This window comes from Mycolicibacterium sp. Y3 (assembly GCF_051188035.1).
Lineage (GTDB): Bacteria > Actinomycetota > Actinomycetes > Mycobacteriales > Mycobacteriaceae > Mycobacterium > Mycobacterium fluoranthenivorans.
The window spans coordinates 2059910-2117580 of the sequence record NZ_JAVQLT010000001.1 but is presented as its reverse complement, the minus strand read 5'-3'; the positions used below and the strand labels follow the sequence as shown (position 1 = coordinate 2117580).

Here is a 57671-nt window from a genome sequence, read left to right as displayed (position 1 = left end):
CTCCCATCGGCGACGTAGACCAACTTGTAGACCGAGTCGACGGCCAGCCCGACGGGGGTACCGCCGACATCGGCGATCGACGTGGCCACCGAACCGGTGGACGAGAACGACGAGATGGTGGCGCCGCCAGACGCTTTCGCGCTCACGACGAAGATCGTCTTACCGTCGGCACTCACCGCGAGTTCACCGGGTGTCAGGCCCCCGGCGAGGGTGACGGTACCGGCGGTCTTGTTGGTGGACGTGCTGATCTTGGTCACCGTGCCGGTGGCGCCGCTGGCCACGTACACGGTGCTGCCGCTGGGGTTGATCGCGATGGCAGTGGGATTGGTGACCGCGACGGTGGCCTTCACCGTATTGGTCTTGGTGTCGATGACGGTGACGGTGTTACCGGTCGAACTGGACACGTACAACCGGGTGCCGTCGGCCTTGACGGCAAGACCGTCGGGGCCGGTTCCCGCCGCGAACGTGGTGATGACGGTGTTCGTGGTCGTGTCGAAGACGGTGATCTTCCCGGTGCTGCGATCGGCGACATAGGCCCGGGTGCCCGAGGTGACGACCGCACTGGGGTCGGCGATGTTCGTGACGGTGGCTGCTGTGTAGAACGGCGACGGACTGACCGGGATGTTCACCGGCACCGCCACGGTGTTGACGCCGTCGGTCACGGTGAGCGTCATCCCCACGGTGTCGTCGGTGGGTGTGGCGGAGGCGTTGAACCGCTGGGCCGTGGTGGGGGTGTAGGTGAGCGTCGCCGTCTTGGCGTTGTAGGTCAACGTGCCCGTGGCCGGCGCGTTCCCGAGTCCGACGGCGACCGTCTTCCCCTCGGGGTCGCTCGTGGTCAGTTTCCCGAGGACGGTACCGGTGGTTGCGTCGGGCCGGCCCCAGGTGACCGACGCGGTCGGCGGCTGGTTGGCCGCGGCGACGGTTTGGGTGGCCGCCATCGCCCTTGCGGCGACGCCCGCGGTCGCGTCCTCGGTCGTCCCGACTTCACGTCGTGCCGCGCCGAGCATCACCCACCCCAGCGGTGAGTCCGCCAGCGCGCCGCGCAGCGCGCCCAGGAACGACGAGGCCACCTGATGGGCGATACCGCTGACCAACGTGCCGAAGGTCTGCACCGGGTTCGGTACGACCGGTCGCGTCACCGTGAGTGCCGCCGGGGCCTCGGTGACGGACTGTTGCGCCACGGCCGCGGCGACTCTGGCGGTCGACGGCGGCTCATTCTCCGCAGCGGAGCCACCGGCGCTCGCCTGCGCGACGGACCGGCTTGTCACCTTGGCGGATTCGGCGACAGCGGTGCGCGGCGTGGGTGTCGGCTTCTTCCTGGCCTTGGGTTTGGACGCGAGCTTGGGCGTGGGCTTGGACGTGGACGCCGCATCGTCGGCACGGGCGTGGGCACCGCCCGAACCGGATACGACCGCACCGGGCGTCACCTCTTCGGTGACAGAACCGGTGGGTTCACCTGTCGTCGGTGCGGTGGTGTCGGCTCCACCTGCCGGCGTGCTGCCGCCCGAACCCGAGGACCCGGTGGATCCAGATCCGGTGGTCGCACCGGTATCCGCCGGAGAGGAGACGGTCGAGTCGTCGGGAGTAGCGGAAGCGATGCCCACCGGCACCCCGATCGCCGATCCGATGCCCAACGCCACGGCCAATGCGCCGACCCTGCCGACGTGTTTGCCATAGCGCAGTTGCATCATCTCTCCCACTGCTCGGTGGCCGTACTGTTGAGCGCGAGCGTTGGCTTGACTCTGCGAAACGACAGCAAGTGTCGCGAGTGTAACTCCGGCTTTCCGCCGTCGAGTTCGCTTTGCGCATTTGCTGTAGACGGTTTACCCGGCCGGTTCACTACCCTTGACGAGATGTCTGCCGGGCCGTCCACACCGCTGCGCGGGCCGGACACCCTGCCGGCCCTCGAACCCGTATCTCGGCAGGCCTCGCTCACGGGCTTGCGGGCGCTTGCCGCCCTGATGGTGGTCGGCACGCACGCCGCGTTCGCCACAGGCGCCCTGAACCTCGGTTACCTCGGCTCGCTGCTGGGCCATCTGGACATCGGGGTGCCGATCTTCTTCGCGTTGTCGGGCTTGCTGTTGTTCCGGCCGTACGTCCGATCGGCGGCCGCCGGTGCCCCGGCGCCCCGGCCGGGTCGCTACGCCCGGGCCCGGATCCGGCGCATCATGCCGGGCTATGTGACCGCCGTGCTGTTCACCTATGTGGTCTTCCTCTACTTCACCCCGGAACCGAATCCCGGCCAGACGTGGCTGGGCTTGCTGCGCCACCTGACGCTGACCCAGATCTACACCGACAACTTCCTGGTGACCTATCTGCATCCGGGACTGTCGCAGATGTGGAGCCTGGCGGTGGAAGCCTCCTTCTACGCCGTCCTACCTCTGCTGGCCCGCCTGCTCATGGGACGGCGGTGGCGGCCCGGTCCGGTGCTGGCCGGCCTCGGCGCGCTCGCCGCGATCGCACCCCTGTGGCTGCTCCTGGCATCGCACGCCGACTGGCTGCCCAACTCCGCAGGCATGTGGCTGCCCGCGCATCTCGCCGCGTTCGCGGCCGGAATGGCACTCGCGGTGCTGCAGGAGAACGGGATCCGGGTACGCGCGGTGGCCACCCTCCCTGCTGCGGCACTGGCCTATCTGGTCGCCGCCACGCCGGCCGGTGCGCATCCGGTGTCCAGGGCGCTGTTGTACGCGGCGGTCGCGATGCTGGTCACCGCTCCACTCGCGCTCGGCGATACCGGACGGTGGACACGGCTGCTCGGCAGCCGGCCGATGGTGTGGATCGGCAACATCTCCTACGAGCTGTTCCTCCTGCACGTGGTGATGATGGCGATCACGATGCACCTGGTGCTGGGCTGGCAACTCTTCACCGGCTCGACACTGGTGCTCGTCATCGCGACACTGGCCACCACCGTGCCGCTGGCGTGGCTGCTGCACGAAGCCACCGGGACCCGAAAGCCGTTGGACGCCAACATCGGCCGGCACGGATCTAGCTGAACTCCCGTACCGCCTCGGCGACGCGGCGCAACTGTCCGATGTCCGAGGACGTCGGGATGAGATGCACTTCGTCGGTGCCGATCTCGGCGAACCGGTGCAGCACCTCGACCAGTTCTTCCTCGGTCCCGGCCCACCCGGTCGTCGGCGCGATCGCGTCGACGTACTCGACCGGGATCCAGTTCATGTACCGCCGCAGGTGGTGGTGTACCTGGGCGCGGGCGGTGTCCTGGTCGCCGAGGGCGAACCAGAACGAGGTGGCCAGATGCGGCGCCGGCCGTCCGGCCTGCGCCCACGCAGCCCGGGCGACATCGAACAACTCGTTCTGTTTGTCCACGTCGAGATCCATGGTGATACCGGCCAATCCGGCCGCCCACGGCGCGGCGCTGCGCACCGTCTTGGGGCCGATCGTGCCGACCAGAAGCTCCGGGCCACCGGGTTGCACCGGTGCGGGGCCCACCGGCAGCACCGAATCGGTCACCTTCTCGCCGTTCCACACCCGCTTCATCACCGCGACCCGGTCGGCCATCTGCCGCATGGTCTGGGTCGCCGGGTCCGCACCGGCGGCGACATAGTCCTCGTTTCGCCCCCCGACCCCCAGACCGACGGTGAGCCGGCCACCACTGAGCAGGTCGCCGGTCGCGAGTCCTTTGGCCAGCAGCACGGGGTCGTGCAGCTGGGGTACCACCACCGTGGTCACCAGGCGCACCCGCTCGGTCCAGGCCGACAACGCCCCGAGCAGGGTCAGTGAGTCCGGGTTGTCGAACGCGATGCGCTCACCCCAGCACAGCGACGAGAACGGTCCTTCGTCGATGACCTTCGCCCACTCTTTGAGCACCGCCGCGTTCAGACCCGGTTCCATCACCGGCATCGTCATTCCCACATGCACGTCGGGGATTCTGGCACGAGCGCGGACTGCCAGTATGGGGTCATGGCGATCTCCACGACATCCATCGCACACGTGCGGCTCACGGTCACCGATATCGAACGCTCGCGGCAGTTCTACGAGGGTGTCTTCGGCTGGCCCGTACTGGTGGAATTGCCGCCAGGGGCCGATACCTCGACACGAGAGGCACTGGCGTTTCTCTACGGCGGGGTCATCTACGACCTGGGTGGCGCCCTGATCGGGTTGCGGCCCGTCGGCGACGGCGACTTCCACGAGGACCGCACCGGCCTGGATCATCTGGCGTTCCGGCTGGCCGACCGGGCCGCCCTGGACGCGGCGGGCGCACACCTGGACGCGCTCGGTATCGAGCACGGGCCGGTCAAGGACATCGGGCCGGCCTACATCCTGGAGTTCCGCGATCCCGACAACATCGCGCTGGAACTCACCGCACCCAAGTAACCGGGGGTTATCCCCCGCCCGGTTCGGCGGAAAACGTGGTGTCGCCGGACATCGACTGTCCATAGGTTGGACCCATGGTCGCAATCTGGTCCGGCACTGCAGACGACACCGTCGATACGGTCGATGACACCACGGCGGTCCACCGGTGGCGTGATCTCGGGGTGATCCCCACCGCGTCGATGGTCACCGGCGCCGCGCTCGCCACCGTGTGGTTGTGGATTCCATTGTCCATCTTGGTGATCGGCATCTCCTCCATCCCGTCGGTGATCGGATTTGTGCTGTCCGCAGTGGTGTTCGTCTACCTCATGCGGGGTGTGGAGTGGGTCGAACGGGTGCGCAGCGAGGCGGTGTTCGGCCTGCACATCGCCGTGCCGCCCCGCACCATGTCGCCCTACACCGGATTCCAGCGCTGGGCACACCAGCTGTGGCTCGACATCAGCGGCAGCCGGTTCTGGAAAGCGGTGGGCCAGCACTACCTGCGGATGACGTACGACCTGCTGGTCTGTGGACTCGCCCTGGCGCTGCTGGCCTTCGCCTTCCTGGCCCCGGCGTTCGCCTCGGCGATCCGGCGCAGCGACGCCGACTCCGGGCTGTCCTTCCTCTCGCCACCACTGGCCTGGCTGCTGGCCGTGGTCGCACTGCTCGCCGCGATCGCGCTCCTGGTGTTCGCCCCCGCGGTCGACGCGAAGATCGATCGCTGGCTGCTGGCCGCCTCCCCCACGGCAGCACTGCAGTCCCAGGTCAGCGCGCTGGCCGACGCGCGGCAAGGTGCGGTGTCCTCGGCGCAGACCGAGCGCCACCGCATCGAACGGGACCTGCACGACAGTGTCCAGCCGCGACTGGTCTCGTTGGCGATGACCATCGGGCTGGCGCAGACCAAACTGGACACCGACCCGGCCTCGGCCAAAGCCCTGATCGGCGAGGCACACGCCGACGCGATGAGTGCGCTGGCCGAGCTGCGCAATGTGGTGCGCGGAATCGCCCCGACCATCCTGGCCGACCGCGGGCTCGACGCCGCGCTCTCGGCGGTGGTGCAGCGCACCCAGATCTCGGGCGTGCCGACCACTCTCGATGTCCATTTGCCCAGCAGGCTGCCCGATGAGGTCGAATCGGTCGCCTATTTCGTGGTGGCCGAAGCACTGACCAATGTGGCCAAACACGCCGGCGCCGGTCAGGCGGTGGTGACGGTGCGCCTGGACGAGACGGCTCGGGTGCTGCACGTGTCGGTGTTCGACGACGGGTGCGGTGGCGCCGAGATCGGCGTCGACAATGACGCCACCGGCCTGCGCGGCCTGACGGAGCGGGTCCGTGCCGCCGGCGGCACGTTCACGGTGTCCAGTCCGGCCACCGGCCCCACCATCGTGACGGCGGTGCTGCCATGCGGATCGTGATCGCCGAGGATTCGGCCCTGCTGCGCGCCGGTATCGAACGTATCCTCGCCGACGCCGGACACCAGGTCGTCGCCGGTGTGCCGGATGCCACCGGACTGCTGAACATCGTCAACTCCGAACGCCCCGATCTGGCCATCGTGGACGTCCGGATGCCGCCGACGTTCACCGATGAGGGCATCCGCGCCGCCGCGCTGCTCCGCTCGCAGAACCCGGAGTCCGCGGTTCTGGTGCTCTCCCACTACGTCGAAGAGCGTTACGCCGCCGACCTGATCGCCTCGGATACCAAGGGATTCGGCTACCTGCTGAAGGATCGGGTGGCCGACGTGCCCGCCTTCCTCGATGCGGTCGAGGTGGTGGGTGGCGGCGGAACGGTCCTCGACCCCGAAGTGGTCTCGCAGATCCTGGTGCGTTCGCGGCGCCGCGTCGTGCTCGACGAACTGACACCGCGCGAACGGGAGGTGCTGCAGCTCATGGCCGAGGGGAAGTCGAACTCGGCGATCAGTGCCGCACTGCATGTCTCGGTCGGGTCGGCCGAGAAGCACATCGCGTCGATCTTCGCCAAATTGCAGCTGACCCCCGATGACAGCGAGAACCGCCGGGTGCTGGCCGTCTTGCGCTACCTCGAATCCTGAAAGGTACTGCCCCATGAGCATTCTCACCCCGCCCCAGGCACCCGCCGGACCACCCCCGGTGTCCGACGGCGCACGCAACGCCATCCGAGTCCTGCTGGTCGGCATCGCCGTCGTCGTCATGGCGGGTGCGATCGCCTCCTTCGGGACGCTGGCCTGGGGGCTCAGCGCCTTCCGGGTGGTGACCGACCACCAGACGCTGCCCGCCGCGATCCGGTCGCTCACCCTGGATACCGCCGATTCCCCGGTGGCCGTGCGCATCACCGCCGACCGCAACGCCACCGAACCCCGCATTGATCTGCGCATGGTGGCCTCCAGCCGCAACAGCAATCAGTACCTGCGAGTCACCAATGACGCCAACGGCACTCATGTCACCGTGGACGGAGCCGCCGACGGGATCCTGGACTTCGGCGATCCGGGCGAGGTCACCGTCACCCTGCCGCCGGAGACCGGGCGCCGGCTCGCGCTGACGGTGCGCCAGAACACCGGTGTGTTGCTCGCCCAGGCCGACCTGGATCAGCTGACCGCGAGCACCTCGGACGGCGCGGTCGTGCTGCGCGGCGCGGTCCGCCGCGTCGAGGTGCGCGCGCAGGACGGGGATATCACCGCGCGGGAACCGATTTCGGTCGGTGAGTCGTTCGATGCGGCCACCACCGACGGTGAGATCGCGGTGAAATTCGCGGATGTGGCGCCACGCCGGGTGGACGCGGTGACCCGCGACGGTGACATCTCGCTCTCGCTGCCCACCCCCGGCCCCTACCTGGTACATGCCCAGTCCGGCGGGTCGGCCACCGTCCGCGTCCCCGAGACCAGCGATGCCGCACGCGCCGCAGCCCAGATCAACGTCCGCTCCGATGACGGCGACGTGACCGTCGATACGCTCAGATGAGCGCGCCGATGATCTGGGCGGCCGGGCCCGTAGTGATACTCCGGAATCCGGTGCCGGCCCAGATATTGGTGGCCTGCGGGTCCCCCGCCCGCACCGATGCGGCACGTACCGGACTGGTCAGGTAGTGCACCTCCGGGTATCCCAGCGGCGCCTTCTCGTCATGCTCGTCGATGAACCTGTTGCGTAAACCGCGCGCGTATCGTCCCGAGAAGGCCTTGGTGACAACGGTTTCGGTGAATGCGGGATCCTGCAGCGCGGCACGGTGCACCGGGCTGCTACCGGCTTCGTCGGCGAGCAGGAAGGCGGTGCCCAGCTGGGCCGCGGCGGCACCGGCGTCCAGCACCCGGCCCACATCCTGCGCCGTCACCAGGCCACCGGCAGCCACCACCGGCACCCCCGTCGCCGCGACTACCTCGGCCAGCAGCTCATCGAGGGGTTGAGCGGCCGGCCGGGCGGCGGGGTCGTAGGTGCCGCGGTGTCCGCCGGCGGCCGGGCCCTGCACCGCCAACGCGTCGACACCCTTGCCCACCGCTTCCTGCGCCTCGGCGAGCGTGGTGACGGTGGCGACGGTCGTGATGCCCGCGGCGCGCAGCCGGGCGGACTCCGCGGCGCTGGGCGAACCGAAGGTGAACGACACCACCTCCGGCCGGATGTCGAGCACGACCTCGAGTTTCGCCGCCCAGTCGTCATCGTTGAACTTCGGCTCGCCCAGGGACACGCCATAGCGCGCCGCCTCACCGCCCAACTCCGCGATGTACCGGTCGATATCGCCGGGTTGCACCGCGCTGGGCTGGGGCGCAAAGAGATTCACCCCGAGGGGTCGCGTCGTGAGCTTACGGGTGGCAGTCAACCGTTCGGCGAACGTGTCGGCCGAGAGATAGCCGGCGGCGATGAACCCCAGACCACCGGCCTCCGACCCTGCCGCCGCAAGCGCGGGGGTGGACGGACCACCTGCCATCGGCGCCACCAGAATCGGGACCGCCAGGTCGTTCAGGTTGAACTCACCCATCACATACCGCCTTCGCCTCGTGCGTCACCGCATCCGAAGAACACCACCGGGCGTAGCGATCATCCCATCCTGGGCACGGCTCGCGGACGGTGATTGGCCGACTGGCTGACGCGCGCTTCAAGGATTACCACGCCGTCCCCGCTGAGCGCCCCCAGCATCCGCGGGCGGTTGCCCAACACCGAGACCAATTCCGCGGCGCGCCCCGACACCGCGGGCCCGTGACCGTACGTCCAGTCTGCGTCGGTGGCCTCCAGCCGTAGCCCCCGGCTGTTGCGATAGGCGGGAACGAACGGGTTGGGCAGTGTCACTTGAGTGTCGAGCACGGCGGCCAGGATGTCGGCGGGGATCTGCGGTTCACGGCCCAGCGCATAGACGATGTCGAGTTCATGGGTGACGTGGTCACCCAGCAGCAGCCGGCGGGGGAAAGCGCGGCCCGTGCCGGTCGGGACGGCGATCAGTCGGGCCAGGTCGTCGAGCAGTCGCTGCGGCGAGCGGCGGACGCTGAGCCGGACGGCCAGCGCGGTGTTGGCCGGGTCGAAACGGCGGCGGCGGAGCAGTTCGGCAGCGAACTCGCCGACGGCACAGCCATATCCGACGACCAGGTGCGCCAGGACATCGCGGTTGGACCATTCGGCGCACAGGCTCGGTGCCGCCCAGTCGTCGGCGGACAGCTCTGCAAGGACGGCGAGCAGCCGTTCATCGTTGACCCGCAGCCGTTCACGCGCCGACATGCAGATGCTCCTTCAGGAAGACCGTTTGATCGGCCAGCACCCGATCCACCAGCGGCGGGTGGTAGATGGCGAAGTGGTCTGAATCGTAATGGCGGGCAACACCATTCGCGGCACGCCGCGCGACGAGTTCGCCATAGCGGGGGTCCATCAGATTCTCCCGGTCGCAGACGCAGACCAGTAGTGGCGCGCGCACCCGAGCCGCATGCCGCAGCGCCGAGGTGGTGACGATGCCGACCGCTCCGCCAGCGGCAATGCGGTTGTCGAAGACGGCGCCAGCAGGCACGGTGGAGTTCCACCCCGCTTCAGCGCCGTCGGCCGTCACCATCGCGAATCCGCCGGGTGGCCCGACGATCGGGATATACCGGCGACCGCGGCGGATCAGTGTCCGCAGCATGTCCTCGGCGACGGCCGGCACCAGCCGCAACGGTCCGAGGATGCCCAAGCTGCGTGCCGCACCGGGCCCGTGCACGATCGGGCACTGAACGACGGCGGCCGCGATATCGGCACGCTGCCCGGCCACCCGCACCACATTCATCGCGCCGAGACTGGTGCCCCACAGCCCGAGCCGGGTGCTGTCGATCGCGGGGTCGGTGCGCAGAAAGGCCAGTGCGGCGTGCACGTCCTCACCCTGAGCGTGCAGGGAAATCCGTTGCCGGGGTTGACCATCGGAAGCACCGGTGTGTCGGTAGTCAAAGGCCAGGGTGGCGATACCGGCCGCCGCGAAATGCTGCTCGTAGACCGCCAGCATCATCTCGTGTGTCGCGCCCAGGCCGTGGACCAGCACGACGGCCGGATGCGGTCCCGGCCCGTCAGGCAGGGTCAGCCAGGCTGCGCAACGCGTGCCCCCGGACTGAAAGTCGATGCGCTCGGTAGGGATTGTCTGCATGGGTAACCACCTTCATAAGTACGATGTACGTATGAGTTAGACTGCAATACGTACGTCGTACTTGTCAAGGGGATTCGGATGCGAGCAAGATTCACGGTGCACGAAATCGCCGGTGCCGCACTGCGCATCGTCGACGAACAGGGCTTGGCGGCGCTGAGCATGCGCTCGTTGGCGACCGCCCTGGGTACCGGTCCGATGACCGTCTACAACTATGTGGCCGACAAGACCGGACTGGAAGAACTCGTGGTGGCGGCCGTCGTCGCCGACATCCCGCTGCCCGCGCCGACCGATGACTGGCGCCACGACGTGCACGCCATTGCGTACGCCATGTGGGAGGGCGTACGCGCGCATCCCGCTGCGGTCCCGCTGGTGCTGACCCGCCGGATGTCCTCACCGACCGGATTCGCCATCGTCGATGCACTGGTCGCCGCGCTGGGGCGGGCGGGCCTCACCGACACCGGGCTGCTTGCCGCGTTCCACGGGGTGTTCGGTTTCGTCATCGGTGGTGCCCAGAGCACCCTGGCCGGGCCGCTGACCGGGAGCGCGACCGAAGCGGCTGATCGCATCGGCTCGGTGGCCGGCGCAGACCATCCGCACATCGCCGCGCTGGCGAAGGTGGCGATCACCACCCCCGTCGAGGACGATTTCGCCCGCGGATTGCGCATGCTCATCGACGGGATCGCCTGTCACGTTCAGCCGTGACCGCGTTCGGTCTCCTGCCCGAGGTAGTCGGCGGCCAGGGTCGCCACATGCGCGGGCAGCTCACCGGTGGCCACATCGGCGAGGGTGGTCTGTTCCAGCACCGAGCGCATGCTGGCGCGCAGCGCCCGCCACACATCGGTGAGCGCCGCGGTCGGACCGGAGTACGGCAGGTCGCCCAGGCCGATATCGCGCACGCTGGCCAGCGGCCCGTCGATACAGCGCAGCACGTCGGCGATGCTGATCTCGGCGGCGGGCCGGGCCAACTCGTATCCGCCGTCGCGGCCGCGATGACTGCGCACCAGCCGGTCGGTGCGCAGGTCGGACAGGATGTCGACGAGGAACTGGGCCGGGATGCCCTGCGCCTTGGCCAGGTCATCGGTCTTGACCAGGCCACCGTCGCCGACGGTGGCCAGCTGCACCATGGCACGCACGGCGTACTCCGCCTTCGCCGACATGCGCATACTGCGGATTCTGCCAGGCGCGCCGATCAGCGCAGCGGCGGCGCGACGTTGCGCACGGTCCCGGTCATGGCGCGCACCGAGTCGGGCACCGGAATCGACGGGTCACAGTCCGGCGCCGCCTCCGGCGTCCCGTAGGACAGCGACAGCGGTACCAGTCCCGCCCAGGCGCCGGCCTCGACATCCGATTCGGGATCCTCCGACCAGCCCGCGCTGACCTTGAGCGACCAGTTGTCGGCACCGATCGGCATCCGCAGCGCCATGCTGGCGACCAGCTCCCGGCGGGTGCTCGGTCGAAGTTCGGCCACCCGTCCCGGGATGAAAGTGTCCGTCAGGGCGTTCAGGTAATCGCCTTTCTCCGCCTCGGGGATCGCCTCGAAGGTCCCGAACAGAACGGCACTGCGGTAACGGAACGAGGACTCGAAACCGCTGCGCGCCACCACCACCCCGTCCAGGGTGGTCACCGACACCGCCGCGGCCGCCCCGTCGGCCAGCGCGCGCAGCCACGGCGACCCCGTGGAACCGTGGATTACCAATTCGTCTGCCAGACGCGCGAATCCGATCGGGAACGCGACGGGATGCCCGTCGCGCACCAGGGCGACCGTGGCCAGTGGTGTGCTGTCGAGCAGTTCGTACAGTCCGTCTCGCGAGGTGTCCTGTTTCTCGCGGAGCCGGGTGACGCGGGTGCTGGGCGGGGACGTCGGCGACTGGGTGTTCACACCCTTAAGCTTCGCCGATGACGCACGCCTGCGCCTGCCATTTTCCTGTCCGCTCCGTCACGACGCGGCTGGCGTGCCGTGGCCGGTGCTCAGTCCGGGATGCCGGCACCGTCGGCAACCACCACGGCGAACAAGTCGGACAGCGCGGCCAGGCTGGCCGCCTGGAGGGCCGCCGCGGGCACCGGTCCGTCGGGGCCGGGCAGCGAGCGGGTGGCCGTCGCCGCGGCAACCACCGTCGGCGCGAACCCCAGGTTGAACGCGCCTCGCGCCGTGGAGTTGACGCACATGTGTGTCATGAACCCGGCCAGGATGAGGTTCGTCGCCCCGACGGTCCTCAGTTCGTTCTCGAGGTCGGTCTGCACGAACGAGTTCGGGAAATTCTTCACGATGACGGGTTCCCCGCCGCGCGGGGCGACCTGGCCGGCGATCGCACCCGACTCGCCCGCGATGTCATACAGCGAGCCAGGGCCGTCATCGTGCTGGATGTGGATGACCGGGATGCCGGCGCTGCGAGCGCGATCCAACAGTGCCGCCGCCTCGTCCAGCGCCGCCTGCACGCCCTCCAACTCCATCACGCCCTGCGTATAGGTGTTCTGGCAGTCGATCAGGACAAGGGTGGACTCGGACAAGCTCGCCGGCAGGGCGGGCAGAGTGGCCAATTCACGCAGGGTCGGTCGGGTCATGTCTGCACAGTAGCCAGGCCTCGCTGAATTCCGCGTGACCAGGTGCGCCGCCGGTCCGGCGAGTCGGTCGCCCTGTCCAACGGGATGGCCGAGAGCGGGATCATCCGGAGCTATCCGGGGCGGGCTCGGCCCCTCGGTCGACGGCGGCCAGGGTGAGCGCACGCACCACGCTGTGGCGACCCAGGTCGACTTTGAAACCGTTCTGGGAAAGGGGTTGTGCGTTCACCATCGCCAGTTGTGCTGCGGTGTCGAACGTGGCGGCCGTGGGCATCTTGCCGAGGAGACTTGCCTCGGCCTCGGGGAGTCGCCACGGCATGGCCGCCACCGCCCCCAACGCCAGCGCGGCGGCTGTGATGACCCCGTCCTCGATGACGAGCCCCGCCGCGACCGAAACCAGGGCGAACGCATAGCTGTGGCGGTCACGGACTTTCAGGTACCAGGAGTGCTCGGCGAAAGCGGAGGGCGGCAGTTCGATCCCGACGATCAGATCGTGTGGGTCCAGCGCGTTGTCGATCTCCGGGGTGCGGCCGGGCAGCACGAAGAACCGATCGATCGGAATGGTGCGCCGCCCCGTCTCGTTCTGCACATGCACGACGGCATCGAGTACGGCCAGCGCCACGGCCATATCCGACGGGTTGATCGCGACACAGTCGGCGCTCGCACCGAAGATGGCGTGCTCACGGTTGAAACCGTGCTGCGCGGCGCAGCCACTACCCGGGTCGCGCTTGTTGCAGGCGGCGAACACCGTCTGCATGAAGTAGGGGCAGCGGGTGCGCTGCAACAGATTTCCACCCGCGGTGGCCATGTTGCGCAACTGTGTGGTGGCCCCGCTGAGGATCGCGTGTGACAGCACCGGATACTGGGTGCGGATCAGTGCGTGGTTGGCGAGTGCGCTGTTGGTCACCCCGGCCTCGATGAACACCCCGCCGCTCTCGGTCGAGGTGATCGACGTCAGGCCCAGACGCCGCAGATCGATCACACCGGACGGCTGCTCAACACCCCCCTTCATCAGGTCGACGAGGTTGGTCCCGCCGGCGAGGTACTTCGCTCCCGTGGTCGTGGCCGTGTCGATCGCGTCCCCGATGCTGGACGCGTGCCGGAACTCGAAGGTTTTCACGGACGCCGCTCTCCGGCGACACTCTCGATCGCTTCGGCGATGTTGGCGTAGGCACCGCACCGACAGATGTTGCCCGCCATACGTTCCCGGATCTCGGGTGCGGTGAGTCGGGGGCAGCCGGTGACCACGTCGGCCCGGGATCCCTCGAAGGTGGCCATGCTCAGGTCACCCCGCTGATACTCGGCGAGCATGGCGTGGGCGGAAGAGATCTGCCCGGGTGTGCAATACCCGCACTGGAATCCGTCACAGTCCAGAAAGGCCTGCTGCAGCGGGTGCAGGTCGACGCCGTCGGCGATGCCCTCGATGGTGAGGACATCGCTTCCGTCGACCGAAGCCGCCAAGGTCAGGCAGCTGAGCACACGTTCGCCGTCCAACGACACCGTGCACGCGCCGCACAGACCGTGATCGCACCCCTTCTTGGTCCCGGTCATGTGCAACCGCTCTCGGAGCAGATCCAGCAACGTCGATCTGATATCCACCGTCATCCGGTGCGTGTGGCCGTTGATGTGCAGCTCCACCTCGGTCTCACCGCTCATCGGGGGCCCCCGTGTCCGCCGGCCGGTACGGGATCATCAGGTCCTCCAAGGTGATCGGCAGGTCACGCAACCGCTTGCCGGTGGCGTGGTGGATGGCGTTGGCGATGGCGGCGGGGACTCCGCAGGTGCCGATCTCACCGATGCCGCGTACGCCGATCGGATCGAGGCCGTAGTCGGGCGTGTCGACGAAGGAGATGTCGAATTCGGGCCGGTCGGCCTGTGTGGGCACGTAGTACTCACCGATCGGCAGCGCCGTCCGGCCGTCGTAGGGCACCTGTTCGAGCAAGGCCATGCCGAGTCCGAACGTGATACCGCCCATCACCTGATTGCGGGCCAGTTTCGGGTTGAGCACCCGCCCGCAGTCCATCACCGCGACCCACCGGATCACGTTGGCACGGCCGAGGTGCTCGTCGACCTCGACCTCACAGAAGTGCACGCCGAAGGACTGAAAAGCCTGCGCGCTCTGGTCCCCCGCGTCGCTGCCGGCGACGAACGTCAACTGGTCTGCGAAGGCACCGACCGCCGCGGGCGCGCAGGCGGCGATATCCACCCCGGCGGGGTCGGCGCCGAAATACGGCGAGTCGGGCTCCTCGGTGAGCAGGAACAGCAATCGGCGCTTCCACTCGGTGGCAGCGGCGAAGACTGCGGAGCCGACGGTGGCCGTGGTCTGCGAGGCACCGCTGTAGGGTGCGGTGGGGAATTCGGAATCGCCGGACAGAAAACTCACCCGGTGCATCGGGAGTCCGGTGGCATCCGCGGCGACCTGCGTCATCACGGTGCGCACCCCGGTACCGACTTCGTGTGTGGCCGAGGAGAATTCAACATGACCGTCGGCAGACGTCAGCACCCGGCAGCCGGCGGGCATGCGCCGGCCGGGATACGTGGCGGTGGCCATCCCCCAGCCGACCTGGACACCGCCGCGCTGTAGTGAGCGCGGCGCCGCGGGCCGGTCGCGCCAACCGAAGCGCTGCGCCCCTTGCGCGTAGCAGTCGAGCAGGTGCTTACCCGACCACGGCTTGCCGCTGGCCTGATCGAGATCGGCGTGATTGCGGATCCGCAGGTCGAGCGGATCGATGTGCGCGCGCTCGGCGAGTTCGTCGATGGCTACCTCGAGAGCGAACAGTCCGGGCGCCTCGCCCGGGCCACGCATGAAACATGGTGTCGGCGCATTGATCCGAGCCGTCCGGTGCGACACGACCAGGTGCGCGGACTGGTAGAGGAACCGGGTCGACAGTCCTGCCGGCTCGCAGAAATGCGCGACGGTCGAGGTCTCGGTCACGGTGTGGTGCTCGGTACTACCGATATGTCCGTCGCTGTCGGCGATCAGCGTCACCTCCTGGTGGGTGCGCGGGCGATGACCTGTCGAGGTGAACATCTGATCGCGGGTGAGGACCAGCTTGACCGGCCGTTGCACCTCCCGGGCCACCACCGCGCACAGGACGACATGCATCCACAGGAAGCTCTTCGACCCGAAAGCACCACCCACCAAGGGCGACACGATGCGAATGTGATCCTCCGGTATCCCGAGGTAGGCGGCCAAGGCCATCCGTTCCCCGGCGATCCATCGCGTGGAGTCGTGGATCGTCAGGTGATCGCCGTCCCACTGCGCGATCGTCGCCGACAGTTCGATGGGGTAATGCGCGTTCATCGGTGTGGTGTAGCGCGCATCGACGCGCGTGACCGCGCTCTCCGGCAACGGTGCGACACCGCGCTGATCCTGGAGTTTCTCTTCTTCCAGCTTCACGAAGTGGTCGGGACGATAACTCCCGTGCCTGATCTGGCCGCCCTTCTCGTCCGGCGCCGTCGGTTCGGCGAGCACCGCGGCAGCGTTCAGCAGTGCGGGCGCGGCCTGATAGGCCAGTTCGAACAGCGACGCAGCGCCGGTGGCGTTCTCCAGGCTGTCGGCGACCACCACGGCCATGTGCTGACCCACATACTGCACCGTCAGATCCGACAGCGGCGGGCGACGTTCCAGCGGCAGGTCGTACGTCAGCTCGTCGGGTAACACCTTGAGCACAGGGCAGTTCAATGGGGTCAGCACATGCAGCACTCCGGGCGCCCGGCCGACCAGGTCGGCACCGGCGCGCAGGGAATCCTCGGTGACCCGGCCGTGCGGGATCCCGGATTGCACCAGCACCGCGTGCACCAGACCGGGCACGGCGAAGTCGGCGGTGTAGTGGGCGCGACCGGTCACTTTGTCCACGCCCTCGACACGGCTGACCGGTCGCCCCACGCTTTCCGACGCCGTCGGCATATCCTGTGACCTCTCCTCCGTGTCTGCGCACTCCAGGGTCGCCGGTGCGCGGTGCGCCGTCATCAGTCATGTGACTGATGACGGGTGTCCGACGGTGCTCTCACACTGAGGTCCGCGTCCGAACCGGGGAGGGCAGCGACGTGACGGCGAACCCGCATGGCCTCGCGCTCGACCCTGCCGCGCAGGCATTCCTGGTGTCCGCCGGATCCCACCCGCTCACGCACACCCACGCCGCGGCCGCCCAGCGTACGGCCTGGGCCGAGCTGCAACGGGATACACACGGAACGGACACCGGCGCACAGATCTCCGAACGCTGGACCACAGTGGAGACACCCGATCACGGGGCCCTGCGAGTCCGCATCGTCGAGCGATCGGATCGCACCGCCCCTTCGGCGGCAGTGCTGTATCTGCACGGCGGCGGCTGGGTCCGCGGAGACGCAGCGACCCACGACAGGATCGTTCGTGAGTTGGCGATCAGGTCGGGCGCCGCCGTGATCTTCCCCGAATATGCGCTGTGCCCCGAGGCGCGCTATCCCGTCGCCCTGGAGCAGGTCTACGCCACCGCGCAATGGGTGATCACCCGCGGCGCAGAGCACGGTCTGGACTCCGCCCGGCTCGCCGTCGCGGGCGACTCCGAGGGCGCCAACCTCGCGATCGCCGTGATACTGCTGGCATTGCAGCGCAAGTCTTTTCAGTTCCGCCAACTGGTGGCGTTCACGCCGGTCACGGATGTGGATTTCGCGACGCCTTCCTACCTCACCTTCGCGCAGGGTTACGGCCTGCGCCGGGACACCATGCAATGGCACTGGGGCCAGTACGTCCCGAATCCCCAGGACCGCGCGCTGGACACCGTCTGCCCGTTACGCGCCCAGGACCGCGACCTGGCCCGCTTTCCCCCGTCGTTGATCATCACCGCCGAAGCCGATGTCGTCCGCGACGAAGGCGAAGCCTTCTCGGCGCGGTTGCGCGCGGCCGGCGCCGTCTCTGCCGCGGTGCGGTACGAGGGCACGATTCACGACTTCGTGGTGTTGAACGCACTGCGGGAGTCCGGTGCGGCCAAAGCGGCCACCGCACAGGCGGCGGCCGCTCTGGCTGCCGCGCTCAGCTGGTGAACTCCCGAAGTTCGTGGCGGCGCGTCACACCCAGTTTCGGATATACGTGATAGAGGTGGGAGGCAATGGTGCGCGGCGAGAGTTTCAGCCGCTCGGCAATCTCCCGATTGGTCAGACCCGATGCGGCCAACGCGACGATCTGACGCTCCTGGGCCGTCAACGCGTGCAGCGCATTTCGGGGCGCTGACGCGGTGTCCGGCACCCCGGCCGCGCGCAACTCGGCACGCGCGATCTCGGTCAGAGGTTGCACCCCCAGTCGCTCGAACACCTCCAGCGCGGCACTGAGCAACAGTTTGGCCTCAGCGGGTCGACGGGCCCGGCGTAACCACTCGCCGTAGTGCAACCGCGCCCGGGCCCGGTCCAGTGGCCATTGTTCGCCCGCCGGGTCGAACACCGCGAGCTTGTAGTGACGTTCGGCCCGATGCCCGGCCGTCGCGAGCGCCGTGGCCTGATGTTGCAGAAGGCGAAGGCGTGCAGGTGGTTTGATCATCACCTGTCGGCCGATCCTGGCGACGAGCGGTGCCACCTCCTCGGTTCGACCGCACCGCGTCGCGGCCCAGGCGAGGTCGGCAACCGCGCGGTAGGAGATCACGAAGTGGGCAGGATCGGCATTGCTGAGGAACATCGCCCCGAAGCGCCGGTATGCCTCCTCGAAATCCCCCGACGCGACCGCGATCCAGCCCGAGGCGCGCATCAGGGCCACTTCCGTGGCCCGCGGCGGGGCTGTGGATCCTGGGGCGACGGCGCGGGCCTCCTTCAGGGCAGCGCTCGCACCGTCCACGTCACCCCGGAAGGCGAGTAGCGCGGCGGTGCAGGCCTTGACCTCGCGGTCGACCAACGTGATCGACCGGACGGCGCTGATCGAGGCGGCGGTGGTGAGCAGGTGCATCAACTCTTCCCACCGACCGGTGTCCAGCAGCGCCCAGGCCAGCGGCGCCAGCGCGAACGTGAACCCGCGCAGCCCTTCCAGATTCGCCGTATCCCCGACCACGGTGCCGAGCTCCCGTGCCGCGACGACCGTGTCTTCGCTGGAATAGGCCATCGCACCGGCGATCAGCCGTCGTGCCATGTCCGCCGGCGTTCCGGGCTGCGGTCGCAGCAGCGCACGGTCGAACACGCGAGGCCGGGCACCGGCCGAGCCAGCGGTCTCGGCGTACATGGCGATATGGGCCCGCTGCAACGACGCGACTCCCACCGGGAACGGCAGCGAGAACCGGCTTGCCGCGGTGGGCAATTCGAGGGCTTCCAGCCATCGGCGGAGATCCCGGCGATGGTCGAGTTCCCCTGAGTAGTACGCGGCGCCCGCCGCCGCGTACAGCAGCGCCAACTCCAGGTGCCGGTCGACGGGGCGCCGGCCATCGAGGACGGACCGCACGGTGTCGACCGCTTCGGTGGGACGCGCGTATTGCAGCAGCGTGGAGGCACGGGTCAGCGCGGCGAACCCGGCGACATCGGCATCCTGGGCCTCCCGCAGCGGCACATCGGTGAGCGCCATGGCCCAGCCGGGATCGCCCCCGAAGTTGGCCGCACTGGCAGCCTGCGCGTAGCGGCGAGCCGCGTCACCGCGCTGCGGACTCATCTCGGCCGCCCGTTGCAGTGTCCGCGCCAGCTCCAATTCCGTTCCCGGACAGGACGATATGGTGGCCGACTGTTCCAGCGCCTGGGCAATCTCCTCATCCGGCCCGGGTGCAGCGGCGGCGAGATGCCACGCCCGCAGGCTCTCCTTCAGCCCTGGGGTGGCAGCCAGCGCCACGTGGGCGGCCCGCTGCATGCCCAGGTCGCCGGCGGCGTATGCCGCCGACCGGATCATCGCGTTGGCGAAGATCACGCGCCGGTCGTCGGTGAATTCGACGATGCCGGCGGCGCGGGCGGGCTGCCAGTGGACGAAGTCGTCGGCGTGGCCGGCGGCCCGGGTGATCGCATCGATGCTCTCGTACCCGGTGGCGGCCGCCGCCACCAGCAGCAGCTTTCGGGTGTCGGCGGGCAGTCCGGCGATCTGATTGACGAAGACCGGGTGGTACCCGGCCAGTTCGCTCATGGTGGCACCGTGGAATGTCCTGGACTTGTTGCGGCCATAGGCCCGGGCGTACTCGATCAACGCCAGCGGATTGCCACGCGACCAACGGATGACCTCGCCGCGCACGCTGCGGTCCGGTTGGTCTGGTTGCGCGTCCAGGAGTTCTGCCGAAGACGCCGCCGAAAGCGGTGCCACGTCGATGCTGTCGATGGACCTTGCCACGCCGCCGAGCACGTCGCGGCGACGCGCGGTGAACAGTGCCCGGACCCGTGTGCCCGCCAGCTGCGCGACCACGGCGAAGAGAAATTCGCCTGCATCGCTTCCCAATTGGTCGATATCGTCGACCAGCAGGACGATCGGCGCAGCGGCGGCCTCCAGCAACGCCACCACCGCGTCGGCGAGCGGTGGCGCATACGGGCGAGGTGCGTCGCCGCCATCGAACAGGTCACGCAGTGCCCGTTGCAGGCCCCACGGCAGGTGCTCACAGTGGTGGCGCAGCGGCCACAGCACCGTGGCCAGCCCCACATGTGCGGGCGAACTCGACGCCCCGGCGAGCCACAGCAGCTGCACGCCGTCGTCGGCGCCGGCAGCCGCGCGGCGCAGCAGCGCGGTCTTGCCGATGCCCGCCTGCCCGATGACCAGGAGAGCCGGCGGTGCTCCTGGCACGTGATTCACCACCGCCGAGAGCGCGGCGATGACACAGTCGCGACCGATGAGACTCGGCACACCCTGCACCGGCGTCATCGCCACAACGCCTGGGTGAGAAACCAGGCTCCCTGTTCGATGGCGGCCCGGGTGGGCGGCGTGTCGGCCAACTGCTTGAGTACGACGAAATCGTGCACGGTACCCAGGTAGCGCAACGCCGTCACCTCGACTCCCGCAGCGCGCAACTTCGCCGCGAAATCCGACCCTTCGTCGCGAACCACATCGGCCTCCGCGGTGACGACCATCGTCGGCGGCAGGCCGGCCAGGTCCTCGGCCGCGGCGTACAGCGGTGACACGGTGGGACATTCGGGATCGTCATCGCAGTACTGCTGCCAGTACCAGGCCTGTTCGTCGCTGCTGACCAGATAGTCCGCGCCGAAAGTGCGGTGAGACTCCGAGCGGCACAGTGCATCCGTCGGTGGATAGTAGATGAGTTGCGCCCGAAGGCGCGGCCCGCCGCGGGATTTGGTCAACATCGCCACCGCGATCGCCAGTGTCGCGCCCGCACAGTCACCGGCGATCGCGAACTCCTTCGCGTCCAGTTCGAGATCGTCGGCGTGGGCGTGGACCCACCGCAGCATGGCGTAGCACTCCTCCAGCGCCACCGGGTAACGCGCCTCCGGGGTGCGGCTGTACTCGGGTACCACCATCGACACCCGGCACCTGAGGGCGAACTCGGCGATCACGTCGGCATGGGTGTCGGCATCGCCGTACATCCACTGGCCGCCGTGCAGGTAGAAGACCGCGGGCAGCCGACCGTGCACTCCCTGCGGGCGTACGATCCAGAACCCGGTAAGCCCCGACGGTCCCACCTGGGCGGTATGGAACCGCGCGACCGTGCCGACCGGATCGAGGCCGGACTGCTGGGCCTCCCGCAACGCCACCCGTCCGTCTTCGGGGCCCAGATCACGCATGGTCGGCGGAATTCTCATCGCGGCCAGCAGGCGGGCGGTCGCCGGATCGAGGACCACCCCGCCGGAGTGCTGATGGGAACTCACTGGTTGCGCCTTGTCGCCAAGACGCGGTCTTCGTGACCGCGTGATCCTCGAATGATAGGCCCGGGCGCCCGCACCGGCTCGGCTTCCGCAGGCGGGAGACTGCTCAGTCATCCGACTGATGACCAGAGTGTGGTGCCGACGGACACTCGAGCAATTGGTGGCTGGCCGGAAGCACCGGAGTACCACTGGCGGTCCCGTTGATTACCGGCAGCATCCATGACAGACCGCCGGTAGGTCGACGAGAGTGAACGACAACACCACGCAGGAGGAAACCGCATGAGCACGATCACCACCACCGACGGCACCGAGATCTTCTACAAGGACTGGGGTCAGGGCCAACCCATCGTCTTCAGCCACGGCTGGCCGCTGTCCTCCGATGACTGGGACAACCAGATGTTGTTCTTCCTGTCACACGGCTACCGCGTCATCGCGCACGACCGGCGCGGCCACGGGCGGTCCACCCAAACCCCCGGCGGACACGATCTGGACCACTACGCCGATGACCTGGCTGCCCTGGTGGAAGCACTCGACCTGCACGATGCCATCCATGTCGGCCACTCCACCGGCGGTGGTGAAGTGGTCCGCTTCCTGGCCCGGCACGGTGCCCAGCGCGCCGCGAAAGCCGCACTCATCAGTGCAGTTCCACCGCTCATGGTGCAGACCGAGGCCAACCCCGAAGGCCTGCCCAAATCGGTGTTCGACGACCTGCAGGCCCAGTTGGCCGCCAACCGCTCGGAGTTCTACCGGGCGCTTCCGTCGGGGCCGTTCTACAACTACGACAGGCCGGGCGTGCAGTCGTCGGAAGCCATCATCGAAAACTGGTGGCGCCAGGGCATGATGGGCGACGCACTGTCGCACTATGACGGGATCGTCGCGTTCTCGCAGACCGACTTCACCGAGGATCTCAAGAAGATCACCATCCCCACCTTGGTGATGCACAGCGTGGACGACCAGATCGTGCCCTACGTCGCGTCCGGGCCGAAATCCGCTGCGCTCCTGCAGAACGGGACCTTGAAGACCTACCGCGACAACTTCCCGCACGGTATGCCCACCACCCACGCCGACGTCATCAACGCCGATCTGCTGCACTTCCTGAAGCTCTGATCGGCGATCGGGATGCCACACCAGCCCCACCCGCAGTGCGACGCAGGGGCGGTGCACTGACGTGCGTTGCCTCATCATCGGCGGCTCCCTCGGCGGGCTCGCCGCCGCCCACGAAATGCGATGGGCCGGAGCCGATATCGCGGTCTACGAACGCTCCGTCGACCGCACCCAGCCCCGCGGCGCGGGCATCGTCATGCAGCCCGAAGTCGCCGAGCTGCTCGCGAAGATCGACAGGTCGGTGCCCTCGGTCAGTGTCGCCCTGTCCGAACGCCAGCAGTTGCACCGGCACGGCGAGCCACACCGGTACTCGGCACCGCAATGGATGACGGCGTGGGACACCCTGTATCACGCCCTTCGTGAACCACTGGGCGGCGAGAGTGTGCGGATGAACAGCACGCTGACCGAACTGAGCCTCGACGCCGGGCGGGTGACCGCGGGATTCGGCGACGGCCACGAGTCGACTGGCGATTTCGTGGTCGGCGTCGACGGGATCGGCTCCACCACACGACAGTTGCTCACCGGCCAAAACGAACTGAAGTACAGCGGATATGTGGCCTTCCGGGGGCTGGAACCCGAGGCGGATGTACCCGAGCACCTGCTGGCGCTGCTCGCGGGGCGGTTCACCATGTTCGCCGTCCCCGGCCTGCAGATGCTGTGCTACCTGGTGCCGGGTGCAGGCGGGCAACGCGCCGCCGGTGAGCGCCGCGTGAACTGGGTCTGGTACGTCAACACCGCGGCGGCCCGACTCACCGAGCTGATGACCGCGCGGTCGGGCCAGCGGTTCGACCAGTTCCTGCCGCCCGGCGAGCTCACCGAGCGGTCCCAGACCGCCCTGCTCGAACTCGCCGCGCGTGAGCTGCCACCGCAGTTCGCCGAATTGATCGAAGTATCAAGAGTTTTCCTGCAGCCCGTCTTCGACCTTCCGGCCACACAGATGGCGGCCGACCATATCGCCTTGATCGGTGACGCGGCAGGTACCGTCCGCCCGCACACCGCGTCGGGAACCTCGAAGGCGTTCGGCGACGCCGCCGGATTGGCCGCCGTGCTCACCGGTTGGCGGCCCGGCTCCGCGTTACCCGTCGGTGCGCTACGTGGCTGGGAACATGCGCGCCTGTCTCATCTGGGGGCGGTGGCGGCCGGCGGCATCCGACTGGCCGGCCAGTCCGCTCTCGGACCCGGCGGACCGCAATACCTGACCGCCGAGGAGAGGATCCGATGACCGGGCCGGTTACCGGCGTCGACACCGACCACGAGGAGTGGACGATCGTCGACTGCGAAGACCTGGGGGACATCAAGGTGCGCCTCGTCAGGCCGACGGCGATCACCGATCCTGTCCCCGCCATCGTCTTTCTCCGCGGCGGCGACCTCTTCCCCGAAGCCGCGGGCCCACGAGACCGGTTGGTGCAGCAGCTGGTCCTGCAGACCGGCGCCACGGTGGTCTGCCCGGACTACGGTTCCGTCTGGAGCGCCAGGTATCCCCGGACCGTCGAGCAGATCTACGCGGTATGCCGTTGGGTGATCGCGCACGGTGCCGCCCACGGCATCGACCCCACCCGGATGGCGATTGCCGGTGACTCCGCGGGCGCCACCCTGGCGATCTCGGTCGCCCTGATGTCGGTACAGCGCAACGAGTTCGCGCTCAGGTTCCTCGCGGCCTTCTGCCCCCTCACCGACCCGGGCCGCGACACGCCGTCGCACCGGCTGTTCGCCGACGGTTACCTGCTGTCCAGCGCCACCGCAGGGCAATGGTGGCGGCAATACAGCGCGGATCGGCCGACCGCGGAGACGTGGGGAGCCGGTGCGCATCCCGCACACTTCGCCGGCCTGCCCCCGACGCTGATCATCACCGCCGAGGCCGACCCGGTCCGCGATGAGGGCGAGACCCTGGCCGCCCTGCTGCGACAGGCGGACGTGCCCACGACGTCGGTCCGCTATGGCGGCACGGTCCACGACTTCGTCGCCCTCGATTCGCTGGCCGAGACCGAGTCGGCGAAAGCCGCTCTGCGGCAGGCCACCTCGTTGTTGGCGCTGGCCCTGGGCTGTTCGGCGACATCGGGTGTCAACCCCGCCGCACCACCGCTCACCGACGGTCAGTGGGATGTCCTGACCTCCTACGGCACCCGACACGAAGTCCGCTCGGGCGAGACCCTGTTCCAGGCCGGCCAGGCCGGATGCGACATGATCGTCGTCGAAGCCGGCACCGTGGAGGTGGTCCGCCGCGCCACTGCCGACAGCGCGGAAATGCTGGTGGCACACTACGGTCCGCGGCAGTTCACCGGGGAGCTGAACCTGCTGACCGGGCAGGCCACCTATTTCGATGCCCGCGTCGCCACCGCGGGCACCATCGTGCGGATCGATCCGCGCGAATTCCGCCGCCTGATGGATGAGCAACCGGATCTCTCCGATGTCATTCTGCGGTCCCTGGTGGCGCGGCGCCAGAATCTGCTGACCCGCCAGGCCGGCACCGTCGAGATCCTTGCCGGTGCACCGTCGGCGCACACCCTTGCCCTACACACCTATCTCGACCGCCTGCAGTTGCCTTTCACGTGGACCGATTTCCGCTCCGCGGCCGGTGCTCGCCTGGCGCAGGGCACCTGTCTGTCCGCCGCCGACCTGCCGGCGGTCGTCACCGCCGAATCCGTGATTCGGCGGGCCACCCCCGAACGGCTCGCGCAGGCGTTCGGCCTGGCCGGTGGTGCATTCGAGAGCGGCGACGTCGACGTGGTGGTCATCGGTGCGGGACCGGCGGGCCTGGGCGCGGCGGTGTACGGGGCGTCTGAAGGGTTGCGCACCCTGGTCCTGGATTCGGTCGCGCCGGGCGGCCAGGCCGCCAACAGTTCGCGTATCGAGAACTACCTGGGATTCACCTCCGGTCTCAGCGGTGCCGAACTCACCGGGCGGGCCACCATCCAGGCGCAGAAGTTCGGAGCTCGTATCGACTCGCCGCGCCGGGTGGTCGGCGTGCAGGCCGCCGCGGGGCGGATCGAGGTACACCTGGCCGATGCCACCGTCATCACCACGGGTGCGGTCGTCATCGCCACCGGCGCACGCTATCGCTCATTGCCGATCGAACGGTGGACCGACTTCGAAGGTGCCGGAATCTACTATGCGGCAACCGAACTGGAGGCCCGCCGGTGTACCGACGCACCGGTCACAGTCGTCGGTGGCGCCAACTCGGCCGGTCAAGCAGCGCTGTTCCTCGCCGACCGAGGGAGTGCGGTCGATATCTGCGTCCGAAGTTCCTCGCTGACGGCGAGCATGTCGGCGTACCTCGCCGAACGCATCGTGGCGCACCCCAGGATCACCGTGCACACCCGCACCGAGGTGACCGGGCTGGCCGGCGCCGACCACCTCACCGCGATCGCGACCACCTCGACCGGCAGCGACGGGCAGGCGATCCGCACCGAGCGCGATTGTGTTGGGCTGTTCTGTTTCATCGGCGCCGCCCCGGCCACCGATTGGCTCACCGGTGTCGCGCTCGACGATCGCGGCTTCATCCTCACCGATGCCCAGATACCCGCCGACTCGCTGGGACCCGAATGGGCCGCACTCGGTCGGCGACCGCTTCCGTTCGAGACGAGCGTCCCGGCCATCATGGCGGTCGGCGACGTGCGGGCGGGCTCGATCAAACGGGTTGCCGCGGCCGTCGGCGAGGGGTCGAGCGCGATCAGCTCCGTACACGCTGCCCGAGCGATCCGAGCTACCGTGTGACCGGCCCCGGCGGGACAGCTGAGGTCAGCCTGCGGTGACCGCCAGCACCGCGGCGGCGAGCTCCGGCCGGCACACCACCAGATCGGGCAGGCGCACGTTGTCCTGGTTGTAGACCAGCGGCGAGCCGTCGATCCGCGAGGTGTGCAGGCCCGCAGCGCGTGCCACGGCGACCGGTGCCGCGGAATCCCACTCGTACTGCCCACCCGCGTGTACGTACACATCCGAGATGCCTTGTACCACGGACGCCACTTTCGCTCCGGCCGAACCCAATTCGACCAGGACGCCGCCGAGGGCATCGCGGACGGCGAGCGCCACAGCGGGCGGCCGGGTCCGCGAGACCACGATGCGCGCAACGTCCGGGGCTGCGGGCGGGGCGGCCACCGTCGGGGTGGCCAGCGTGACACCCTGGGCCGGCAGCGCGACCGCACCGGCCACCAGGTCGCCGGCCTGCCACAGCGCGACATGCACGGCCCAGTCCTCGCGACCCAGTTCGGAGAACTCCCGGGTGCCGTCGAGCGGGTCGACGATCCACACCCGATCGGCGGTCAGCCGGGCCTTGTCGTCGGCACCCTCCTCGGAGAGCACCACGTCGGCAGGCCTGTGCCGGGCCAACGCAGCGACCAGGAAGTCATGAGACCGCTTGTCCCCGGCGGCCTTCCGTTCCGCTTCGCTGCCGTCGGCGAGGTCGCTGCGCACACCGAGCAGGAGCCGGCCGGCCTCGGTGGCCAGCTGCGCGGCCAGCTCATGATCGGATTGACTCATGCCCGCTTACCTAACAGGTCGATCACCTGTTGCGCCAGTTCATCCGGGGTGTAGTCGGGCGTCAGCCGCAGATCCGGGTCCTTCGGCCGCTGGTAGGGACTGTCGATACCGGTGAAGTGGGTGATTTCACCACGGCGAGCTTTAGCGTAGAGACCCTTCGGATCACGCCGCTCGCAGTCGGCCAACGGGGTGTCGCAGAACACCTCGAAGAAGTCGTACCCGCGTTCGGCGTGCACCCGGCGGGCCAGCTCGCGATGCTCGGCCAGCGGGCTGATGGCGGGCACCAGCACGATCTGGCCCGAATCGGCGAGCAGCGTCGCGATGTGTGCGAGCCGGCGCAGGTTCTCGGCCCGATCGTCCATGGAGAATCCCAGATCGGCGTTGAGGCCATGCCGCAGATTGTCACCGTCGAGCACATAGGCCGGCCGGCCGGCGGCCAGCAGCTTCTGCTCGACAAGCATGGCCACCGAGGACTTTCCGGAACCCGACAGCCCGGTGAACCACACCGTGGAACCCTTCGACAGGCGATCGGCCGCGGTCACCAGGTTCTGGTGGCGCACCGCGTTCGGGCTGGCCGCGCGGGTGGCGGCGGGCGAGGTGGCGCGCACCATGCCGGCGGCGACGGTGCTGTTGGTGTCCGGGTCGATGAGGATGAACGACCCGGTGGCCGCGTTGCGCGAGTACTCGTCGAGCAACAGCGGAACCTGGGTGCGCAACGTGACCCGGCCGAGTTCGTTGAGCTTCAACGCCGTCGCGCTCTTGTCGCGATGCAGGGTGTTCACGTCCAGCCGGTAGTCCAGTGCGGTCACCTTTGCCCGGGTGGTGCGGGTGGTGTGCTTGATGAGGTAGTCACGGCCCGGTTCCAGAGCGGCAGCATCGGCCATCCAGCACACGGTGGCATCGAACTCACTCGTGACATCCGGCTGGTTGTTCGGCCTGGCGATCATGTCGCCCCGCGAGATGTCGATATCGTCGGCGAGGCTGATCGACACCGCCATCGAGGTGAAGGCCTCGTCCACCGGACCGGACGGACCCGAGATCTCGGTGATGCGACTGGTTTTTCCGGCCGGCAGAACGACGACCTCGTCACCGGGACGCATGACACCACCGGCGATGGTGCCCGCGTAGCTGCGGTGATCCGCGTGCTCGCGGGTCTGCGGCCGGATCACGTACTGCACCGGGAAGCGGACGTCGACCAGGTTGCGGTCACCGGCGACGTAAACCTCTTCGAGGTGGTTCAGCAGTGCCGGACCCTCATACCAGGGCGCCACCTCGGATTTGGTGACCACATTGTCGCCGTTGAGCGCCGACAGCGGGATAGTGGTGACATCGTGAATGTCCAGGCGCGCCGCGAACTCGTGGAAGTCGTCGCGGATCTTGTTGAACCGCTGCTCATCCCAGTCCACCAGGTCCATCTTGTTGACGGCCAGGACGATGTGCTGGATGCCCAGCAGCGAGGCCAGGAAGGCGTGCCTGCGGGACTGTTCGAGCAACCCGTGCCGGGCGTCGACCAGCACGATCACCAGCTGCGCCGTGGAAGCGCCGGTCACCATGTTGCGGGTGTACTGCACGTGCCCGGGGGTGTCGGCGATGATGAATTTGCGCTTGGCGGTGGCGAAGTAGCGGTAGGCGACATCGATGGTGATGCCCTGCTCCCGCTCGGCGCGCAGGCCGTCGGTGACCAGCGCCAGGTCGGTGTAGTCGTTTCCGCGTTCCTTGGAGGTGCGCTCGACGGCCGCGAGCTGGTCCTCCATGACGGCCTTGGAGTCGAACAGCAGCCGGCCGATCAGCGTCGACTTACCGTCGTCAACCGAGCCTGCGGTCGCGATGCGTAACAGGGTTGCCATCAGCTGTGCTCTCTCTTCTTCGCGCAATTCACAACAACACCCGTCGCTTCGCTCGCCCCGGCCATCAGAAGTACCCCTCGCGCTTGCGATCTTCCATACCTGCTTCGGAGATTCGGTCGTCGGCGCGGGTCGCGCCGCGCTCGGTGAGACGGGACACCGCGGTCTCGGCGATCACCTCGGAAACGGTGCCGGCCAACGATTCCACGCACCCGGTGCAGGTGACGTCACCGACGGTGCGGAACCGGACGGTCTTCTCGACGACCGGCTCGTCCTTGCGTGGCTGCAGGAACTTGTGCACCGCCAGCAGCATCCCGTCACGTTCGAACACCTGGCGCTGGTGCGCGTAGTAGATGGACGGCAGCTTGATCTTCTCGGCCCCGATATAGGACCAGATGTCGAACTCGGTCCAGTTCGAGATGGGGAACGCACGGATGTGCTCGCCCTTGTGGTGACGGCCGTTGTACAGGTTCCATAGTTCCGGTCGCTGCGCTTTCGGATCCCACTGCCCGAACTCGTCGCGGAAGCTGAACACCCGCTCCTTGGCGCGGGCCTTCTCCTCATCGCGCCGCGCGCCACCGAAGGCGGCGTCGAATTTGTTCTCCCGGATGGCGCGCAGCAGCGTGAACGTCTGCATCGGATTGCGCGACGGGATGGTCTCGACGACGCGGCCGGCGTCGATATCGTCCTGCACCTTGGCGACGACGAGGCGCACCCCGTGCTGGGCGACCAGCTCGTCGCGGGCAGCCAGCACCTCGTCGAAGTTGTGGCCGGTGTCGACATGCATGACCGGGAACGGCAGCCGGCCGGGCGCGAACGCCTTGATGGCCAGGTGCAGCATGACGATCGAGTCCTTGCCACCGGAGAACAGCAGGACGGGCTTCTCGAACTCGGCGGCCACCTCGCGGATGATGTGGATGGCCTCGGCCTCCAGCGCGCGCAGGTGACTCAACTCATAACGGGCCGCGGCCGGGTCCAGGTCGGTGGGGGCACTCATCGCATCTCCATAAAGTTGGTAGAGATGACCAAGATTGCAGACATAACCCGGAATCTAACGGGTGCACCGGGGCAGTGTCAACGTTTCTGCGCGGTTGCTGTGCGTCGGACGTGCGCAGATCAGCCGGCGCCACTGACATGCGCGCCGGCATTGCCCGGCAACCGCAGCGACTCCACCAGCGTCACCGCCATCAACGCACCGAACACGAGGTACGTCAGCGAGTAGGAGGTCAACTGACTCAGCAGCAGGGCCGCCAGCGCGATACCCAGGCCGGCCGCCAGTTCCTGCACCGCCGCGTTGAGCGTGTTGGCATGCGTGAGTCGGTCCCCGTCGACGTCGGAGAACGCCAGGCTGTTGTAGGCCGTGAACCCCACCGATCGCAGCGCACCACTGAGGTAGAGCACCGCCGCGATCAGCGCCACCGGCGCACCCGGCCTAAGCGCCGCCAGCAGACCGAAACAGCACACCGAGGCAAGCCCGTTGACCAGCAGCACGGTGCGGATGCCGAATCTGCGCATCAACGGCGTCGTCGCCGGTTTGATGGTGAGATTGCCCGCGAAGAGCGCGGCCACCATCAGACCGGCCGCGAACGGAGTCCAACCGAACTCGAGCTGGAACTGCAACGGCAGGAGGAACGGCACCGCCGTGATGACCATCCGGTACAGCGATCCGGCCGACACCGTGATCCGCAGCGTCCGCACCTTCAGTACCCGGAGCGCCACCAGCGGCGCCTCGGTGCGCAGCAGATGCCAGACCGCCGTGATCAGAAGCGCCAGCGCGGCCACACCGCACCCGCCGACCAGCAGCCAGTCGGTGCCGTCGACCCGGATGTGTTCCAGGCCGATGAGCGCCGCGGCGATACCGCCGCCCAGCAGCATGATGCCCGGCCAGTCCAGCGGTGTGCGCGCCGGCGCGGGGTCACCCCGAATCAGCTTGAACGCCAAGATGAGCCCGATGACGCCGAGCGGAATGTTGACCAGGAAGATCCAGCGCCAGTTGCCGACCGTCGCGATCGCGCCGCCGAGCACCGGAGCCAGCACCGGAGCCGCGAGCGCCGGCCAGGTCAGCAGCGCGATCGCCCGCACCAAGTCGGCCTTGCCACTGAACCGCAACACGGCCAGCCGGCCGACCGGCACCATCATGGCTCCGCCGACGCCCTGGGCAATCCGCATCCCGACCAGCATGGGCAGCGACGCGCTCAGCGCGCAGCCCACCGAGGCCAGCGTGAAGATCGCGATGGCGGCGATGAACACCCGCCGGATACCGAAGCGGTCGGCCATCCAACCGCTGGCCGGGATGAGCACGGCGACGGTGACCAGGTAGGCGGTGATCGCCACGTTGACATCGATGGCACCGACCCCGAATTGGGCGGCCATCGCGGGGATCGCCGGTGTCAGGATGCTGGCGTCCAGGATCTCCATGAAGAACGCACCGGCGACCAGGAGCGCCATGCTCCGGGGAAACGGCGGACTTTCAGGTGCACCCACACCGAAAAGGTAGTGAGTTCAGTTGTTTAAGACAAAGTCGATCCGTCGGGCACAGATGTCGGCCAGGTCCAGCCCATCGACGGCGAAGCGGCGGTTCAGCCGCACCAGCGCCACGGCGAGCAGCAGCGGAGCGGTGACATCGGTGAAGGCGAGGTTGCCGATCCGGCGCCCGACCCCGTGTTCGTAGCGGTCGACGGTTTCCTCTCGGGTGGGTGTGCCCACGGCGGACATATTGTCGGGCAGCGGACTGCTCACCCAGTCGGTCATCAGCAGCCAGCTGATATCGGCGGCCTGATCGCCCAGGTAGGCGATTTCCCAGTCCAGCACCGCCTTCGGAGTCAGGTCGGGCCGGTACAGCACATTCGACATCCGGGCGTCTCCCCAGCACAGACCCAGCCCTTCCGGCTCGTAGAGGTGTGCTTCGAGCCAGCCCAGCGCACGGGTGAAGGTCGGGTGCAGTGGCGCGTCGGCGTACGCCCACTTCAGGGCGTACCGCAGAAACCCGACCAGATCCGCGGGCGCGGACGGTCCGAGGAACCCCAGTCGGTGGGCCTGCACATCGACGCGGTGCACCGCCGCAATCATGTCGACGCAGCCGTTCCACAGCGCGGCACGGCCGGCATCGTCGGTCTCGGCGAAGATCCCCGCTCCGTGATAGGGCGGCACATCGCTGACGCCGACGATATCGTCGATGCGGTCCATCACCAGGTACGGGCTTCCCAACGCGTCGCCACGGGGGTCGATCCAACGCACCGACGGGACCGGAACCGGCGATGGCGCAAGGCGTTCCATGATGAGGTACTGCCGGCGCAGGTCGTAACCGGGCAGGATCTGGAATTCCGGCGGACGGCGAAAGACCAGCCCCAGCGGCGCGGCGCCGTCCAGGTCCGTGACGTCGAAGAGGTAAGTCTCGGTGGAGAATCCGCCCGGACTGGGCGCCCAGTTGGTGATCCGTGCGTTCCCCGCGCCGGGGATGTGCCGCCGTACCAGGTGTTCGAGTGCGGCGGGCAGATCCGCAACCGGCATCCTCACCATCCCGTGTATCCATAACTCGGGTACGCGCCGACAAAGACCATCTCCACCAGGCCGTACCCGGTCTTACCGGCCATGGTCACCCGGCACAGCGTCTCGGACAGCAGGCTGACCGGCCTGATGACGTCGAGATCGTTGGTGTCGGCGGTGAACCCGTCGAGGAAATCCGTTCCGCGCCAATGCCCGGACGCGTACCCGTTGACGTCCATGTAGCCGGCCAGGCCGGGCCAGAAATCGGTGATCGGACTGACCTCGATGGCGCTGGTGGTGCGGTCGGCGCGGTGTACGGTGAAGGTGCCGCCACTGATCACCCGCAGGTCATCGCGGAATCTCAGATCATGCTCGACATCAATGATGGAACCTGCGGGCCGACCGGTCTCGATCGGGTAGAGGATCTCGCCCTCGAACTGCCAGCGCTCCCCCGTGCTGGTCTCACGCTGCGCGAAATGCACCAGCTCGTCGTCGAATTCGAAGATGCCCATGTAATAGAGGGTGCCGTCGGGGATCTCCGGGGGTTGCAGGTTGGCCCCCTCGGAGAGGCTGCCACCGCCGGGTCCGTTTCGCACACCCCATGAGTGGTCCCGGCCGAACCACCATCGTTGCGGGTCGATCTCGATGCGCTCGCCGTCGATTTCGATCCAGCCCTCCAGCTCGCCGTTCTGGTAGAACCGCCGCGCGTCCTCGCTGACCCGCCCACGACTGCGATGGAAGGCCGGGGTCTGCTCGTAGGCGGGAAACTGTCCGCGCAGCCGAAGATCCAGGCTGACCCCCTGCTCGTTGGGTGCCAGCTGGGCGCGCACGGTGCGCAGCGGCTCCTCCACTGAGTAGGTGAATGGTCCAACGGAATACGTTCCCAGAGGGTCGGTTTGGGGATTCAGCTCGGTGGACATCCGCACCACCCGGGCCTCCCCGCCCCGGCGGGTGATCATCGCGTAGGCGTCGGTCACGTTGCGGTTGGGGTAGCGGGCCATACCGGTCATCACGTTGACATCACCCGAGCGGTCGAAGCCGTACATGACGATGCGCTCGGTCCAGCGCAGGTCCGACTGCGCGACGTGGTCGAAGGTGGTGGGCAGTTGATGGCACAGGAGTTCATCGTGCGGAGTGAGCATCGGCGCGCCTTCCAGTAATTACGTTATAGGTCGTAACGTAACAGGCTGTTCCGGAACGGGCTAGGTTTTTGGGCATGACCACCGCAGCGGGGCGTCCCCGGGATCCGGCCAAGGATGTGGCCGTGCTGCAGGCCACCCGCGAACTGCTGGTGGAGGCGGGCTACCAGGGCACCACGATGGTCGCCATCGCCAAACGCGCCGGGGTCGGCGCACCCACCCTGTACCGGCGCTGGCCGACGAAGGAAGCCTTGGTGGAGGACGCGGCGTTCGGGCACACCAGCCCGGTCCCGGTGCCCGCCACCACCGGTGACCTGTACGCCGATCTGCGCGGCTGGGTGGCGATGTTCCTGACCTGGCTGGCCGACCCCGTACCGCGCGCCGCGCTGCCAGGACTGCTCACGGCGTATCACCGCGACGAATCGATCTATGAACGACTGGTGCTGCGCGCGGAGGCCGACGTCCGAGCGCTGATGACCGATCTGCTCGACGGCGACGCCGACCGCGCCGACACGGTGTTCGACCTACTGGTCGCCACCACCGTGGTGCGGGCGATGACCCGCGGCCTGGCCGACCACGACGCTTTCTGCGACCGCACCGCCGCGGCACTCACGGCGCTGGCCCGGGCTGAATTCACCACGAGGTGAGCGACGGGCGGCGGGCTAGAGGGTCACCTCCTCGAGGCGCCCCGTCGCGACATCGAAGATGAAGCCGCGCAACGATTCGTGCTTGGTGACGAACGGGCTGGCCTCGATCCGGCGCAGTGACTGGCGCACATCCTCGGCCACATCCGGGAACGCTTCGGCGGCCCATTCGGGTTTGAGGCCGATCTCGTCCTGGATGCCCCGCTTGAAGTCATCGTCGGTGAAGGTCAACATGCCGCAATCGGTGTGGTGGATCAAGATGATCTCCCTGGTGCCGAGCAGGCGCTGGCTGATCGCCAGCGAGCGGATCTCGTCATCGGTGACCACCCCGCCGGCATTGCGGATGACGTGTGCCTCACCCTCGCCCAGTCCGAGGACACGGTAGACGTCCAGGCGAGCGTCCATGCAGGCGAGTACGGCGACATGCTTGCTCGGTGGCAGCGGCAACGGCCTCGACTTCTCGGGGCCGCTGAACGTCTTGGCGTATTCCTCGTTGTTGCGCAGCAGTTGATCGGTGACAGACACCTGCCGGACGCTAACAACGGTCGACGTCGAGGGCACCGGTCGGAATCACCGTGAATCCATCACGCCAGGGGATCAGTCGACCGGTTTACTCAAGTCGTAGACCGTCGTGCCACCCACATCGAGCTTGGTGAAGTGCTGCTGCACCCACGCCGAGATCTGGGCGCCCGCGCTGTGGCTGTCCGAACCCGGTCCGCCGTGCCCGCCCGGACCGCGGTCGCTGACGATGAAGTACCGCACCTGGCCGTCGGTCACGTCATGCTGGAACTGCTCCAGCGTGGGCGAATTGTCACCACCGGCGAATCCACCGATGGACATGATCGACGCTCCGGTTCTCAGTTCCAGACCGCCGGCCTGCATCGAGCCGATCGTCGCTGCGGCCCAACGGTTGTCGAGCCCGGTGATCAGCTTCTCCAGCGCAGCATCATCGGTCTTCTTGTCCCGGTCCCCGGGCGGACCGAAGGGGAAGTCGCCGCCGGCGCGGGCCGGGCCCGAACTCGGCATCGGCCCACCGGAATGCGTGCCTGCCACCGTCGCGATGGAATACGCCGCACTGCCGGCGAAGCCGAACAGCAGGGCCGCCGCGGCCACCACCAGGGTGGCCTTGCCCAGCTTGTGCGCGCCCACCGCCAGCACCGCGGCCACCAGGACCGAGCCGATCAGGATGACCCAGCGCAGCGCGGGGAACCAGTCGGGGGTGCGGGTGAGCAGAACGAAGGTCCACACCCCGGTGCCGGCCAGCATGACCGTCAGCACCAGCCGGGGGGCCAGGAACTGCCGTCCCTGCCACAGCTCGGCCACCGCGATACCCAACAGCGCGGCCACCGCCGGGGCCAGCGCCACCGCGTAATACGGGTGCACGGTGCCGTCCATATAGCTGAACACCGCACCGGTGACGAACAACCAACCGCCCCAGAGGATCAGGCTGGCACGGACCTTACCGGTGCGCGGACTGTGCCGGGTGAACCACAGCCCGGCGGCCAGACCGATCAGCGCGGCGGGCAGCAGCCAGGACACCTCGGTGCCCATGAAGTCGTTGAACAACCGGCCGATCCCCGGCTCGCCGCCGAAGAACACATTGCGGCCACCCTCGCCGCCGGGCCCACCCGGGAAATGTCCACCGCCACCGGGCTGATTGTTACCGGTGATCCGCTGAATGCCGTTGTAGCCGAACGCAAGCTGCAGCAGGCTGTTGTCGGTCGAACCGGCGATATAGGGCCGGGCATCGGCGGGCCACAGGCTGACCAGCGCGATATACCAACCGGCGGAGAACGCCATCGCCACCACACCCACGGCCAGCGCACCCACCCGCTTGCCCACGGTCGCGCCGCCGGCGATCAGGAAGGCGATACCCAGGCCGGGCAGCACCAGGAACGCCTGCAGCATCTTCGTCAGGAACGCGAAACCGACGGCGCAGCCGGTCAGCGCCATCCATGTGGTCATGGCGCCCGCCGAAACCGCGCCGATGGCCCGCACCGTGCAGTACGCCGCGATCACCAGCAGCAGCACCAGCAGCGCGTCGGGATTGTTGTAGCGGAACATCGACGTCGCCACCGGCGTCAGCGCCAGCGCGGTGCCGGCGATCAGACCCGCACCCGGCCCGCTGCATCGCCGCACCGTCGCGTAGAGCACCGCCACCGCGGCCACACCCATCAGGGCCTGTGGCAGCAACATGGTGAACTCGCTGAATCCGAACAGCCGGCCCGACAGCCCCATCACCCACATCGCCGCGGGCGGCTTGTCCACCGTGATGGCATTGCCTGCGTCAAAGGAGCCGAACAACAACGCTTTCCACGACTGCGTGCCGGCCTGCGCCGCGGCGGCGTAGTAGCTGTTGGCCCAGCCGTTGGAACCGAGGCCCCAGAGATAGAGCACCGCGGTGGTGGCCAGCAGTGCCAGCAGCCCGGGCCGCTCCCAGGGGGCCTGCGTCCCATCGCCCAGCAGTAGCCGGGCTCCCCTGCCGCGCGCGCCGGGGGCCGCGTCGACGGTCGCTTTTCCCGCCGCTCCGGCATCCGCCTGCCGGGAATCGGTCACAGTCATCTGAGTCCTTCGGGTATCGGTGAGTCGTTCAGGAGGTGCGGCGCGGATGAAACACCCAGCCGCGCAGCAGCACGAAGCGGACTGCGGTGGCCACCAGATTGGCCAGCACCAGGACGGTCAACTCGACCAGCTTGTGTGGCTGTTCGACGAAGGCGTGCAACCCGGCCAGCGATCCGCTGGTGATGGCCAGCGCGATGCCGAACACGATCAGGCCCTCGAACTGATGCCGTGCCGCGCCGGCGCCGCGCACCCCGAAGGTGAAACGGCGATTGGCGGCGGTGTTGGCGACAGCGGTCACCAGCAGCGCCACCAGATTGGCCGCCTGGGCGCCGATCGAGGCGTGCAGCGCCATGAACAGCAGCAGGTAGGCGATGGTGGAGGCGACACCGATGGTGCCGAACCGCACCACCTGGCGCAGCAGCGAGCGCGGTGCCGCGGCACGGCGTGAACCCAGCTGGGCGGCAATGGTATTGATCGGGATGGAGCCGTTGGCGAAACCGCGCAGCAAGCGGCCCACCCCTTTCAGGTCTGCGGTCGCGGTGGCGATGATGTCGACCCGGCTGTCGGGATCGTCCACCCAGTCCACCGGCACCTCGTGGATGCGCAGACCGGTGCGCTCGGCCAGCACCAGCAGCTCGGTGTCGAAGAACCATCCGGTGTCCTCGACATAGGGCAGCAACTCGCGGGCCACGTCGGCGCGGATCGCCTTGAAGCCGCACTGAGCGTCGGAGAAGCCGGCCGCCAGGGTGGACTTCAGGATCAGGTTGTAGCAGCGGGAGATGATCTCGCGCTTGGGGCCGCGCACCACGCGTGCGTTGCGGGCCAGGCGGGTGCCGATCGCCAGGTCGGAATGACCGGAGATGAGCGGAGCCACCAGGGGCGCCAGTGCGGCCAGGTCGGTGGACAGGTCGACGTCCATATAGGCCAGCACCGGCGAATCGGACTGCGACCACACCTGGTGCAGGGCACGGCCGCGGCCCTTCTGCTCCAGCCGGACCACCCGTACCTCGTCGAGTTCGGCGGCCAGCTCGGCGGCGATCCGCGGCGTGTCGTCGATGCTGGCGTTGTCGGCGATGGTGATGCGCACCGGATAGGGGAAGTTCTCCTGCAGGTGACGGTGCAACCGACGGACCGAGTTGGCCAGCGCGGCCTGTTCGTTGTACACCGGCACCACCACGTCGACCACCGGAACGGCGAGCGAGCGAGCGACCTGTACGGCGTTGGGCCGCGCGGCGAAGGCGATGTCTGTCATGAGTCCATACTTGGGCGTCGGGGTGTGTCGGCCGTGGGCACAAGCTATGCGAAACCTATGAATGCGGCGCGCTGGTCAGGTCGTAGACCGTCACACCGGCCACGGGCACCGCGGTGAAGTGGCTCTGCACCCAGGACGCGATATCTGCCGCCTCCCGGCTGCCGCTGGTCTCGGACCGCCAGTTGCCCATCATCACGGCGTGGATGAAGTAGTGAATCTTCTTGTCCGACACCAGTTTCTGGAACTCCTGCAGGGTCGGCGCCGGATCGGTGCCGTTGAACCCGCCGACCGCCATCACGGGCGCACCAGTGGCCAGTTGATAGCCGGCCGCGTTGGTGGAGCCGACGGTGGCCGCCACCCAGGTGTAATCGTCGGCGTTGGCGCTCAACAGGGCCGTCAGCGCGGGTTTGGGGGTGGGAGTGTCGAACGGGCCACCTCCCAAACCAGCACCGAAACCGCCACCCAAGCCGCGCCCCGGCCCCACCGAGGGGATGGCCCCGCTGTGCGGGCCGGCCGCGGTGGCGATGGCGTAGGCCCCGGGGCCGGCCAGGCAGGCCGTCACCGCCAGCGCAGCGGCGACGCCGGCCACCGCTCGTGGCAGCCGGCCGGACACCAGGATCAGGACCGCAGCGCCGATCCCGGCGACCGCCACCACCGCGCGCAGCCACGGCATCCAGTCGGCTTGCCGGCCCAGCAGCACCGCCGCCAGCACCGCGGTGACGAGCACCGTGCCGGCCAGCGCCGTCGCGCATCTCAGGTCGGATCGCCGCTGCCACAACATGCTCACCCCGATGCCCACGCAGGCACCGATGGCGGGCGCGAGCGCCACCGTGTAGTAGGGGTGCAGGATGCCGTTCGCGTAGCTGAACACCACGGCCGTCACCACCAGCCAGCCACCCCACAGGATCAGGGCGGCGCGGGTGGCGTCGGTGCGGGGCGCACGCCGGGTCAGCACCAGCCCGGCGGCCAGGCAGATCAGCGCGGCGGGCAGCAGCCACGCGATATGGGTGCCCATCTGGGAGCCCAGCAGCCGGCCCCAGCCCACATCGTGGTTCATGTTGCCCAGTCCGCCGACCTCGTCACCGGTCAACCGGCCCAGGCCGTTGTAGCCCAGCGCCAGTTCGATGATGCTGTCGTGTTGGGAGCCCCCGATATACGGCCGGGACGCGGACGGCCACAGTTCGACCAGCAGTAAGTACCAGCCGCCGGACAGCACCAGGGCCACGATGCCCCCGACGAGGCGCCACAGCCGGGTGCGCAGCGGGGCGGCCGCACAGATCAGATAGGCCGCGGCGAAAGCCGGCAGCACCAGGAACGCCTGCAGCATCTTGGCCAGGAACGCGGACCCGGCGGCCACGCCCACCGCGACCATCCACCAGCGGCTGCTGGCTGGCTCGCATGCCCGCTGCACGCAATACGCGCCCACCACCAGCAACAGCACCAGTAGTGCGTCGGGGTTGTTGAACCGGAAGATCAGGGCCGCCGCGGGGGTCAGCGCCAGGATCGCACCGGCCAGCAGAGCGGCACCGGGCCCGGCAGCCCGGCGCACCGCGGCGTACAAGAAGCCCACCGCGGCTATTCCTTCGAGGGCTTGAGGCAGCAGCACACTCCACGAGTGCAAGCCGAACAGCCGCACCGAGATGTCCATCAGCCAGAGCGCCGCCGGGGTCTTGTCGACGGTGATGGCGTTGGCGGCGTCGCTGGATCCGAACAGCATGGCGGTCCAGTCGCTCGCGCCGGCCTGCACCGCAGCGGAGTAGAAGCCGTTGGCCCACCCGCTGATCGACAGGTTCCACAGGTACAGCACCGCCGTCCCGGCAAGGAGCACCGCCAGTGCGGCGCGTTCCCTCACCGCGATCCGGCGGGCGGTCGATGCGGGCACGGGCACAGCTACCTCGGGCAGTACGGCGGTCACCTGATCGATCCTCACAACCCGCGCTACGTGGCGGTTTTGTCGGCGCTGTGCGTTACCTGTGATTCACCTCGGGGCAAGGTGACGACGAACTCGGTATCGCCCGGCGCGCTGCGCAGGTCGATACGCCCGCCGTGCGCCCGGATCACGGCGGCCACGATCGCCAGACCCAACCCGGTGCTGCCCATCCGGCGCGATCGCGACGAATCCCCGCGCGCGAACCGTTCGAAGACCTCCGGCTGCAGTTTCGCCGGGATACCCGGCCCATCGTCGGCCACGGTCAGTTGCACATCGCCGTCGGGCAGCACGCTCAGCGAGGTGACCACCGAGGTGCCCGCCGGGGTGTGCGTGCGGGCGTTGCCCAACAGATTGGCCAGCGCCTGGTGCAGCCGGGCATGGTCGCCGACCAGCAGCACCGGCTCCTCGGGCAGGTCCAGCGACCACTCGTGATCCGGGCCGGTGGCGTGCGCGTCGCTGACGGCATCGACCACCAGCTGCGACATATCGACCTGGGCGCGCTCCAGCGGGCGCCCCTCGTCCAGGCGGGCCAGCAGCAGCATGTCCTCCACCAGCGTGGTCATCCGCTGGGCTTCGGACTCGACCCGACTCACCGCGTGCGCGACATCGGCCGGCAGATCGTCACGCTTGCGCTGGGCGAGTTCGGTGTAGCCCCTGATTGCTGCGAGAGGCGTCCTCAACTCATGGCTGGCGTCCGAGACGAACTGGCGCACCCGGGTCTCGCTGGCATGGCGGGCCGACAGCGCACCGGCGATCCGGTCCAGCATCCGGTTCAGCGCCGACCCGAGCTGACCCACCTCGGTATGGACGGTGTCGGGGTCGACCGGGACGATCGGGGTGGGCAGATTGACCTCGCCGCGGTCCAGTTCCAGATCGGCCACATCGCGGGCCGCCGCCGACAGCCGCGACAGCGGCGCCAGTTGCCGGCGGATGATCCAGATACAGGCGATGATGGCCCCGGCCAACGCGATCGCGGCGACGACACAGAACATCGCGAGCACCCACAGCAGGGTGTCGTCGACCACGGTGGTGGGCAGGCCGACCACGATCACCCGGCCACTGCGGTGCGCATGCAGGGCGAGCACCCGGTAAGACCCCAGACCATCCAGGTGCATGGCGACCGGAGTGCGCGTCGGCGGGACGGCGGCCAACTGAGCGGCCGCGGTGGAACTGATATCGGCGGTGGCCCCGTCCGAGGTGATCACCCCGGCATCGAGGGATCCATCGTGCCCGATGACCATGCCGACGGTGCGGATCGCCTGACCGGGCGCATTCAGGAACCCCGGACCGGGCCCGGCCTCCGGGTCGAACCGGAATGCGGGCGGCCCACCGCTGTGCTGCGGGCCGTCCAACGGCGGCCCCGGCCCGAACGGCGGCGGTGGCAGGTCGACGATGCCCGCGGAACGCCGGGCGGCTTCCAGGAGCTGGGTGTCGAGCTGGTGCATGAGGAATCGCTGCAACGCGAACTCGGTGGCGACGCCGATGCCGACACACAACAGCGCCAGCAGCGTGACCTGGGTGACCAGCAGCCGCATGCGCAGCGACCAGGTGCGTGGTGCCAGGACGCGGCTTCTCACCTCAGCGCGGGGGGCGCAGGACGTAGCCGGCGCCGCGGAGGGTGTGGATCATCGGTTCGCGGCCGCTGTCGATCTTCTTGCGAAGGTAGGACACATACAGTTCGACGATATTGGACCGGCCGCCGAAGTCGTAGCTCCACACGCGGTCCAGGATCTGCGCTTTGCTCAGCACCCGCTTCGCGTTGCGCATCATGAACCGCAGCAGCTCGAACTCGGTCGCGGTCAGCGAAATGGGATCGCCGCCCCGGGTGACCTCATGACTGTCCTCATCGAGCACCAGATCACCCACCACGATCTGTGCACCGCCGGCTTCGTTGGCCACCCCGGTGCGGCGCAGCAGCGCACGCAACCGCAGGACGACCTCTTCCAGGCTGAAGGGTTTGGTGACGTAGTCGTCGCCGCCCGCGGTGAGGCCGGCGATCCGGTCCTCCACCGAGTCCTTGGCGGTGAGCAACAGCAGCGGCAGTCCGGGCTGCTGGTCGCGAAGCTTGCGCAGGACGTCCAGGCCACTCATGTCCGGCAGCATGACGTCGAGCACGACGACGTCGGGCGGGTTCTCCTTGGCGAGTTCGATGGCGCTCGCACCGTCGCCGGCGGTCTCGATATCCCAGCCCTCATAGCGAAGGGCCATCGACACCAGTTCGGCGAGCACCGGCTCGTCGTCGACGACGAGAACGTTGATCGGCTTTCCGTCGGCCCGCCGCATCACGACGCGCGCCGGATCTGACTCGGATCCCGATCCGCTAGACATTCCGCTTGCCTGCCCGTTCGCCAGCCCATTGGTCACCGTGGTCACACTGTTCAGTATTCAAACAAGTAATGGGCTGGCACTGTGCCGTTCCTATGCGCAATCTATGAATATTGCGAGTTCTATCCACAACCGTCTCGTCTCACAGCGTGCACATAGGGATTCCCGTCACAGTGGCGGACATGAGCGAGGAAGAACAACCCTGGGGCCGACCCCAGGAACACCGCTGGGGTAGACGCGAGACTCTCGCCGCGGTCGGCGTGGCCGTGGTGATCGGCGCCCTGGGCGGCGGGGCGGTCTACGCGGCGACCGACAGCGGTGGCCGTGGCGGGGGTTTCGGTGGATTCCCGGGTGGCCCGCCGCCCGGCGCGGAACCGTTCGGCGGAGGGCCGGGCCGGTCCGGGACGGGTCACGTCGCGACGGACCCGGCGGCGCTGCACGGAGAGTTCGTGGTCCCCGACGGCAACGGCGGCTTTCAGACCGACATCGTCCAGGTGGGCACGGTCACGGCCGTGTCGGCCACGTCGATCACCGCACGCAGCGACGACGGCTTCACCAGCACGTACGTCATCCCGCCGACAGCGGCAGACAGCAGCGTGCCGTTCACGGTGAACCAGAAGGTGAGCATCCGCGCCACCCGGACCGGTGACACCAGATCGATCACCACGATCGGCGCAGCCGATCACTAGTGCGGGACGGCGAAGCCCGAGGGTGTGGTGAAGGTGACCGGCGGCTCGTTGACCGTCGGTTCCGGCGATTGCACGGCAGTGGTCTCGGTGACCGTCTCCCCGAGGGTGGCCGGCGTCGTCGTGACCGGTCCCGGCGGCGCCGGGTCTGCTCGGCTGACCTCGCTGCCTGCCACGGACAGCACACCCATCACGAGGACGGCCCCCAGCCCGGCGGCCGCGGACAGCAATTTCACTCTGGCGGTATCCATGGCTTCGGGGTAGCCGAGAAGCTGCTCCACGAAACCTGGAAGCCATCAGCCCTGCGGATCGGCGTTGGGCGCCTCACCCGGGTAGAGCGGCACCTTGCCACGGATCGCCGGCACGGCCATCGTGGTCGCCTCGACTGTCGGGACCACCGACGTGGTCGCCGCCCCGTCATCGGACGGACCTGCCGCCCCCGCCACCGGCATCGTCGTGGCCGTGATGATCCCGCACACCAAGAGCGCGGCCGTGGCGAGACAACCGATCAGCATGATTGTCAGTTTCATGCGTTCCAGCGAACGCCGCCGAGCTGGATACGGGCTGGCCAGCCGGTATGAGATGCCTCGATATGACCGCGCTGTGAAGCAGCTACTTGGCGGGGCCCTTGATGGCGGGCACCGCGCGGGCCACCTCGGGTGTGGACGGCGGAGTCGGCTCCAATGTCGTGGTGACGCCGATCTGCATCGTGTTCGACGCCATCGGTGCACTGGAATGGGCGAACAGCGCGCCGAGCACGCCGATCGCCACCAGGGCGCCCGCGCCGACGGCGGCGGCGAACATTTGAATCTTCCGGGGAGTTGTTGAATTCATGCTGTGAGAGTGAATCCCACGACACTGTGAGAAAGCTGACGCGTGCATGTCAATTCGCCGGTAACGGGCTTGTGGCGCGGTCATCTCCTACCCTGTGCCTCATGCAGGAGGTTCGATGACGCGGTTTCTGGCGCGACGATTGCTCAACTACATCGTGCTGCTGTTGTTGGCGTCCTTCCTGGCGTTCACGCTGGCGTCCCTGACGTTCAGACCGCTGGAGAGTCTGCAGCAGCGCAACCCGCGCCCACCACAGGCGGTGATCGACGCCAAGGCCGCCGAACTGAATCTCGACCAGCCGATCCCGGCGCGGTATGCCACCTGGCTGGTGGGCACCGTGCACGGCGACTTCGGTAAGACGGTGACTGGCCAACCGGTGAGCGACGAGTTGGGGCGCCGAGTGGGGGTCAGCCTGCGGCTGGTGGTCATCGGCTCGGTCGTTGGCGCGATCCTGGGCGTGGTGGTGGGCGCGTGGGGCGCCATTCGGCAGTACCGGCTCTCCGACCGCGTCATCACCGGGCTGTCGCTGCTGATCATCAGCACGCCCACGTTCGTCATCGCCAGCCTGTTGATACTCGTTGCGCTGCGGGTGAATTCGGTGCTGGGTGTGCAGCTCTTCGAATACACCGGCGAAACCTCGCCCGATGCGATCGGCGGCGGCTGGAACATCTTCGTAGACCGGATCCAGCATCTGGTGCTCCCGACACTGACGCTCGCGCTGGGGTCGATCGCGGGGTTCAGCCGGTATCAGCGCAACGCGATGCTCGACGTCCTCGGCCAGGACTTCATCCGGACCGCCCGGGCCAAGGGGCTGACCCGGCGGCAGGCGCTGGTCAAGCACGGGCTGCGGACGGCGCTGATCCCGATGGCCACCCTGTTCGCCTACGGTGTCGGCGGTCTGGTCACCGGAGCGGTGTTCGTCGAGAAGATCTTCGGCTGGCACGGCATGGGTGAATGGTTCGTCCAGGGGCTGGCCTCGCAGGACACCAATATCATCGTCGCGATGACGGTGTTCTCCGGCGCGACGGTACTGCTGGCCGGCGTACTGTCCGACGTGATCCTGGCGGCGCTCGATCCCCGGGTCCGAATCCGATGAGCGAACCGATGACGACCACAGCCAAATCCGGTGTGGACGTCCAGACCTTCGCGTCCCGCCGCACCCTGGTGTGGCGACGGTTCGTACGCAACCGGCCCGCCATGGTGGCACTCGCCGTACTGTGCCTCCTTTTCCTGGGCTGCTACGCGCTGCCCCCGCTGCTGCCCTACAGCTACACCGATCTGGACTACTACGCCCTGCAGACCCCACCGAGCCCCAAGCACTGGTTCGGCACCAACGCCCTGGGCCAGGATCTGTTCGCCCTGACATTGCGGGGAATGCAGAAGTCGATGCTGATCGGCCTGTGCGTGGCCCTGATCTCGACGTTCATCGCCGCCGTCGTCGGCGCGATCGCCGGCTACTTCGGCGGCTGGCGGGACCGCGCGTTGATGTGGGTCGTCGACTTGCTGTTGGTGGTGCCGAGCTTCCTGCTGATCGCCATCGCCACCAGGAACACCAACGGTTCGGGGGCACTGCTCGTGCTGATCGTGCTGCTGGCCGTCTTCTCCTGGATGATCAGTTCACGCATGGTGCGCGGCCTCACCATGAGCTTGCGTGAGCGCGAATTCGTGACCGCTGCAAGGTATATGGGTGTCAGCGACACCCGCATCATCGCCCGGCACGTGCTCCCCAACGTGGCCTCGATCCTGATCATCGACACCACGCTCAACGTCGGTGTCGCGATCCTCGCCGAAACCGGATTGAGCTTCCTCGGGTTCGGCGTGCGCGCCCCCGACGTGTCACTGGGCACCCTGATCGCCGACGGCACCCCGTCGGCCACCACCTTCCCCTGGGTGTTCCTGTTCCCGGCGGGCGTCCTGATCCTGATCGTGATGTGCGCCAACCTCGCCGGGGACGCGTTACGTGATGCGGTGGACCCGGGATCGCGCCGGCTGCGGAGGGGTGCCAAGTGAGCCTGCTGGAGGTCCGCGACCTGACCGTCGCGTTCCCCACCGACACCGAATGGGTGTCGGCGGTGCGCGGGGTGTCCTTCGATATCACCCCGCGTGAAGTCGTGGCCCTGGTGGGCGAATCGGGTGCCGGGAAGTCGGCGAGCGCGATGGCCGTCGTCGGCCTGCTTCCCGAGTACGCCGAGGTGTCCGGCTCGGTGCGCTTGCACGGTGAGGAGCTGCTGACCCTCGACGACGACCAGCTGTCGAAGATCCGGGGCCGTTCCATCGGGACGGTGTTCCAGGATCCGATGTCGGCGCTCACCCCGGTGTACACCGTCGGTGACCAGATCGCCGAGGCGCTGCGCATCCACCAGCCCGGCCTGGACCGCCGTAAGGCCCGGACCCGGGCGGTCGAACTGCTGGAGTTGGTGGGCATCACCAACCCGGGCCAGCGGGCCCGGGCGTTTCCGCACGAACTGTCCGGCGGCGAACGCCAGCGCGTGGTGATCGCCATCGCGATCGCCAACGATCCGGATCTCATCATCTGCGACGAGCCCACCACCGCCTTGGATGTCACCGTTCAGGCCCAGATCCTGGACCTGCTGCGCACGGCCCGCGATGTCACCGGCGCCGGCGTGCTGATCATCACCCATGATCTGGGGGTGGTCGCCGAGTTCGCCGACCGGGCGCTGGTGATGTACGCCGGCGCGGTGGTCGAAAGCGCTTCGGTGTCAGAGTTTTACGAGAACCGCGCGATGCCCTACACGGCCGGTCTGCTCGGCTCGGTACCTCGGCTGGACGCACCCCGCGGCCGGCGACTGGTGCCGATCCTCGGCGCCCCACCATCGATGGCCGCGCTGCCCCCGGGATGCCCGTTCGCACCTCGCTGCCCACTGGCCACCGAGGACTGCACCGCCGCCGAACCGCCGCTGCTCCAGATCGGCCCTGGGCACAGCGCGGCATGCATCCACACCGAGGAGGTGATCGGCCGTAGCGCGGCCGAGATCTACGGCGTGCGTACCGAACCCGAGAACGCCGAGGTGACGGACACCCAGCCGGTGGTAGTGCGGGTCCGCGATCTGGTCAAGACCTATCCCCTGACGAAAGGCGTGCTGCTGCGCCGTCAAGTCGGCGAGGTGCGGGCCGTCGACGGTATCAGCTTCGACCTGCGCGAGGGTCACACCCTGGGCATCGTCGGTGAATCGGGATCGGGTAAATCGACCACGCTGCACCAGATTCTGGAACTCACTGCGCCGCAGTCGGGTTCAATCGAGGTGCTGGGCACCGACGTCGCGACGCTCGACCGCAGCACTCGGCGGCGCCTGCGCACCGACCTGCAGGTGGTGTTCCAAGACCCGGTCGCCGCCCTGGACCCGCGTCTTCCGGTCTCGGATGTCCTGGCGGAACCGTTGTCCGCCAATGGTTTCGACAAGGGCGATATCGCAACCCGGACTGCCGAACTGCTCACCACCGTCGGATTGCGCCCCGAGGACGCCGGCCGCTACCCCGCCGAGTTCTCCGGCGGGCAGAAGCAGCGCATCGGTATCGCCCGGGCACTGGCGCTGCAGCCCAAGATCCTGGCCCTCGATGAGCCGGTGTCGGCACTGGACGTGTCCATCCAGGCCGGCATCATCAACCTGCTGCTGGATCTGCAACAACAGTTCGGGCTGTCGTATCTGTTCGTCTCGCACGACCTGTCGGTGGTCAAACATCTGGCCCACGACGTGGTGGTCATGCATCGGGGTGTCGTTGTCGAACAAGGCCCGGCCGAAGAGGTGCTGACCGCACCGCAGCACGAGTACACCCGGCGGTTACTCGCCGCAGTCCCGCAACCGGAGGATAAAGTCGATCGCCATGAAGATCCGTAGCCTGACTTACGGGCTGGCTTCCGTCACTTTCGCCGTCACCCTCGTCCTGTCCGGCTGTTCCAGCGGAGACCAGAGCATCCCGCCGATCGGCGGTGACGCCACGGTGGGCACCACCAATGACATGAACCCGCAGGACCCCAACACCCTGCAGCAGGGCGGTAATCTGCGACTCGCGCTGCCCGCGATGCCGGCGAACTTCAACCCGCTGAGTATCGACAGTGAGGGAACCGGCGCCGCCATGCTGCGCGCCACCCTGCCGCGCGCCTTCACCATCGCGCCCGACGGGGAGCCGTCGGTAAACCCCGACTACTTCACCAGCGTCGAGCTCACCAGCGAGAACCCGCAGGTGGTCACCTACACCATCAACCCCAAGGCGGTCTGGACCGACGGCACGCCGATCACCTGGGAGGACCTCGCCTCGCAGATCCAGGCCACCAATGGCAAGGACAAGCGCTACCGGATCTCGAGCTCAGCCGGCCAGGACCGAGTCGCCTCGGTGACCCGCGGTGTGGACGACCGACAGGCCGTCGTCACCTTTGCTCAGCACTACACCGACTGGAAGGGCATGTTCGCGGGCAACACCACGCTGCAGCCCAAGAAGATGACCGAGAACCCGGATGTCTTCAACAATGGGCAACTCAACGGACCCGGCCCGTCGGCCGGGCCGTTCATGATCTCCAATATCGACCGCACCGCCCAACGCATCACGCTGGTGCGCAATCCGAAGTGGTGGGGCGCCACCCCACGGCTGGACAGCATCACCTACCTGGTGCTCGATGACGCAGCTTTGGTCCCTGCTCTGCAGAACAACACCATCGATGCCACCGCTGTCGCGTCACTCGACGAGCTGCAGATCGTGCGCAACACCCCCGGCATCGCAGTCCGGCGCGCATCGGCGCCGTATTGGTATCACCTCACTTTCAACGGCGCGCCGGGATCGATCCTGGCCGACCCGGCGTTGCGCGTGGCGGTCGCCAAGGGTATCGACCGCCAGGCCATCGCCAACGTCACCCAGCGCGGCCTGGTGGACAATCCGACCCCGCTGAACAATCACGTCTTCGTCGCCGGCCAAGAGGGTTATCAGGACAACAGCGCGGTGGTGGCCTTCGACCCGGAGAAGGCCAAGGCCGAGCTGGATGCCCTCGGCTGGAAGATGAACGGCCAGTTCCGCGAGAAGGACGGCAAGCAGCTGGTGATCCGCGATGTCTTCTACGACTCCAAGAGCACCCGGCAGATCGCCCAGCTGGCGCAGAACAGCCTGGCTCAGATCGGGGTGAATCTGCAGCTGGAGGCCAAGCCGGGCGACCGGTTCTTCACCGACTACATCACCGTCGGCAATTTCGATATCGCCCAGTTCGCCTGGCAGGCCGACGCCTTCGCGCTGTGCTGCCTGACGCAGATCTACACCACCGGCGCCGAGAGCAATTTCGGCAAGATCAGCACTCCCGAGATCGACGCCAAGGCGAACCAGGTACTCAACGAGCTGGATGCCACCAAGGCGCGCGACCTGGCCAACGAGGCGGACAAGCTCATCTTCGCGGAGGGGTTCAGCCTGCCGCTGTTCCAGACCGCCGGCAACGTCGCGGTCCGCAGCACCCTGGCGAACTTCGGCGCGGCGGGCCTGGGCGACGTGAACTACACCGCCATCGGATTCATGAAGTCCTGACACCCTCGACCCAGGGCGGCACCGCCGACTCGGCCAGCGTGGCCGCGGTGAGCGCGGACATCGCAAGGCGCAGAACTACTTTGGCGGGTAACGCATCGAGTTCGGCGGCGCGGTCGGGCAGGATGTCCGTCGCACCCGCGCGCACGGCGGCGACGATCGCCAGGGCCGCCCGCTCACGCACGTCGAGCACACTGTGCCCGGCACTGGGCAGCTCGACGAGCACCGCACCGGGGATCAGTCCGGCGATCCTGCGGGCCACCGCGGGCGGGGTGACCAGATCGCGACCACCCGAGACGACGACGGTCGGCCAGCGGAACCTCGGCATCTCGGCGGTCAGATCGAAGGGTTCACTCTCGAATGCCTCGTGCTCGGGGTTGTGCTCGGCGATACCGACCGACGGGTCCAGCGGCAGACCGTCGGGCACGCCCGCGAAGTTGAGCTCCCGGAAGGCGATCCGATTGACCAGATCCTCCTCGTGCCGAAACGGCGACGCGTGGTGCGGGATCCGCCGCAACAGATTGAGCCCCGACCAGACCCAGGTCCGCCCACTGGACAGCAGCTCGATCTGCCGGCCCAGCAGCGCGGCTCCGCCATAGCCGTACAGCGCGCCTGCCAACTGGCCCGCCGAGTCGGTGAGCACGCCGTCGTCGAACAGTTTGCGCACCTTCGGCGCCAGGCCGGCGGTCTGCGGATCGGTGCCGTCGAGCAGCAGGCCGCGGATCGCCGCGCGCATGTAGTCGATATCGCCCGCGGACAGCAGGGGTGAATCGAGCACCATCTGCGCCACCCGGTGCGGATGCCGCACGCCAAACCCGGCGGCCAGATACGTGCCGTACGAGGTGCCGTACAGGATCGCCGAGCCGACCCCGGCGTCATCGAGCACGGCGGCGATATCGTCGACCACCTGCTCGACGCTCATCGCCTCCGGTGGCAGGTCCGCACCCGTGTCGTCGTGCCGCGACAACCCCACCCCGCGGTGCTCGACCATGATCACGTCCAGCCCGGCGACGGCAGCGTGCCGGCGCAGCCCCCGGTAGGACGCCACCGAAGCCATCCCCGGACCACCGGGAATGATGACCAGCGGATGCGCCGATTTCAGGCCGTTCCGCACGTAGTACAGGTCGAATTCGCCGGGATGTCCGGGGGCGATCGGCCGGCGCACGGCGCGCACACCAGGCAGTGCGGCGAGCTTGGCATGGGCTCGACGGCGCTTGGCGGTCATGGTCATCGTTCCTCATTGTGCCCTGCCGCAGTTCTTAGGTTCGCGGTGATCGCAAGCAGTGCGCCCCGGCGGGCCCGCTCAGTACAACTGGTTGGCATGACCACTGTGGAACACACCTCCCGAATCCTGCCGGGATCACCCGAATGGACCGAGCTGCTCACCCGCATCGGATCGGGCGCCAAGGACCGAGACCGTAACGACGAGAATCCTTTTGACCAGGTGGCCGCCCTCAAACGGGCCGGCTTCGGCACGCTGCGCGTGCCAACCGAGCTCGGTGGTGCGGGATTGACTGTCCCGCAGCTTTTTTCCGCGGTCATCGATGTCGCACGCGCTGATCCGATTGTTGCCCACATCTTCCGGGCGCACTTCTGGTTCGTCGAGGAGCGGCTGCGCGGTGACGACCGGCGCTGGCTGGACAAGGTCATCGCAGGCAAGACCTTCGGCAACGCCTTCAGCGAGAAGGGCAGTCTGGCGGTGGGCAGCCTGGTGTTCAACACCCGGCTACTGCCGGCGCCGGGTGGCGGCTTCCGCCTGGACGGCGAGAAGTACTACAGCACCGGCACCCTGTTCTCGGACTATCTGACTACCACCGCCACCACCGACCACGACTCGGTGGCCACCGTGGTGGTGCCCGCGGACCGGGCCGGCGTCAAGCTGATCGACGACTGGGACGGCTTCGGCCAGCGCCGCACGGGTACCGGCACCACGACGTTCAGCGGGGTCACCGTGGCCGCCGACGAGGTGCTCAGCGACACCCCGTACGACGCCGAGCCGTCCCCCACCGTGCAGTACGCCTCGCTGCAGCTCTACATCCACGCCATCGTGGCCGGGATCCTGGAGTCCGTGGTCGACGACGGGGTGGCGCTGCTGCGGTCACGGGAGCGCAGCTTCAGCCACGCGGTGGCCGAGAAACCCACCGAGGACCCGCTGCTGCAGCGTCAGCTCGGCGAGTTGGCCAGCACCGCCTATATCGCGCGGACCGCGGTGCTCGACGCCGCCGCCGCCATCGCGGCAGCCGATGCGTCGGCGGTCAACGGTGTCCCCGACGCCGAGCTGGCCGAGGAAGCTCAGCTCAAGGCCGCCAAGGTCAAGGTGCATCTCGACGATGTCGCCCCGGAGGCCGCCACCCGGCTGCTGGAGCTCGGCGGGGCCAGCGCGGCCAGCCGGGCCCGCAACCTGGACCGGCACTGGCGCAACATCCGCACCATCACCCTGCACAACCCGGTGGGTCTGAAGGCGCGCGCCATCGGGCAGAACCTGCTGCACGGCACCCCCGTCCCGGCCAACGCCTACTTCTGACCAGTGATTTCGGCGCGCTGGCGTTCGCTGAGCGAACGTCAGCGCGCCGAAATCGCATAGGAGACCTCATGACCAAGCAACTGCACCTCGGCGGCTTCCAGATCGCCTCGCAAGTGACCCACAGCCACGCCGCCTGGCGCCATCCCGGCAGCGATACCGCATTCACCACCCCGGAGTACTACCACCGGATCGGGCGAATCCTGGAGCGCGGCAAGTTCGACTTCGTCTTCTTCGCCGACCTGCTGGCCGCTCCGGCCCGGTACGGCCGCGATATCAGCGAGCCGCTGCGCCGGGGCACCCAGGCCACCGCCACGCTGGATCCGTCCATCGTGGCGGCCAGTATCGGCGCCGTCACCTCCAAGCTCGGTGTGGCGATCACCAAGTCCGCCACGTACTTCCATCCCTATGAACTGGCGCGCATCTTCGCCAGCCTGGACCACCTCACCCGCGGGCGGGTGGCCTGGAACATCGTCACCTCCCTGACGCAGAGCGAGGCGCAGAACTTCGGCCACGACAATCACCTCGATCACGAGTTCCGCTACGAGCGGGCCGAGGAGTTCGTCCGCACCGCGATCGAGTTGTGGTCCAGCTGGGATCCCGACGCCCTGGTGCTGGACAAGGAGACCGGCGTGTTCGCCGACCCGGGTCGGATTCGTCGCGTCGACCACGACGGGCAGTACTTCAAGAGCCGCGGCCCGCTCAACGTGCCCCGTTCCCCGCAGGGACGCCCGGTGCTGATCCAGGCCGGATCGTCGAACACGGGCCGCGATTTCGCCGCCCGCTGGGCCGAGGCGATCTTCGAGATCGACCCCACTCCCGAGGGCCGGCGTGCGTACTACGACGACATCAAGTCGCGGGCAAGCAATTTCGGCCGAAACCCGGACGGTGTGCTGATCTTCCCCGCGTTCATCCCGTTCATCGGTGAGACGGAGTCGATCGCCCGGGAGAAGCAGGCCTTCCACAACGAGCTGGCCGACCCGATCTCCGGGCTGATCACCCTGAGCGTGCACACCGACCACGACTTCTCCCAGTACGACCTGGACGCACCGGTGGAGGACGTGCAGGTGACCGGCACCCAGGGCCTGTTCGACACCGCGCGGCGGGTGGCCAACCGGGACAACCTGACGTTGCGGGATATCGGCAAGTGGTACGCACAGGGTGTGCTGCTGCCCCAGTACGTCGGCACCGCCTCGCAGGTGGCCGACCAGATCGAGGAGTCGTTCACCGCCGGAGAGGCCGACGGATTCATGGTGTCGGCGGCTCAAAGCCCGGGCACCTTCAACGATTTCGTCGACTACGTGGTACCGGAGTTGCAGCGCCGCGGTCTGTTCCGCACCGAGTACCAGGGTGACACGCTGCGCGATCACCTGGGGCTGAGCTCAGCAGACGATCGCGTCGCGCACGCGGTCGCGTAACCATCGGTGCTCGCCGTCGGCCTCGTTGCGCGGATGCCAGGCCATCGCCAGCGAGAGAGGCGGTAGCGGCAGCGGAACCGGGAAGCTCACCAGCCCGAACGTCTGGAGGGCCGCGGCCCCGATACGTTCGGGGAGCAGACCGACCAGGTCGGTGTTCTGCACCAACACCAGGCCACCGGCCGGGCTCGGCGCACTGGCGACCACGCGGCGTTGCAGACCCTGCTCGGCCAGCAGGTCGTCGACCGGGCCACGTAACCGGCCACGGCGGGAGAACACCACGTGCTCGGCGGCGGCGAACCGCCGGAGCGTGACCCGCCCGCGGGTCAGCGGGTGTCCGGCCCGCACCACGCCGACGAATCGGTCGTCGAGCAGATGCTCGACGACCGTTTCCGGCTCGGTGGGCCGGATCTGGCCGATCTCGATGTCGACGGTTCCGTCGCGCAGCGAGTGGGTGTCCTCATGACTCTCGCCGACGAATCGCAGTGTGACACCGGGGGCTTCGCGACGGACGGCGGCCAGTAGCCGGGCACCGATCTGACTGAACAGACCGTCGCCGGCCTGAATGGCGAACACCCGGGCCAACGTGGCCGGGTCGGGTGCGGTGGGTGCGACGAAGATCGCCTGCGCCTGGGCCACCAGTTCGTGCACCGGCGCCTGCAATGCCAGTGCACGGGGTGTCGGCACCATGACCCGGCCGGCACGCACCAGCACCGGATCGTCGAGGATGCGCCGCAGCCTGGCCAGAGTCCGGCTCATTGCCGGAGCCGAGGTGTGCATACGCTGCGCGGCCCCACCGACACTGCGCTCCTGCAACAGCGCGTCGAGTGCCGCCACCAGATTCAGGTCCAGATTCAATTCCATTTGGGATAACTATCCATGATCAAACATGCACTGGAGTCAATCATGGATCGACCCTAGCGTGGTTCCCATGACCAATTCACTGCAATCACCCTCCGTCGCCGCCGTGCTGCACCGGCTGCTGACCACCGAACAGGAACACGACCCCGCCGAGTTCGCCCGGGTGCCGGCGTTTCCGTTGGATCTCGATGCCGCACAACGCGCCGAGCTGTTCCGGGATGTCTACATGTCGGTGTCCGACGCCGGCGGTCGACTGCTGTACCTGCTCGCGCGCGCCACCGGTGCCCGCCGGATCGTCGAGTACGGGACATCGTTCGGGGTGTCCACCCTCTATCTGGCCGGTGCCGTCCGCGACAACGGCGGCGGCACCGTCATCGCCACCGAAATGCAGCAAGCCAAAGCCGCAGCGGCCCAACGTAACTTCACCGAGTCCGGGCTCGACGACCTGATCGAGTTGCGTACCGGCGACGCCCTGCAGACACTGGCCACGGTGCCCTTCGACGTCGATCTGCTGCTACTGGACGGCTGGCCCGACCTTGCCCTGGATGTCCTGCGACTCGTGGAGCCACGGCTGCGCGCCGGCGCCCTGGTGCTGGTCGACGATGTCGACATGGATTGGGGCAGTGACGTTCACGGCCCGCTGCTCACCTACCTCGACGAGTCGGGACGGTACGTGTCCCTCACGCTGCCGGTGGGCGACGGGATCCGCGTCGCGGTCTACACGCCGTAGAGCTCACGCGGACAGTTCGATGACGTGCGAGTCGGCGATACCGGCGTACCGCTCCGGATCACAGGTGAGCACGATGACCTGACCGTCGCCACCCACGGCGTCGAACACCGCGGCCATCTTCGTCAGCCGGTCCGGATCACTGAAACCCAAGGCGTCGTCGATGACCACCGGCACGGTGTCCTCCTTGGCGACCAGCGAGGCGCACGCCAACCTGGCCACGATCCCGATCTGTTCCTTGGCGCCGCCGGACAGCGATTCGTAGCCCACCGTGCGGCCGCCCACCGTACGGCTGCAGATGCGCAGTGAGCTGTCGATGTCGACCTCGAAGTCCGCGCCGAAGACCATCCGGCCCAATCGCTCGATCTCCCCGCGAAACGGCTCGATATAGCGCAACCGCGCCGATTCGCGGTGCCGCGCCATGACCGAGCGCAGGAGTTCAGCGGCCCTAGCCCGGCGCTCGATGCGCTGGTACTCCGAAAATGCGTGCTCGCGTTCGGATTCGGCCGTGTCCAGGGCACCCTTGCGGCCTTCGGTGCCGTACAGCCGCAGCGCGGTCGCGATATCGGCGAGCGCAGTCGCGGCCGCGACCCGGTCCCGCTCTGCCGCGTGCGCGGCGGCGGTGGCCTCGGCCAGTGCCGCGGTGACCAGGTCCGGGTGCGCGGCGGCGAGCTCCGCGTCGAGGGTGGCCACGGCGGCGGCCGCGCTCCGCGCGTGCTCGGCATCGGCTTCGGCACGCTGTCGTAGCGCCTCGTCGGTGGCCACCACGCGCTCACCGGCCAGTCGTTCGGCGGCGGCAGTCAACTCGGCCTGTGCGGTGCCCAGCTTCTCCCGCAGCACACTCGCCGCGACCGTCGCCTCGCTGAGGCGGGTGGCCAGCCGGGCCACCAGGCCGCGTCGTTCCTGGGCGTCACGATCGGCCACACGGGCCGCCGTCAGCGCCGCGTCGAGTTCGGCCCTGGCGACGTCCAGATCCCCGTCGGGGTGCGGTCCCCCCTCGCACAGGACGCGGTGCCGCGTGCGCAGCTGTTCCACCGTCTCGTCACCGGTCAGCGCATCCACCGTGGCGCGCAACCGGTCCCGGGTTGCGGTGCACTCTGCCCGCCGTGCGTGCAGAGTGCGGGCGGTGGCCGCATCAGCAGCATCGCATCGGTGCAGCACCTCGGCCAGCGCCTGACGGGCCGCATCGAGCGCGGCGGCGGTGTCCACCGCGTCCGCACCGGGGACCACCCGGGCCGACAGCACCCCGGCGATCTCGATATCGGTCGGTGCGGCGACGCCGGCGGACCACTGCTGCCCGGCCGCGAGCACCGTGGTCTGATCCCCGGACCGCAGCTCGATATCGGCCAGTGCGACGAGTTCCACATGGGCGGAGGCGAGTTCGGCCCGGTCGGCTGCGCGTTCCACGGCCCGCTCGGCGGCCTCCACCTCCCGCAACAACGCATCGGTGATGGTGATGGACGCCAGTTCGGCGCCGACCCGCTCGAGCTCACCGGTGGCGGCGTCGATACGCGCCAGCTTGCCTGCCAGCCGGGCCGCCTCATCGCGGGCGGCCAGCGCGGCCACCGCACCCCGGGCAGCCTCCACACGCGTCCGAGTGCCCTCTGTCGCGGCCTCGCCGGCGATCGCCGACTGTTCGGCGGCCGCGTGCTCGTCCCGGGCTGTGGCCTGGGCGCGCGCTGACTCCGCCGCGACAGAGATCAATTCCGCTGCAGCAAAAGATCTTTCGTCGATCTCGCCGCGAAGACGATCCCGCTCGGCGACCGCAGCCGCCGAGCCGCCGCGCTTGGCTTCGGCCGCCGCGGCGACCAAAGCCGCCTTGTCCCGCTCGGCGGTGAGCCGCTCGACGGCGGCCGCCACCTCCCGCGCCTGCGCCAGCCGCACCTGGGCGGCATCGCGCTGCGCGGCAAGTTCGGCCACGGTGGTCGTCAGCACTGCGTGGCGGTTGACCGCGTCGTCGACCTCGGCCACCGCCGCGGCACGTGCGGCCACCTCCGCGTCGGCGTCCCGCAGCCGCTGGATGGCCGCGGCCCACAGGCCGGTCGGGCGGCCGGTCTGGGTGAAATAGGTCAGGTACTCGGCGTCGATGCGGTCGATCAGCAGCGGATCGGAATCTGTGCCGCCGGTGTCATCCTCGGCTCCGGCGGCCACGTCGAGCGCGCGCGAGAGCGCATCACAGCCGGACAGATCCACCGGCGCGGTGGCGGTCGCCTGCAGCACCCGCTGCGCCTGCCACAGCGCCGTGTCCACGGTCTCGTCCAGCATGGCCAACACGCGTTCGTGCGCCTCGTCACCGGTGAGCTGCTCACGGCGCGGGGACAGCACGGTCAGCTCCGTCTCGGCACGCTTGTGGAACCGCTTGCGATAGACGAAACGGTAAGGACCGGTGGAAATTTCGGCGATAACCTCCGAACCCACATCGGCGTGGGTGGGCTTGACTGCCTTGACCTCTTTCTTGGTGGAGCGGTCCTTGGACATCAACAGCAGGTCGAGCGCCTCGATCATCGAGGACTTGCCGATCTCGTTGGCACCGCTGATCACCACGACTCCGCGGTCGGGGAAATCGATATCGCGGTGGGCCACCCCTCGGTAGTTGGTCAGTGTCAGGCGGTGCAGTTTCATGCGACGCGCCCTCCGGCGAGCCGCAGCAGCAGCCCGAGGGCCGAGCGGGCGTCGTCGGCGTCGGCACCGTCGGCCCGTGCGGTGGCCATCAACTCCTGCACCGCGCCGGCGGCGAAACCGCCGATCGACAGATCGTCGAACTCACCGTCGGCGGGGATCACCGCGATATCGGTGTGCCGCTCCCACAACCGCAGCGAGGCGAACAGCCGCGCATACCGGTCCAGGCAGGCATCCAGCTTCGCCTTGTCGGTGACGGTGAGCGAACCCTTGAGCACCAACCGCACGACGGTGCGGTCCTTGTCCGGCAACTGGTCCAGGTTGATGTCCAGACTGGCGATATCGCGGTCGTCGTCCACCTCGTGGCGCAGGGTGATGAATCGCCACCGACCGATATGCCGCGCGGTCACCTGCGCCTGCGCCTCGTCGAGATCGACGATGAGCACATGCCCCGGATCGGATTCCACGTCGTCGTAGTTGGTGACCTCCGGGGAGCCGGAGTACCAGATGCGTCCCGTGTCACCGACCCGGGTGCGGGAGTGCTTGTCCCCCAACGCGACA

At 68.3% G+C, this 57671-nt stretch carries 51 protein-coding genes (2 of these 51 running past the window's edge); 19 read left to right on the top strand and 32 right to left on the bottom strand.

Going from position 1 to position 57671, the window contains the following annotated elements; all coding sequences use genetic code 11:
* Window positions 1–1688, bottom strand: partial view of a cadherin-like domain-containing protein gene (locus QN239_RS10390; protein ID WP_499010067.1) — the 5' end (the start) only. 2539 nt of this gene lie to the left of the window's left edge; only the first 1688 of its 4227 coding nucleotides appear in the window; it begins with the start codon at window positions 1686–1688; the stop codon falls past the left edge of the window.
* A gap of 165 nt (window positions 1689–1853) precedes the next feature.
* Here QN239_RS10390 and QN239_RS10385 point away from each other — a divergent pair, with 165 nt between their 5' ends.
* The gene (locus QN239_RS10385; protein WP_499010065.1) at window positions 1854–2993 is read left to right on the top strand and encodes an acyltransferase family protein; all 1140 of its coding nucleotides are present in this window, start codon (window positions 1854–1856) and stop codon (window positions 2991–2993) included.
* On the opposite strand, the gene QN239_RS10380 is transcribed toward QN239_RS10385, so the two are convergent.
* Window positions 2986–3867: an LLM class flavin-dependent oxidoreductase gene (locus tag QN239_RS10380; RefSeq protein WP_499016693.1), complete on the bottom strand. Its 882-nt coding sequence runs from the start codon at window positions 3865–3867 to the stop codon at window positions 2986–2988. The genes QN239_RS10385 and QN239_RS10380 overlap by 8 nt on opposite strands.
* A gap of 54 nt (window positions 3868–3921) precedes the next feature.
* Here QN239_RS10380 and QN239_RS10375 point away from each other — a divergent pair, with 54 nt between their 5' ends.
* The 4 genes from QN239_RS10375 (at window position 3922) to QN239_RS10360 (ending at window position 7244) form a co-directional block, all read left to right on the top strand.
* Complete coding sequence (locus QN239_RS10375) at window positions 3922–4335, top strand: VOC family protein (protein ID WP_499010064.1); 414 nt, start codon at window positions 3922–3924, stop codon at window positions 4333–4335.
* Window positions 4336–4409: 74 nt separating this feature from the next.
* Entirely contained in the window at window positions 4410–5726 is a 1317-nt protein-coding gene (locus QN239_RS10370; RefSeq protein ID WP_499010062.1) for a sensor histidine kinase, read from the top strand.
* Window positions 5714–6358: a response regulator gene (locus QN239_RS10365; RefSeq protein WP_499010061.1), complete on the top strand. Its 645-nt coding sequence runs from the start codon at window positions 5714–5716 to the stop codon at window positions 6356–6358. Before QN239_RS10370 ends, QN239_RS10365 begins: the two co-directional genes overlap by 13 nt.
* Before the next feature lie 13 nt (window positions 6359–6371).
* Window positions 6372–7244 carry a DUF4097 family beta strand repeat-containing protein gene (locus QN239_RS10360; RefSeq protein WP_499010059.1) on the top strand — a complete coding sequence of 291 codons (873 nt, stop codon included), beginning with the start codon at window positions 6372–6374 and terminating at the stop codon, window positions 7242–7244.
* Here the strand turns inward: QN239_RS10360 and QN239_RS10355 are convergent.
* Genes QN239_RS10355 through QN239_RS10345 form a run of 3 tightly spaced genes read right to left on the bottom strand, consistent with a single transcriptional unit; the run spans window position 7237 to window position 9870 of the window.
* Complete coding sequence (locus QN239_RS10355) at window positions 7237–8253, bottom strand: nitronate monooxygenase (RefSeq protein ID WP_499010057.1); 1017 nt, start codon at window positions 8251–8253, stop codon at window positions 7237–7239. The two genes, QN239_RS10360 and QN239_RS10355, sit on opposite strands and share 8 nt — an antisense overlap.
* Before the next feature lie 59 nt (window positions 8254–8312).
* Window positions 8313–8984 (bottom strand): maleylpyruvate isomerase family mycothiol-dependent enzyme, encoded by a 672-nt coding sequence (locus QN239_RS10350; RefSeq protein WP_499010055.1) that lies wholly within the window; start codon window positions 8982–8984, stop codon window positions 8313–8315.
* A complete protein-coding gene (locus QN239_RS10345; protein WP_499010054.1) occupies window positions 8971–9870 on the bottom strand; it encodes an alpha/beta fold hydrolase in 900 nt (299 codons plus the stop codon). Before QN239_RS10345 ends, QN239_RS10350 begins: the two co-directional genes overlap by 14 nt.
* A 78-nt stretch (window positions 9871–9948) precedes the next feature.
* Here QN239_RS10345 and QN239_RS10340 point away from each other — a divergent pair, with 78 nt between their 5' ends.
* Window positions 9949–10572, top strand: coding sequence for a TetR/AcrR family transcriptional regulator (locus QN239_RS10340; protein WP_499010052.1), 624 nt, complete (start codon window positions 9949–9951; stop codon window positions 10570–10572).
* Here the strand turns inward: QN239_RS10340 and QN239_RS10335 are convergent.
* The 6 genes from QN239_RS10335 to QN239_RS10310 form a co-directional block, all read right to left on the bottom strand.
* Entirely contained in the window at window positions 10563–11033 is a 471-nt protein-coding gene (locus tag QN239_RS10335) for an Rrf2 family transcriptional regulator (RefSeq protein ID WP_090363957.1), read from the bottom strand. The two genes, QN239_RS10340 and QN239_RS10335, sit on opposite strands and share 10 nt — an antisense overlap.
* A 26-nt stretch (window positions 11034–11059) precedes the next feature.
* Window positions 11060–11749, bottom strand: coding sequence for a pyridoxamine 5'-phosphate oxidase family protein (locus QN239_RS10330; protein WP_499010050.1), 690 nt, complete (start codon window positions 11747–11749; stop codon window positions 11060–11062).
* 89 nt (window positions 11750–11838) lie between these two features.
* Window positions 11839–12432 (bottom strand): isochorismatase family protein, encoded by a 594-nt coding sequence (locus QN239_RS10325; protein ID WP_499010049.1) that lies wholly within the window; start codon window positions 12430–12432, stop codon window positions 11839–11841.
* 100 nt (window positions 12433–12532) lie between these two features.
* Window positions 12533–13549, bottom strand: coding sequence for an FAD binding domain-containing protein (locus tag QN239_RS10320; RefSeq protein WP_499010048.1), 1017 nt, complete (start codon window positions 13547–13549; stop codon window positions 12533–12535).
* Entirely contained in the window at window positions 13546–14085 is a 540-nt protein-coding gene (locus QN239_RS10315; RefSeq protein ID WP_090363963.1) for a (2Fe-2S)-binding protein, read from the bottom strand. The genes QN239_RS10320 and QN239_RS10315 overlap by 4 nt, the downstream gene beginning before the upstream one ends.
* On the bottom strand, window positions 14075–16339 hold the full coding sequence (locus QN239_RS10310; protein WP_499010047.1) for a xanthine dehydrogenase family protein molybdopterin-binding subunit: 2265 nt from the start codon (window positions 16337–16339) through the stop codon (window positions 14075–14077). The genes QN239_RS10315 and QN239_RS10310 overlap by 11 nt, the downstream gene beginning before the upstream one ends.
* A gap of 140 nt (window positions 16340–16479) precedes the next feature.
* On the opposite strand from QN239_RS10310, the gene QN239_RS10305 reads away from it, so the two are divergent.
* Window positions 16480–17451 carry an alpha/beta hydrolase gene (locus tag QN239_RS10305; RefSeq protein WP_499010046.1) on the top strand — a complete coding sequence of 324 codons (972 nt, stop codon included), beginning with the start codon at window positions 16480–16482 and terminating at the stop codon, window positions 17449–17451.
* Here QN239_RS10305 and QN239_RS10300 read toward each other — a convergent pair.
* Window positions 17441–20212 carry a helix-turn-helix transcriptional regulator gene (locus QN239_RS10300; protein WP_499010045.1) on the bottom strand — a complete coding sequence of 924 codons (2772 nt, stop codon included), beginning with the start codon at window positions 20210–20212 and terminating at the stop codon, window positions 17441–17443. The genes QN239_RS10305 and QN239_RS10300 overlap by 11 nt on opposite strands.
* Window positions 20209–21171, bottom strand: a complete 963-nt coding sequence (locus QN239_RS10295) for an alpha/beta hydrolase (protein WP_499010044.1) — start codon at window positions 21169–21171, stop codon at window positions 20209–20211. The genes QN239_RS10300 and QN239_RS10295 overlap by 4 nt, the downstream gene beginning before the upstream one ends.
* Window positions 21172–21447: 276 nt before the next feature.
* Here QN239_RS10295 and QN239_RS10290 point away from each other — a divergent pair, with 276 nt between their 5' ends.
* The 3 genes from QN239_RS10290 (at window position 21448) to QN239_RS10280 (ending at window position 25986) form a co-directional block, all read left to right on the top strand.
* Complete coding sequence (locus QN239_RS10290) at window positions 21448–22275, top strand: alpha/beta fold hydrolase (RefSeq protein ID WP_499010043.1); 828 nt, start codon at window positions 21448–21450, stop codon at window positions 22273–22275.
* 61 nt (window positions 22276–22336) lie between these two features.
* Window positions 22337–23494 (top strand): FAD binding domain-containing protein, encoded by a 1158-nt coding sequence (locus tag QN239_RS10285; RefSeq protein WP_499010042.1) that lies wholly within the window; start codon window positions 22337–22339, stop codon window positions 23492–23494.
* Window positions 23491–25986, top strand: coding sequence for an alpha/beta hydrolase fold domain-containing protein (locus QN239_RS10280; protein ID WP_499010041.1), 2496 nt, complete (start codon window positions 23491–23493; stop codon window positions 25984–25986). The genes QN239_RS10285 and QN239_RS10280 overlap by 4 nt, the downstream gene beginning before the upstream one ends.
* Window positions 25987–26010: 24 nt before the next feature.
* On the opposite strand, the gene QN239_RS10275 is transcribed toward QN239_RS10280, so the two are convergent.
* From QN239_RS10275 to QN239_RS10250, 6 genes are all read right to left on the bottom strand, one after another.
* Window positions 26011–26748, bottom strand: a complete 738-nt coding sequence (locus tag QN239_RS10275; RefSeq protein ID WP_090363974.1) for a 3'(2'),5'-bisphosphate nucleotidase CysQ — start codon at window positions 26746–26748, stop codon at window positions 26011–26013.
* Window positions 26745–28595: a sulfate adenylyltransferase subunit CysN gene (gene cysN / locus QN239_RS10270; protein WP_499010039.1), complete on the bottom strand. Its 1851-nt coding sequence runs from the start codon at window positions 28593–28595 to the stop codon at window positions 26745–26747. Before cysN ends, QN239_RS10275 begins: the two co-directional genes overlap by 4 nt.
* A 64-nt stretch (window positions 28596–28659) precedes the next feature.
* Complete coding sequence (cysD, locus tag QN239_RS10265; RefSeq protein ID WP_167163802.1) at window positions 28660–29589, bottom strand: sulfate adenylyltransferase subunit CysD; 930 nt, start codon at window positions 29587–29589, stop codon at window positions 28660–28662.
* A gap of 119 nt (window positions 29590–29708) precedes the next feature.
* A complete protein-coding gene (locus tag QN239_RS10260; RefSeq protein ID WP_499016692.1) occupies window positions 29709–31040 on the bottom strand; it encodes an MFS transporter in 1332 nt (443 codons plus the stop codon).
* A 54-nt stretch (window positions 31041–31094) separates the two neighbouring features.
* A complete protein-coding gene (locus QN239_RS10255) occupies window positions 31095–32102 on the bottom strand; it encodes a phosphotransferase family protein (RefSeq protein WP_499010038.1) in 1008 nt (335 codons plus the stop codon).
* Between the two features lie 2 nt (window positions 32103–32104).
* Window positions 32105–33220, bottom strand: a complete 1116-nt coding sequence (locus QN239_RS10250) for an Rv3169 family protein (protein ID WP_499010037.1) — start codon at window positions 33218–33220, stop codon at window positions 32105–32107.
* A 74-nt stretch (window positions 33221–33294) separates the two neighbouring features.
* On the opposite strand from QN239_RS10250, the gene QN239_RS10245 reads away from it, so the two are divergent.
* Window positions 33295–33864: a TetR/AcrR family transcriptional regulator gene (locus tag QN239_RS10245; protein WP_499010036.1), complete on the top strand. Its 570-nt coding sequence runs from the start codon at window positions 33295–33297 to the stop codon at window positions 33862–33864.
* Between the two features lie 15 nt (window positions 33865–33879).
* On the opposite strand, the gene QN239_RS10240 is transcribed toward QN239_RS10245, so the two are convergent.
* From QN239_RS10240 to QN239_RS10215, 6 genes are all read right to left on the bottom strand, one after another.
* Window positions 33880–34386 (bottom strand): beta-class carbonic anhydrase, encoded by a 507-nt coding sequence (locus QN239_RS10240; RefSeq protein ID WP_499010035.1) that lies wholly within the window; start codon window positions 34384–34386, stop codon window positions 33880–33882.
* Window positions 34387–34458: 72 nt separating this feature from the next.
* Window positions 34459–36423 carry an ArnT family glycosyltransferase gene (locus QN239_RS10235; protein WP_499010034.1) on the bottom strand — a complete coding sequence of 655 codons (1965 nt, stop codon included), beginning with the start codon at window positions 36421–36423 and terminating at the stop codon, window positions 34459–34461.
* Window positions 36424–36451: 28 nt separating this feature from the next.
* A complete protein-coding gene (locus QN239_RS10230; protein WP_499010033.1) occupies window positions 36452–37675 on the bottom strand; it encodes a bifunctional glycosyltransferase family 2/GtrA family protein in 1224 nt (407 codons plus the stop codon).
* 55 nt (window positions 37676–37730) lie between these two features.
* A complete protein-coding gene (locus QN239_RS10225; RefSeq protein WP_499016691.1) occupies window positions 37731–39563 on the bottom strand; it encodes an ArnT family glycosyltransferase in 1833 nt (610 codons plus the stop codon).
* Window positions 39564–39613: 50 nt separating this feature from the next.
* Window positions 39614–41140 carry a sensor histidine kinase gene (locus QN239_RS10220; RefSeq protein WP_499016690.1) on the bottom strand — a complete coding sequence of 509 codons (1527 nt, stop codon included), beginning with the start codon at window positions 41138–41140 and terminating at the stop codon, window positions 39614–39616.
* A gap of 43 nt (window positions 41141–41183) precedes the next feature.
* Window positions 41184–41888: a response regulator transcription factor gene (locus tag QN239_RS10215; protein WP_167164388.1), complete on the bottom strand. Its 705-nt coding sequence runs from the start codon at window positions 41886–41888 to the stop codon at window positions 41184–41186.
* 224 nt (window positions 41889–42112) lie between these two features.
* Here QN239_RS10215 and QN239_RS10210 point away from each other — a divergent pair, with 224 nt between their 5' ends.
* Entirely contained in the window at window positions 42113–42619 is a 507-nt protein-coding gene (locus QN239_RS10210) for a hypothetical protein (protein ID WP_499010032.1), read from the top strand.
* Here QN239_RS10210 and QN239_RS10205 read toward each other — a convergent pair.
* The 3 genes from QN239_RS10205 to QN239_RS10195 form a co-directional block, all read right to left on the bottom strand.
* Window positions 42616–42867, bottom strand: a complete 252-nt coding sequence (locus tag QN239_RS10205) for a hypothetical protein (protein WP_499010031.1) — start codon at window positions 42865–42867, stop codon at window positions 42616–42618. The genes QN239_RS10210 and QN239_RS10205 overlap by 4 nt on opposite strands.
* A 45-nt stretch (window positions 42868–42912) precedes the next feature.
* Window positions 42913–43146, bottom strand: coding sequence for a hypothetical protein (locus tag QN239_RS10200; RefSeq protein WP_090363990.1), 234 nt, complete (start codon window positions 43144–43146; stop codon window positions 42913–42915).
* Between the two features lie 82 nt (window positions 43147–43228).
* Window positions 43229–43450: a hypothetical protein gene (locus QN239_RS10195; RefSeq protein ID WP_499010030.1), complete on the bottom strand. Its 222-nt coding sequence runs from the start codon at window positions 43448–43450 to the stop codon at window positions 43229–43231.
* Window positions 43451–43565: 115 nt separating this feature from the next.
* Between QN239_RS10195 and QN239_RS10190 the strand changes: the two genes are divergently transcribed.
* Genes QN239_RS10190 through QN239_RS10175 form a run of 4 tightly spaced genes read left to right on the top strand, consistent with a single transcriptional unit; the run spans window position 43566 to window position 48970 of the window.
* Window positions 43566–44543, top strand: coding sequence for an oligopeptide ABC transporter permease OppB (locus QN239_RS10190; RefSeq protein WP_499010027.1), 978 nt, complete (start codon window positions 43566–43568; stop codon window positions 44541–44543).
* Window positions 44540–45457: an oligopeptide ABC transporter permease OppC gene (locus tag QN239_RS10185; RefSeq protein WP_499010025.1), complete on the top strand. Its 918-nt coding sequence runs from the start codon at window positions 44540–44542 to the stop codon at window positions 45455–45457. The genes QN239_RS10190 and QN239_RS10185 overlap by 4 nt, the downstream gene beginning before the upstream one ends.
* A complete protein-coding gene (locus QN239_RS10180; RefSeq protein ID WP_499010023.1) occupies window positions 45454–47304 on the top strand; it encodes an oligopeptide ABC transporter ATP-binding protein OppD in 1851 nt (616 codons plus the stop codon). Before QN239_RS10185 ends, QN239_RS10180 begins: the two co-directional genes overlap by 4 nt.
* Window positions 47291–48970, top strand: coding sequence for an oligopeptide ABC transporter substrate-binding protein OppA (locus tag QN239_RS10175; RefSeq protein ID WP_499010022.1), 1680 nt, complete (start codon window positions 47291–47293; stop codon window positions 48968–48970). Before QN239_RS10180 ends, QN239_RS10175 begins: the two co-directional genes overlap by 14 nt.
* Here the strand turns inward: QN239_RS10175 and QN239_RS10170 are convergent.
* The gene (locus QN239_RS10170) at window positions 48957–50198 is read right to left on the bottom strand and encodes an alpha/beta fold hydrolase (RefSeq protein ID WP_499010020.1); all 1242 of its coding nucleotides are present in this window, start codon (window positions 50196–50198) and stop codon (window positions 48957–48959) included. The genes QN239_RS10175 and QN239_RS10170 overlap by 14 nt on opposite strands.
* A 90-nt stretch (window positions 50199–50288) precedes the next feature.
* Here QN239_RS10170 and QN239_RS10165 point away from each other — a divergent pair, with 90 nt between their 5' ends.
* Window positions 50289–51491 carry an acyl-CoA dehydrogenase family protein gene (locus QN239_RS10165; protein ID WP_499010018.1) on the top strand — a complete coding sequence of 401 codons (1203 nt, stop codon included), beginning with the start codon at window positions 50289–50291 and terminating at the stop codon, window positions 51489–51491.
* A gap of 68 nt (window positions 51492–51559) precedes the next feature.
* On the top strand, window positions 51560–52906 hold the full coding sequence (locus QN239_RS10160) for an LLM class flavin-dependent oxidoreductase (protein WP_499010016.1): 1347 nt from the start codon (window positions 51560–51562) through the stop codon (window positions 52904–52906).
* On the opposite strand, the gene QN239_RS10155 is transcribed toward QN239_RS10160, so the two are convergent.
* Entirely contained in the window at window positions 52871–53767 is an 897-nt protein-coding gene (locus tag QN239_RS10155; protein WP_499010014.1) for a LysR family transcriptional regulator, read from the bottom strand. The genes QN239_RS10160 and QN239_RS10155 overlap by 36 nt on opposite strands.
* 67 nt (window positions 53768–53834) lie before the next feature.
* Between QN239_RS10155 and QN239_RS10150 the strand changes: the two genes are divergently transcribed.
* Window positions 53835–54494, top strand: a complete 660-nt coding sequence (locus QN239_RS10150; protein ID WP_499010013.1) for an O-methyltransferase — start codon at window positions 53835–53837, stop codon at window positions 54492–54494.
* Window positions 54495–54497: 3 nt separating this feature from the next.
* On the opposite strand, the gene QN239_RS10145 is transcribed toward QN239_RS10150, so the two are convergent.
* Window positions 54498–57113: an AAA family ATPase gene (locus QN239_RS10145; RefSeq protein WP_499010011.1), complete on the bottom strand. Its 2616-nt coding sequence runs from the start codon at window positions 57111–57113 to the stop codon at window positions 54498–54500.
* Window positions 57110–57671, bottom strand: the 3' end of a protein-coding gene (locus QN239_RS10140) for a metallophosphoesterase family protein (protein ID WP_499010009.1). 584 nt of this gene lie beyond the right edge of the window; 562 of the gene's 1146 nt are visible here — the last part of the coding sequence; the start codon falls outside the window, past its right edge; its stop codon occupies window positions 57110–57112. The genes QN239_RS10145 and QN239_RS10140 overlap by 4 nt, the downstream gene beginning before the upstream one ends.

Excerpts from the sequence above, each read along its gene's own strand:
- QN239_RS10315 (WP_090363963.1), bottom strand. The coding sequence starts at position 14,085 with ATGAGCGGTGAGACCGAGGTGGAGCTGCACATCAACGGCCACACGCAC.
- QN239_RS10310 (WP_499010047.1), bottom strand. The coding sequence starts at position 16,339 with ATGCCGACGGCGTCGGAAAGCGTGGGGCGACCGGTCAGCCGTGTCGAG.
- QN239_RS10210 (WP_499010032.1), top strand. The coding sequence starts at position 42,113 with ATGAGCGAGGAAGAACAACCCTGGGGCCGACCCCAGGAACACCGCTGG.
- QN239_RS10365 (WP_499010061.1), top strand. The coding sequence starts at position 5,714 with ATGCGGATCGTGATCGCCGAGGATTCGGCCCTGCTGCGCGCCGGTATC.
- QN239_RS10195 (WP_499010030.1), bottom strand. The coding sequence starts at position 43,450 with ATGAATTCAACAACTCCCCGGAAGATTCAAATGTTCGCCGCCGCCGTC.
- QN239_RS10235 (WP_499010034.1), bottom strand. The coding sequence starts at position 36,423 with ATGACTGTGACCGATTCCCGGCAGGCGGATGCCGGAGCGGCGGGAAAA.
- QN239_RS10345 (WP_499010054.1), bottom strand. The coding sequence starts at position 9,870 with ATGCAGACAATCCCTACCGAGCGCATCGACTTTCAGTCCGGGGGCACG.
- QN239_RS10370 (WP_499010062.1), top strand. The coding sequence starts at position 4,410 with ATGGTCGCAATCTGGTCCGGCACTGCAGACGACACCGTCGATACGGTC.
- QN239_RS10215 (WP_167164388.1), bottom strand. The coding sequence starts at position 41,888 with ATGCGGCGGGCCGACGGAAAGCCGATCAACGTTCTCGTCGTCGACGAC.
- QN239_RS10290 (WP_499010043.1), top strand. The coding sequence starts at position 21,448 with ATGAGCACGATCACCACCACCGACGGCACCGAGATCTTCTACAAGGAC.
- QN239_RS10360 (WP_499010059.1), top strand. The coding sequence starts at position 6,372 with ATGAGCATTCTCACCCCGCCCCAGGCACCCGCCGGACCACCCCCGGTG.
- QN239_RS10220 (WP_499016690.1), bottom strand. The coding sequence starts at position 41,140 with ATGCGGCTGCTGGTCACCCAGGTCACGCTGCTGGCGCTGTTGTGTGTC.
- QN239_RS10160 (WP_499010016.1), top strand. The coding sequence starts at position 51,560 with ATGACCAAGCAACTGCACCTCGGCGGCTTCCAGATCGCCTCGCAAGTG.
- QN239_RS10335 (WP_090363957.1), bottom strand. The coding sequence starts at position 11,033 with ATGCGCATGTCGGCGAAGGCGGAGTACGCCGTGCGTGCCATGGTGCAG.
- cysN (WP_499010039.1), bottom strand. The coding sequence starts at position 28,595 with ATGGCAACCCTGTTACGCATCGCGACCGCAGGCTCGGTTGACGACGGT.
- QN239_RS10145 (WP_499010011.1), bottom strand. The coding sequence starts at position 57,113 with ATGAAACTGCACCGCCTGACACTGACCAACTACCGAGGGGTGGCCCAC.
- QN239_RS10340 (WP_499010052.1), top strand. The coding sequence starts at position 9,949 with ATGCGAGCAAGATTCACGGTGCACGAAATCGCCGGTGCCGCACTGCGC.
- QN239_RS10255 (WP_499010038.1), bottom strand. The coding sequence starts at position 32,102 with ATGCCGGTTGCGGATCTGCCCGCCGCACTCGAACACCTGGTACGGCGG.
- QN239_RS10300 (WP_499010045.1), bottom strand. The coding sequence starts at position 20,212 with ATGACGCCGGTGCAGGGTGTGCCGAGTCTCATCGGTCGCGACTGTGTC.
- QN239_RS10385 (WP_499010065.1), top strand. The coding sequence starts at position 1,854 with ATGTCTGCCGGGCCGTCCACACCGCTGCGCGGGCCGGACACCCTGCCG.
- QN239_RS10230 (WP_499010033.1), bottom strand. The coding sequence starts at position 37,675 with ATGACAGACATCGCCTTCGCCGCGCGGCCCAACGCCGTACAGGTCGCT.
- QN239_RS10190 (WP_499010027.1), top strand. The coding sequence starts at position 43,566 with ATGACGCGGTTTCTGGCGCGACGATTGCTCAACTACATCGTGCTGCTG.
- QN239_RS10275 (WP_090363974.1), bottom strand. The coding sequence starts at position 26,748 with ATGAGTCAATCCGATCATGAGCTGGCCGCGCAGCTGGCCACCGAGGCC.
- QN239_RS10185 (WP_499010025.1), top strand. The coding sequence starts at position 44,540 with ATGAGCGAACCGATGACGACCACAGCCAAATCCGGTGTGGACGTCCAG.
- QN239_RS10150 (WP_499010013.1), top strand. The coding sequence starts at position 53,835 with ATGACCAATTCACTGCAATCACCCTCCGTCGCCGCCGTGCTGCACCGG.
- QN239_RS10375 (WP_499010064.1), top strand. The coding sequence starts at position 3,922 with ATGGCGATCTCCACGACATCCATCGCACACGTGCGGCTCACGGTCACC.
- QN239_RS10245 (WP_499010036.1), top strand. The coding sequence starts at position 33,295 with ATGACCACCGCAGCGGGGCGTCCCCGGGATCCGGCCAAGGATGTGGCC.
- QN239_RS10155 (WP_499010014.1), bottom strand. The coding sequence starts at position 53,767 with ATGGAATTGAATCTGGACCTGAATCTGGTGGCGGCACTCGACGCGCTG.
- QN239_RS10325 (WP_499010049.1), bottom strand. The coding sequence starts at position 12,432 with ATGACCCGACCGACCCTGCGTGAATTGGCCACTCTGCCCGCCCTGCCG.
- QN239_RS10170 (WP_499010020.1), bottom strand. The coding sequence starts at position 50,198 with ATGACCATGACCGCCAAGCGCCGTCGAGCCCATGCCAAGCTCGCCGCA.
- QN239_RS10380 (WP_499016693.1), bottom strand. The coding sequence starts at position 3,867 with ATGACGATGCCGGTGATGGAACCGGGTCTGAACGCGGCGGTGCTCAAA.
- QN239_RS10175 (WP_499010022.1), top strand. The coding sequence starts at position 47,291 with ATGAAGATCCGTAGCCTGACTTACGGGCTGGCTTCCGTCACTTTCGCC.
- QN239_RS10205 (WP_499010031.1), bottom strand. The coding sequence starts at position 42,867 with ATGGATACCGCCAGAGTGAAATTGCTGTCCGCGGCCGCCGGGCTGGGG.
- QN239_RS10165 (WP_499010018.1), top strand. The coding sequence starts at position 50,289 with ATGACCACTGTGGAACACACCTCCCGAATCCTGCCGGGATCACCCGAA.
- QN239_RS10350 (WP_499010055.1), bottom strand. The coding sequence starts at position 8,984 with ATGTCGGCGCGTGAACGGCTGCGGGTCAACGATGAACGGCTGCTCGCC.
- QN239_RS10200 (WP_090363990.1), bottom strand. The coding sequence starts at position 43,146 with ATGAAACTGACAATCATGCTGATCGGTTGTCTCGCCACGGCCGCGCTC.
- QN239_RS10280 (WP_499010041.1), top strand. The coding sequence starts at position 23,491 with ATGACCGGGCCGGTTACCGGCGTCGACACCGACCACGAGGAGTGGACG.
- QN239_RS10260 (WP_499016692.1), bottom strand. The coding sequence starts at position 31,040 with ATGGCGCTCCTGGTCGCCGGTGCGTTCTTCATGGAGATCCTGGACGCC.
- QN239_RS10355 (WP_499010057.1), bottom strand. The coding sequence starts at position 8,253 with ATGGGTGAGTTCAACCTGAACGACCTGGCGGTCCCGATTCTGGTGGCG.
- QN239_RS10250 (WP_499010037.1), bottom strand. The coding sequence starts at position 33,220 with ATGCTCACTCCGCACGATGAACTCCTGTGCCATCAACTGCCCACCACC.
- cysD (WP_167163802.1), bottom strand. The coding sequence starts at position 29,589 with ATGAGTGCCCCCACCGACCTGGACCCGGCCGCGGCCCGTTATGAGTTG.